We start from the raw sequence: 57,671 nt of genomic DNA, 5'->3' as shown, positions 1-57,671 counted from the left end.
AAGCAGGATGTAATCGCTGCTGCACGTCACTATCTCTCGATACAAAGCCGGCATCATTTTGTCCCCGGTCACCCGATTGCCGGCGCAGAACAAAGCGGCGTACAAGCCGCACATCCTGATTTATATCTTAATAAACATGTCGTCCTGACCCCGCTACCGGAAACCGGCACCGACGCTATCGAACGGGTGCGTCAGTTATGGCAAATCTGCGGCGCCCAAGTATCGTTGATGCCTGCAAACGAACACGACCAGGTCCTCGCCGCCACCAGTCATTTACCGCATATTCTCGCCTTCACGCTGATGAATCACCTCAGCAGCACCGATCAACCTGAAAATATGCTGCGCTTCGCCGGTAGCGGCTTTCGTGACTTCACCCGCATCGCCAGCAGCTCCCCGGAAATGTGGCGCGATATCTGCCTGGCGAATCGTGATGCATTACTCGAGCAGATTGATGCATATCAGGACGAGTTGAATAGTTTGCGGGAGATGTTGAAAAATAATGATAGCGGAGCGCTGGAGCAGGCTTTTTCGGAAGCACGAGAAATTCGAGATAGATGGTCAAAAAACAAAGACTTAATGATATAGAGAATCGAATTAAAAGATTCACATCTTGTATCACACCCAGGATCACACAATTTACTCTCTGAACCAACATCAGCAATCCGACAGAACGGGTAATTGACAAAAAACAATAAAAAACTCCATACCAAGATCACAGGAATCGCAAGCTGAGTCTGAATATATAGCTTTCGTAAATATTTGTTAGGTGTAATAAAAATCAAGTGAGGTAATTCATGTTTTGTTTTGACCCGACAATTAACTGGTCGACAATCATACAACTAGTTGGTTTTATTGTTGCAATAGGAGTGGCCATATATCAATTTACAAAACAGCGTCAGTTGCAAAAAGAAAAACATAAGATCGACTTGCAGTTTCAAGTCTATGAAAAAATTACTACTAATATCGAGATCAGCTCTCCAACCGGAGTGGCCACATCTTTCTATATGCTATTTTTAGCCCTGGAGAATGCTCGAGACAAGCTCGATAAAACTGGCAAATACTTTTCTCCTCCCTTTCATTCAGAGGATCTAAACTCAGAATTTAGAAGAGTGCACGCGAATCTTTGGAAAGTAGCTGCCATTTTAGAAAAATACGAAATAATCGTACCTCATCTCCCACTATTTCGACAAGCCTTAGCAAAAAAACTTCGTGAGTTAAATGATGCATATATTCCTCTGATCCAAATCCTGCCATATGTATTACTTTCTGAGAAAGGAATTAATAACACAGAAAATTTAATTGTCCTTAGAAATGAGGATTCTATAGCCTTCAAAGAAAAGGTAAACACATTCTCAGATATCGCCTACGATCTCGCTGGTTTCCTATACGATATTCAGGTCGAGTTACAAAATGCACTTCTTAGTCCATTCTTTAATAGAGAATTACCTGTGAGAAATCCGAATGACAAAGAAACTATTGTTTTAACTTCAAGAAATAAGATGATGATCCAAAAGGCAGAACAATATGTTAAGGAATAACATCAAAATTATTTACATATCGTAATTATTGACTATTGGATTTTACGGGCCGTTTGCCCGTCATCCGTAAATCAACAACCTTATTCAATAACTGAAACCAGAATGGAGCACCTAAAGAAGCGGCTAACGTTGTGATCAGAATACCCATGATCTTGACGAACCAATCCATCACATCGAATCCTGCGAAAACCCATTTATCATCCGGCAGCTTCCAGCCGATCGGCAGATGCAATGCATTGATTTGCTCGATCAGCGCTCCGGCGCTCTTAGCGGATTGCGCCATATCTTCCGTTGCGGCTTTAATTGCCGCTTGCTCACTGGGGCTCACGACAGCATCACCCACTACTGCCGACTCTTGCCCGGTTGATTCTTGCGGCATCAAATGGGCAATATCCGATGATGAGGCAGCTACAACCAGCGCTTGCCTGAGTGGGATATCGGCCCACAGTGTCTGGGAAATCTTGATTGCATCAATATTGAGTACTGTACATATCATGAGTGCGGTCACAAAAATGATAATTTGCGTTTTCTGTTTATACCAGCCGCCAACCCTATCCATTGCATCGTTATACCAGCCTTCAAGATTTCTACGTGCTTTCTCCGCATTATCTCCTGCTTCATGCAGCAGAAGGATAATAGACTTCCCTGCTTCAGTCCGTGCAAATTGACTCTGTTTCTCGATCGCCTCGATCAAGGATTTATTGTCGGCCGGAATCTTGCCCATGTTGCCTGACATGATATCCATCAACGCCAGGGTAAAGTTTTTGGGCGGAATATAAGAGGGTTTATGCCTCGCTTTTGAAAGCCCGTTTATTAGCGGATGACTATAAAGATCGTTTACTAGTTTTTTTCCTGCGCCTGATTGCAGCAGGTTTGCCAACCCTGCTTCAAGATTCTTCGCCCGCATGCACAAAAATTGCGCGACCATTTCATTGATCGCAGAGCACAGCAAACTGATCAAGACGAAAAGAAACACCATGCCCATAGCAATATCCAGTATTGAAGAATTAAGCATTTTTTCTCCCTCATTTTAGTCTCTACATTTATCAGCTTAATTCACAAAACTGAAAGTAGATAGCTTTGTTTAAACCCCAGGCTAAAAAATTATTGCCAACAGTATATAATTCCTGCTTTTATTATTGACTTGTTAAGTAAAAATGCAAAAACCTGAACCACCTGTTATACAACCTTATACCTTTGTCTTCAGTTGGCGGCGTTTTTTACTTCATTGCTCCATCATGGGCATTTGTATCATGCTGGGCCTGATGACTTGGTATTTTGGCAAACCTGATAATATCCGATTTTTTGAAACAAGTTCGGAAGAACAGCTTACCGCTTCGATAGCGCCGGGTATCGATATGGCACTGGATACACATAGCTCTATAGCAGTGAAAGAAGGTCAACCGCTGCGAGTAGAGTTGCTCAAGGGAAGTGTTTATTTTGATATTCAGCAGAATGCCGTCAATCAGCTTGAAGTAAAAATTGGCAATACAATCATTAAAGATTTCGGAACCCGCTTCAGTATCCAATTGCACAAAGGTGGCGGCCGCCATATTGCAGTTGCTGATGGTTATATTAAAGTTCACGTAGCTTCCGGAGTTTATCAGATCAGTGCATTTGAACAGGCTGATTTTGATGATACCGGTATCAGCAAGCACCGGTTGATAGCTGAACGCGATATCGCACCTTGGCGCTCACAACAATAATGCGATCAAGAACCCAATATAATGCTACACAAACTATTTTTTCAGATTCTGGCCCTTATAATCGCAATCATACTTGGCATATTCACTATCGGTGCAGTTTTGACTGCATCGGCACCGACTGCTGTAGGAATATTAACTACAGATTTTCCAGTTGAATCAGTGCAGATTCCTGCTGTAGACGGGCCAACTGTGCATGGTTGGATGATTTATGGAGAGCCGGGAAATGGCGCGGTATTACTGCTTCATTCAATGCGCAGCAATCGAGTTGAAATGCTAAGCCGGGCACGGTTTCTGAAGGATCAAGGCTTTAGCGTTTTGCTCATTGATCTGCAAGCTCATGGAGAAACTGTCGGGGATCACATTACCTTTGGTTTGCATGAATCTAGAAATGTGGAAGCGGCGGTCACTTTTCTGCGAAAAACATTTCCAACCGAACGAATAGGTGCACTTGGCACTTCTTTGGGTGCTGCGGCAATAGTTCTGGCTCAACAAGAATTGAGATTGAATGCCGTTATTCTCGAATCGCTTCACCCCACTATTGAAGAAGCCGTCGAGAATCGTCTAAAGCTGCATTTTGGAGACTATGGATCGCTATTATTGCCGCTGATGCTATGGCAATTAGCTTTTCATCTGGATATTTCTATCGATGAGTTAAGTCCAATTTATCGGATTAATAATCTTCATTCACCCCTATTGTTTATTTCTGGAACCGATGATATGCATACCACTCAATCGGAAACTGAAAGACTCTTTGAAGCCGCGAGAATCCCTAAAGACCTATGGATCGTACCTGGCGCAAAACATTTTAATATGCATACCTATGCCGGAAGAGAATATGAACAACACGTTAACGCTTTTCTATCAAAATATCTAAGAAAGCATGATGCCGAGCAATAACCCTCGGCATATAAATAAAGATAAGTAAAAATGTAATACCGTGTCAGCTGCTGTAGAATTTACATTTCCTCTTGCTCATTGCCATAATCAAAGAATACTTCACATGAACAATTATCAAAATATCTTACTCGCTGTTGACTTCTCCGGATTTGAACATGCTGTTGCAGATAAGGCGAAGTCCCTTGCGGCACAATTCAATGCACAACTTCACATCATTCATGTACTGGATAATATTCCTATGCCAGACACACCCTATGGGTCAGTAATCCCTCTGAATGAAAGCTCATCCTATGAATTGCTGGAAGCGGAGAAAAGAAAATTGATTCAAATCAGCAATGAATTGAACATTGCGCCAGAGCGCTGTTGGATGATATGGGGAGAGCCGCAGGAGGAAATTACTCAACTTGCCGTGAAGCAAGGTGTTGATTTGATTGTCGTGGGTTCCCATGGACGGCACGGTCTTGCTGTATTATTGGGTTCCACGGCAAAGGGGGTTCTATATCATGCTAAATGCGATATATTGGCTGTTCATCTGGAAGATCATTAGTCAATGATTCAGACAGAAGCCAGGGTTGTCAGTTTTTCCAAAACTCCCACCATGCTTTAGCGCCCACCTCGGGTAATTCCGCGAGAAAAATGCTATCCGGGAAATTAATTCGCATCACACGTTCTGCGTCGTCCCGTAAATCATACATTTCCAGTGCTTCATAGGCTTTGATCATTATATACAAGGCCTCTTCCGTCGCCGGTGTAGGAGGATACTCCTTGACGGCATTTTGCGCCCGATTAGCAGCTGCAATATAAGCCTTACGTTTCATGTAATATCGTGCCGTATGAATTTCACCCATAGCAAGTAAATTAAGCAAATACGCCATACGCTGCCTGGAGTCTGCCGCATATTTACTCTCCGGGAAACGGGTAACCAATTCCTTGAAAATTTCAAATGACTCATACGAAGCTTTGGGATCGCGCTCGCTCATATCCTGTTTAAATGGTCCCTTCAGCAAAAAACCCAACATCCCCCAACCCTCGTTAAAATTTGCCAACCCTTTAATATAATATGCATAATCCACATTCGCGTGATTTGGGTGCAATTTAATAAATCGATCAGCAGCTGCAATTGCCGAAGCAGGCTCATCATTTTTATAGTGTGCGTAAGCAACTTCAAGCTGTGCTTGTTGAGCAATCCTCCCATAAGGATAGCGTGATTCTAAAGTTTCATAGAGATTAATCGCCGCAGGGTAACTACCATCATTCAATTTTTCTTTTGCTTCCGAATAAAACTTATTAGCGGACCAATCCTCTTGATCATCTGTACGATCCGGTAACAAGCCGCATGCTGACAACCCTAAAACCAGAAATAAAGCTAAACTATGTAACATGATAAATTCCGTAAAAAACAAAGATACAACGGGCGATTATAACGTAAAGCCTCAAGCGGCAGTAAGCGACGAATTAACAACGAATGTTGTAAATTTAACGATCCCGATTAATTATGCAGGTTCACGCCTTGATCAAACTTTAGCAAAGCTTGTGCCAAATTGGTCACGCAGTCGCCTGCAAACCTGGGTTGCTGAAAAAAGAGTTCTTGTGAATGGGCAAATAGCTACGGCTAAACAGCTGGTATGGGGAAACGAACATGTCGAAATTTCCCCTCTGAAGATCGCGGCCGAATCACCTTTTGTGGCTGAAGCTATCCATTTAAACATCATTGAAGAAGATGAAGCGCTCATTGTCATCAACAAACCTGCCGGCATGGTAACTCATCCAGGCAATGGCAACTGGCAAGGCACACTGCTTAATGCGCTACTGCATCATGCTCCGGAACTGAAAAATATACCACGCGCGGGTATTGTTCATCGCCTGGACAAAAATACTACCGGACTGTTGGTTATCGCAAAAACCATAGTTGCGCAAACAAGTCTCGTACGCCAGCTGCAGCAGCGCACAGTAAAACGGGATTATCTGGCACTGGTTCTAGGGGAAATCAAACAAGCGGGAGATATCGATGCGCCGATTGGCCGTCACCCGATTCATCGTACCAAAATGACCATCACATCCAAAGGCAAGCCTGCGCGTACAAATTATCAAGTCATCGAAAATTTTGATGGCTGCACATTACTGCGATGCAGTCTTGAAACCGGCCGTACGCACCAAATCCGGGTGCATTTAAGCACCATCGGACATGCCCTGGTAGGTGATCCTGTCTATGGCGGCAAACCCGGGAAAACAGCACAAACAATCGCTCACATATTGACAGACTTTCCGCGACAAGCACTGCATGCCCAAAAACTTGCATTGATCCATCCGAAAACTGAACAACTCAATCAGTGGGAAGCCGCCACTCCGGAAGACATCAATGAATTGCTGCTGATGTTACGGCAGAACAAAAAATTATCAGTGTGAAATAAAAAAATGCGCCCAAGAGCGCATTTTTCATAATTGATACATCATAACTATTTGTATATCGCATTAGAAAGGCAGTACCGCATCCAGCGAGAAAAGAATCTGGTCTTTATTGCCGCCGAAAGGCCGATACGCAGATGCTTGGAGCGATTCATGCAGCGCATCTACACGGTCATAGCGGATATTTGGGCGGATATTCAAATTTTTCATCCCCTGCCAACCCATTTTAAATGTTCTGAGAGCCTTCCAGTTAGCACCGATAGTCACCGCATAATAATCTGCAGGTGTGCTAGTACCCAGTAAGCCAACGTTACTTGCATAGCTAGTTCCAAGATGATTGGTTGTCGCTGTCACCCTGCCTGGTGCAAAAACGCGAAAGCCATCGCGATCACGAAACCATTCAGCCCGCACACCCACAGAGATATTGGGAGTTACATCATAATAAAAATGCGAATTGACCCCATACCATTCTGCATCTTTGATGACGCCATTATAGACATTATTGAATAGCATTACGTTATCAGCAAAACCGTGATCATGCTGCAATATTAAATGGGTTCTGTCTGTAAATTTGTGCTGCAGGACAATACTGTACATACCCCAGAAGCTACTATTACGGGTAGATGTCGTACTACCGGTACCGCTGACATTCAGAGAGGTATTGCTATCATCGCTGGTCCAGGTAACACCTCCGATTCCGCCCCAGTTTTCCATTTGCTTATCAAAATTCCCGTCCCAGCCGCCGGTTCCGCTACCACCGATTGTACCCGCCATAGCAGTGAAGTTCTTAGTAACTGTGTAATTACCCAGCACACCGGTATGTGTGAAAGGCTCGCCATACTGCATGGTATAGGCATGTGAATAGAAGAAGTTGTTAGGTGCTGGAACCGATTCAAAACCAATCGGTGTATAAAAATGACCTACCTTAACATTCAATCCATTACCAACTGGCGCATAAATCTCAGCATATGCCTGCGGGATTGCAATGCCATAGGTACGACTTGAATTACAACATATATCCAGATCCCAATTACCCCGATCCGCCAGTGGCCTGCCGTTGTTTACATCAAATGCCGGATTACCATAGGCCTGAGTAAAAACCGCATCAGTGCCGAATAAAAAATCAGCCCGAAAACCTATATCCCAACCGGCGCCTTCTGTTTTTACTGCGCGCTCCACAAAGAAGTTCAACTGATTCAATTGAAATCTATTCGCCTGATCAGTAAAAGTGACCGGACCATTGAAGCCATGAGTTGAACTGGGATTAAATGTTGCGCCGCCCTGAATCCAGCCACCGGCCGTGATGCCAGTACTTTTCAGTGCTTCCATGAAGCTACTACTGTTTGTCATGCTGTTGGCATAGACACCGGATGCACTCATGCCGATAAGTAACAGTCCTCCTGTAACGGCATGAAACATCCGGTTTTTATTGATCGTTTTATGTTCCATCAACTCCCCCTTAAAAATGTTTATATAAAAGATACAAACACACACACAAAAACCCTGATCTTCACATGGATAGCACTCTAACACTGAATAATGTCAAGGGTCAACGCGAACTCCATTGATATCTCCTGTATTGGGAAAAATACAACAAGTTTCAGCTGAATCAATTAAAGAAATGAAAAGATAAAAATCAGAAGTATTGTTTTACCCACTTACCGCTGATGTAATACTTTTGATATCGTTAAAGTTCTTAATTATCTCTACCGTTAAAAAATCCGGATAGCACCTGTAAAAATCAGCTTACTGTACCAAGAATTGATAATTTAATGATCAAATATATTAAAAACCACTTATCGGATTCAATTATTGCAATCGTTTGCTAATCCTCCCTACAGGGTTTACTCAATTACGCACATCAACAAACATCACAACACAGATACATTTTCCAAACAATGCCATAACAAGCAATAAAATCTAATAATCAATAGCCTATAAAATGCATAAACTAAATGTAAAAACTGAACCAGCCGAATCAATCCATAATTCTTCAGAAAAGATCCATTTTGAAGACATGCACCTCAGGGTGGGTCAAAAAATGTATTTGGCTCTATCAAATGCTAGTTTTGGTAAACCAAGCAATCCATACGCAACATCCATGATCGGTTATATACAAAATAATACGTTAATGGTAACCATGCCTTTATCAGGTCAATTAATCGGGGGGCCCTTCGTTGAAGGAGATCAAGTGCATGTACGTTTAGCTAATGGGAAAAATGCTTATAAATTTTCAGTATTTATCGATAAAGTCATAAAAACACCATTTAAATATTTACACTTATCCTTCCCTAAAAACATACAAGGGCAAAGTATACGTAAATCACGAAGAATTAAGTGCGATTACCAAGCCACCATCGCTGAAGATTCTATTTCAGCCAATATCGTGGACCTCAGTATTTATGGCGCCGGAATCAATTCAACCCTTCCTTTGGGAACATTGAATTCGGTCGTAACCTTATCTTTTACTATCTTAGTACATGACAAAGAAATCCCCCTTTTGATTAAAGCTATCATCAAATCTACTAAACAAAACTACAAGAATGATCAGAAATTAATTTCGTCAGGAGTTGAGTTTATCGAAATAAATCCAGATCAAGAATTTACGTTAAACCACTTGATTTATCAGGAAATAGTTGAGCATCCTGAGAAAGCAATTTAAACAATGACTGTAAAAAATAATCGCACCATCAAACTCATTTACCAAAAACCCCAATTACCTGTATAGATAATCCAAATACCTAATATCCCATTGGTCGTAGCGTGCGCAAGAATGGGAGACCACAATGTCCCGCTGCGCATATACAACAAATTATAGACAATACCGGCAAACAGTCCGGCCAACCATAAGCTGTGTGCAACTGCGAAAAGCGCTGCCGTAATGCAGAAAGCCTTTAATCCAACTTGCGCGGGATTAACGGCAAGAAAATCGGGGTGATCAAGCCAGCGCATCAAAAATGACCGCCAGAATAACTCTTCCATTACGGGAACCACCAGAACCGCGCCAATCAGCCTCACAGCTACCAGAAACCAATCCATCTCATTATTATCGCGTGGGTCAAAGCCAACAGCCTCTCCCATTACCATCCAGTCTGCAGTCAAATTGATCCAGGCAACAAACACCAGGATACCTGCGGCTATTGCAATTACCCAGATGCGAAAACTGCTATTGACCGGCCAACGCAATTCGCTATAAGCGCTTCGCATCACCCAAAGCAAACCGGCCACTACAGCTATCTTGACCGCATAGAGCATACGTAAATCATCTGCTTCCCAACCAAATTTCAATAGCACATCCTCTAGCACCATGAAAAAAACATAAGTACCGAATGGTGCTATGCGGCAAAAACTGGCACGATCAAACATAACAACATCCTTTTAAATTTTCTTTTGGTTGCAATGTAAAGCGGTTCTAATTGGATCATTCGCAGGCCGTCATTTTCAACGCGTCATGGCATCAGCGGCAACTCTCTTTGCCGAAGCGCAGCTCCAGTAGCGGCGTTAATGGAGCAAAGTGTGGTAACTTTTATACCGAGCAATCTAATTCTTTTCTTCAATAAAATCCGCCGCAAACAATCTCCGGCAGCACGACGTATCAGAATCGAATCCCCGGTATATGCACTCAATGAACAATCGCGCGTAAGCGTATGAAAATCTTCGAAGCGTAACTTGATACTGATAGTACGGCCAACGTAACCTCTGCGCTTCAAGTCATCGGCAACTTGAATGCACAATGCATTGAATGCTTCAGATAAATCGGAACGATCCTGACGCGGATGCAAATCCCGTTCAAATGTAATTTCCCGGCTGATGGACTTAGGCTTCGCATCAGTAATTACCGGGCGTGAATCGATGCCGCGCGATGCTTCATAAAGCCAAACGGAGTAACTGCGGCCAAAGTGAGCACGGAGGAAACTTAGTTCGGCCTGTGCCAGTTCAGCAATCGTAGTAATACCCAGTAACGCCAGTTTATTGGCGGCTTTAGGGCCGATGCCATTAATTTTATGTACCGGTAACGGCCAAATCCGCTCCGGAATGTCTGACATCCCGATAATGGTCAAACCATCCGGTTTCTCCAAATCCGAGCAAATCTTAGATAACAGCTTATTCGGCGCGACCCCAATCGAACAGGAAAGTCCGGTGGCATCCTGTACCGCCTGTTTGATACGTTTCGCCAATGGCAATATTTCATCAGGCAAGTCACTCAGATCCATGTATATCTCATCAATACCGGAATCCTCAATTTGTGGTGCTATACCCGCAACAGCGGCTTTGAACAAGCGCGAATAATGCCGGTAAGTAACAAAATCCACCGGCAACAGAATTGCATCCGGCGCCAGTTGCACAGCTTTCATGACACCCATGGCGGAATGGATTCCCAAAGCACGTGCCTCGTAGGTAGCGGTCGTAACAACACCACGACCTATATAATCACGCAAGGGGTAAAAATGCCTTCTGCCATCCTCTCCTATCACCGGCTGGTGCTCGTTGCGCCCACCGATCACAACCGGCAAGCCACGCAACTCAGGATAGCGCAATAGTTCAACCGAAGCATAAAAAGCATCCATATCCAAATGCGCTATCCGACGTAATGAGGTGTTCATTATAGGGATCCAGGCAATATTCCTGCAGACTATGATAAATTACACTGACAGATAAACCACATTGTATATGAATACGAAAGCCATCCATTTAGAAACATTGACTTGCTCTTGTCCGTGCGGCAGCAGCAAACAATATGCTGATTGCTGCAATCGTTATCTTAATCTGGGCGAACTGGCCGCCACCGCAGAAATCCTCATGCGTTCACGTTACACGGCGTACACACTGAATTATGAGGACTATCTACTGGCAACCTGGCACCGCAATACACGCCCGGCCTCCTTAGGAATAATCGATCAATTGCCAAAACAATGGCTGGGATTGGTCATCAAACACCATGAACAATCCACGGTGAATCACGCCATCGTTGAATTTATCGCACGCTACAAAATAAACGGACGAGCTCATCGATTACATGAAATCAGCCGGTTTGTTCGCGAAGCTGAAATATGGTTTTACGTCGATGGAGATATTCTGAAACCAGGAGAAACATGATACGTATGCATTAAAATTTCAAATCATGCCATACAGCTCTAGGAGAAAATCAAACGGCCGCCAATGCTTGTTCCAGATCATCTCTCAGATCATCAACATGTTCCAGGCCGATAGACAAGCGCACCATATCTTCAGACACTCCGGCCTTTTTCATCTCATCCGGATTTAGCTGACGATGCGTTGTACTGGCGGGATGACAGGCAAGCGACTTGGCATCCCCAATATTTACCAGGCGGGTAATCAGCTTGAGCGCATCCTGGAAGCGCGCGCCGCCAGTGATACCTCCCTGAACACCAAAGGTCAGGATGCCGGACGCACGTCCACCCATATATTGCTGCATCAGCGCATGCTCGGGGTGATCCGGCAAACCGGCATACTTGACCCAGCCCACTTTCGGATGTGTTCTGAGATATTGCGCAACAGCCAGGGCACTCTCGCAAATGCGATCCATACGTACTGCCAACGTCTCGATACCTTGTAGAATCAGAAAACTGTTAAACGGCGAAATTGCCGCTCCCATGTTACGCAGTGGTACAACTCGTGCCCGGCCGATGTAGGCCGCCGCACCGAGTGCTTCGGTATATACTACCCCATGATACGAAACATCGGGGGTATTAAGGCGCCTGAATTTTTCCTTGTGCTCCGTCCAGGGAAATTTGCCCGAATCTATCAACACTCCGCCAATGCTATTACCGTGACCTCCCAAGTACTTCGTCAAAGAATGCACGATAATATCAGCACCATGTTCAAACGGGCGGCATAAGTATGGCGTTGGTACCGTATTATCCACAATCAGCGGTACACCACCCGTATGCGCTACCTCGGCCAAAGCAGTAATATCCACGACATTGCCAAGCGGATTGCCGATAGATTCGCAGTAGACCGCTTTGGTACGATCGTCGATCAACGCTTGGAAACCGGATGGATCACGATAATCGGCAAAGCGGACGTCAATGCCATACTGTGGCAATGTGTGTGCGAACAGATTATAGGTACCGCCATAGAGCGTACCTACCGACACGATATTGTCACCAGCTCCGGCAATATTCATAATCGCGTAAGTGAGCGCCGCTTGACCGGAGGCTAATCCAAGGCTACCGATTCCACCTTCAAGCTCGGTCATGCGCTGCTCAAGGACGGCAGTGGTCGGATTCATAATACGCGTATAAATGTTGCCGCTAACCTTCAGGTCGAAAAGATCGGCGCCGTGCTGGGTATCGTCAAAGGCATAGGATGTCGTTTGATAGATCGGCACCGCCACTGCTTTCGTAGCCGGATCAGGACTATAGCCGCCATGAATAGCGATGGTTTCGAACTTCATCAATAACCTTTATAGAAAAAAGTAAAATTCATTTGAAAAATAAGCATCGCTCATAATTGAAAAGAAACGTACTGGAAATTGAAATAAGTGTCAAACTCATTCGAAAACAATAATTTCTTAATCCATTGTTATCAAATAACTATTACCACAACAAATCAATCAAATTCCGGTATTGAGCCATCATCTTGCATTGAAAAATGATCGTCTTGACTCAATGCCGGATAAATTCCAGAATTGATCGGGTAGAATACGCGCATTACAGTTTTTCAAAGCGCTCCAAATTACAAATATGATGTTACGTAAAATTTTTATTGCCAATCGCGGCGAGATTGCTGTTCGCATCATTCGCGCTTGTGCTGAGATGGGTATTCGCTCGGTAGCTATTTATTCGGAAGCGGATCGTTTCGCGTTACATATCAAAAAAGCGGATGAATCTTATTACATCGGCAGCGATCCGGTATCCTGCTATCTGAACATCCATGCCTTGGTTGATTTAGCTCTGGCGACCGGTTGTGATGCAGTACATCCGGGTTACGGGTTTCTTTCTGAAAATGCAAAATTTGCGCGCGCATGTAAGCAACGCGGCCTGATTTTCATTGGACCAAATGCCGACGTCATTCATCGTATGGGCGATAAAACCGAAGCCCGGAAGGCAATGAAAGCTGCCGGCCTCCCGGTTACGCCCGGTTCAGAAGGTAATTTGCAGTCCATAGAAGAAGCACAGGAAGTCGCAGCGCAGATTGGTTATCCCGTCATGTTGAAAGCCACTTCGGGTGGCGGCGGGCGCGGCATCCGGCGCTGTGATAACGCTGACGAGCTGAAGCACAATTACGCCCGGGTCATTTCCGAAGCCACCAAGGCATTCGGCAGTGCCAATGTTTTTCTGGAAAAATGCATCGTCAATCCGGTACACATTGAAGTACAAATTCTAGCAGATCATCATGGCAATGTGATTCACCTCTACGAGCGTGATTGCTCGATCCAGCGCCGTAATCAGAAGCTCATCGAAATTGCACCATCCCCGCAACTGGACGAAGCACAGCGCCAGTATATTGGCGGTCTCGCAGTAATTGCCGCAAAATCGGTCGGTTATATTAATGCCGGCACAGTCGAGTTTCTGTTGGATGACAACGGCCGGTTTTATTTCATGGAAATGAATACGCGAGTACAGGTCGAGCATACCATTACTGAAGCAATCACCGGTGTCGATATTGTCGAGGAACAAATTCGCGTGGCGGCCGGTTTGCCGTTGCGCTTCAAGCAAGATGAGATCGTGCGGCGAGGTTATGCAATGCAATTCCGGATCAACGCCGAAGATCCAAAAAATAATTTCTTACCCAGTTTTGGCCGCATTTCCCGCTATTATGCACCCGGTGGCCCAGGCGTTCGGACTGATACCGCGATTTACACCGGCTATGAAATTCCTCCTTTTTATGATTCCATGGTCGCAAAAGTCATTGTCAACGCGCTGACCTGGGAAGATGTGATTAAACGCGGGCAGCGTACATTGCGCGATATGGGATTATTTGGCATCAAAACCACTATTCCCTATTATTTAAAGATTCTGAAGCACCCTCAGTTTCGTGCGGCCCGATTCAATACCGGCTTTGTTGAGCAGAATCCTGCTCTGATCAATTATTCCGACAAGCCACGACCCGAAGTCCTTGCTAGCGTCATAGCCGCCGCAATGGCTTCGCATACCGGTCTGTGAGCAGACTTACTGGTTAATCAAGGAAAATCATGCAAAAAGTTCATATTACCGATGTCATCCTGCGCGATGCGCATCAATCCCTGATCGCCACCCGGATGCGCACCGAAGACATGCTGCCAGCATGTTCGATGCTCGACAGCATAGGCTACTGGTCTTTGGAATGCTGGGGAGGCGCGACGTTCGATGCCTGCTTGCGGTTTCTTAAGGAAGATCCCTGGGAGCGCCTTAGCAAACTAAAGGCTGCCCTGCCCAATACGCCGCTGCAAATGTTGTTGCGTGGACAGAATCTGCTGGGCTACCGTCATTATTCTGATGATGTGGTGCGTGCCTTTGTAAACAAAGCCGCTGAAAACGGCATGGATGTTTTTCGTATTTTTGACGCATTGAACGACATGCGCAATCTAAAAACCGCCATCCAAGCCGTCAAGGAATGCGGCAAGCATGCGCAAGGCACCATTTGCTATACCACTAGTCCGGTTCACAATGTCCACAGCTTCGTATCGCTGGCCAAAGATTTAGCCGATTTTGGATGCGATTCGATTGCCATCAAAGACATGGCTGGTCTGCTGACACCATATACCACCCATGAACTGGTAACCGCACTGAAAGAAGCGGTCGATCTGCCCATCCATTTACATTGCCATGCCACCGCCGGACTCGCCGAAATGTGTCAATTGAAGGCTATCGAAGCCGGTTGCCGGCATATCGATACCGCATTATCGTCATGGTCGGGCGGTACCAGCCATCCGCCCACTGAAAGTCTGGCAATGGCGCTGCAAGGTACGGAATATGATACCGGCATGAATCTGCAAAAATTACAGGAAGTCAACGATTATTTTGTGCAGATCCGCAAGAAATACCACCGTTTTGAAAGCGAATTCACTGGCGTCGACACCCGGGTTCACGTATTTCAGGTTCCCGGCGGCATGATTTCAAATTTGGCCAATCAATTGCAAGAACAAAATGCTTTAGATCGGATTAATCAAGTCTATGAAGAAATTCCGCGAGTGCGCAAGGATTTGGGCTATCCTCCACTGGTCACACCCACATCGCAGATCGTCGGTACGCAAGCAGCGCTCAATGTTCTGACCGGCAAACGCTATTCCACCATCACCAATGAAGTGAAGCGCTACTTGCAAGGCGGCTACGGCAAAGCACCCGCGCCGATGAATGCCAGTTTGCAAAAACGCGCGATCGGCAAAGAAGACATTATCGATTGCCGCCCCGCGGATCTATTGAAACCGGAATTTGAACAGCTACGCCGGGAAATTGGCCATCTGGCAAATAACGATGAAGATGTGTTGAGTTATGCCATGTTCCCGGAAGTCGGCAAGCAATTCCTGGAACTCCGGTCAACCGGTCACCTGATACCTGAACCTTTGGAAACAACCGTAACAACGGGTAGTGGTGTACAAAAAGCACCGACTGAATTCAATGTCGCACTGCACGGCGAGTCGTATCACATCAGAGTCACCGGAACCAGCCCAAAAAATGAAACCTTGCGGCACTTTTATTTTATGGTGGACGGCGTTCCGGAAGAAGTTGTCGTCGAAACGCTCGATGAAATCGTGCTGGACGGCGGCACGCAAGGTGCCGTCAAAAGCAGCATCGCCAGTAAACGTCCGCGCCCCGCCAGTGAAGGCGATGTCGTCGTCAGCATGCCATGCAATGTGCTGGACGTGCTGGTCAAGGTTAACCAGAAAGTCGCCGCCGGACAACCCGTTTTAGTCACGGAAGCAATGAAAATGGAAACTGAAATTACTGCACCGATCGCTGGAACCGTCAAAGCCGTACATGTGGTGAAAGGCGAATCGGTGAATCCGAACGAAGTGCTGATTGAGATCGAGGCTGCGTAATTATCAAAGAAGAAGGCGCGGAGATTTAGCACGCAGATCGAACCTGGGCATAAGGAATACGCGTTATTAGCAGTTAATCCTTATAAAGACCTCTGCACAACCCTGAAAATTTTGATCAAGTAGTTACCAATGATTTGAATCTGTAAATAGCACCGCTTCCTCCCTGTTGCTTCCGGGAAAAAGCGGCAGGGGGAGGAGCATAATTCTCCTCCCTACACCCGATGGCATCCAGGCGTGCCTTTCAGCTTTATTTCGTGGGTACCAGACCGAGTTGTTGTAGCGCGGTCAACGCCTGTTCTTGGCCGATCTCTTCTGCAACCTTGCCATTCCGGATACGAAAAACGCTTGTTCCCGAAAAATGAATTTTCTTGCCGGTTGCAGCTCGAAGGGAACCGACGGGCAGATCGCTGAAAGCCGAACCTGTATGGGTGCCGCCACCTTCCCAGCGCCCAACTACGTAATCGCCTTCTGCAATTATGTCGCCGACCACCTTGAAACTAAGATCGGGAAAAGCTTCGCGAAACTCGATCAGCATTTTTTTAACCGGCTCGCGGCCGTGCAGCTCTCCATGCATAGGGTAGCTAAACACGAGATCTTCCGCACCAAGTTCATCGACAATCGCCACATTTCCCTTCTGCCAGTATTCGGTGAACCAGCGGCCAGCGATTTCTTTATTTGCTTGTGACATGATATTAATCTCCTTTCGTTTTGTTGCTGTAAGAAAGTGGAGTAGGTCATCGACAGCAACACTACTAATGACTTGGGATGAATGTTAACCGCATGTTTTCACTTTGGCACTCCGCTTCTTGCTTTCAAATCGATTCTTCTTTGCTGCTTCCTGCGTCAAAATAAACCCCGACACCGATGCGGAGCGACAGAGATGGATGGTTTTCGTTGAACTGTCATTCCGGCCTGGTTAAACTCAACAACGAGTTGCGGGCGCACTGGAGCAAGGCGCTATAGGAATTAAAGGGGAACAGATCAGGCAGATAAGTTATGGTGTGGAACCGAATCGTGGGAACCTGCGATAAAGCATTGACACAAACGATCAGCGGTAGAACGATTGCCGGTCAAGTCTGCCAACAGCTAACTGATCATTGAATTCGAAAGCAAGACTCGGAGTGCGCGCGATTGCTGACGTTGATAAATTGCTAGCCGGTATCAAATCAATCTGCAACTTCTTAAAGGAGCACATCATGAATGCGTTAGCGAAAAAAGAAAGACTCGCTGCCGAAACAGTTAACGACCCGCGCTGGGCCGCCATTGTCGCGCGTGATCCTGAAGCGGATGGCAAGTTTTATTACACGGTCAAGACCACGGGTGTGTACTGCCGTCCCTCCTGTGCGGCCCGTCTGGCTCGGCCGGAAAATGTCGGTTTTTATCCCACGCGCGAAGAAGCCGAAAAAGCGGGTTTCCGGCCGTGCAAACGCTGCCGCCCTGATCGATCATCACTTGTTGAGCAATATGCGGCGAGGATTACCCAAGCCTGCCGCATTATTGAAGAATTGGGAAGCGCTCCAAGTCTGGATGCACTAGCAAAGCAGGTGGGCATGAGCGCCTATCACTTCCACCGCATATTCAAGCAAATTACTGGATTGACGCCCCGGCAGTATGCAGCGGCGCTGCGTGAGAAAAGAATACGTGATGAACTCGGCCGTGGCCGTGGCCGTGGCAGTGCCGTGACGGACGCCATTTTTGATGCGGGTTACAATTCCAACAGCCGTTTCTATGAGAAATCAAACAAGATTCTGGGTATGACGCCGAGCAGTTACCGTGCTGGTGGTACCAAAGCGGAAATACGCTTTGCCATCGGTGAATGTTCGTTGGGATCGATCCTGGTGGCACAAAGCGACCGCGGTATTTGTGCCATTCTTCTTGGTGACGATCCCGATAAGCTGGTACGCGACCTGCAGGATAGCTTCCCTCGCGCCAACCTGATCGGGGGAGATGCTAATTTCGAGCAGCTCGTCGCCAGGGTAGTCGGTTTTATCGAAGCACCCGGTATTGGTCTTGAGTTGCCGCTGGATGTCCGCGGTACCGCATTTCAGCAGCGCGTGTGGCAGGCACTGCGCGAAATCCCCGTAGGCCAGACCACTAGTTATACAGAAATTGCCAGACGTATCGGTTCACCGGCCGCGGTGCGGGCCGTGGCGCAGGCCTGCGCCACGAACAAGCTGGCAATCGCCATTCCCTGTCATAGAGTGGTACGCAACGATGGTGCCCTGGCTGGCTATCGCTGGGGTGTGGAACGCAAGCGTATGCTTCTTGAGAAAGAGACGGTGATACCGGCTAGGGAGCTACAGGCATGAATACGATGAACGAGCTGAGCAGGAAAGTACAAGAAATTACACCGGCCAAGGATATTGCCGACCTTATAAAGACCATCGATTGGAAACGGATGTCGGATAATCTGGATACACAGGGTTTCGCGGTAATCGAAAATCTCGTTGCTCCTGAGGAATGCGAAGCATTGGCCGGTCTTTATCCGCGCGATGAGATTTTTCGCAGCCGCGTCGTGATGGAGCGTCATGGCTTCGGCCGGGGAGAATACAAGTATTTCAGCTATCCGCTTCCCGGTATCATTTCGGAACTGCGAACGTCTATATATCCGTGGCTGGCGCCCATCGCAAACCGCTGGAATGAAGCGATGCGCGTCGATATTCAGTATCCAGTCAAGCACGCGGAATTCATTAAACGGTGTCACGAGGCGGGCCAGCGCCGTCCAACTCCATTGCTATTGCAATATGGATCTGGTGACTATAACTGCCTGCATCAGGATTTGTACGGGGAGCATGTGTTTCCGATTCAGCTCACTGTACTGCTATCGGAGCCGGGGCGGGATTTCATGGGTGGCGAATTTGTATTGACCGAGCAGCGGCCGCGCATGCAGTCGCGCCCCGAGGTTGTTCCTCTCAGGCAGGGGGATGCGGTGGTGTTTGCAGTGCATTACAGGCCGGTGCAAGGCACGCGGGGAATATATCGGGTTAATATGCGGCACGGCGTCAGCCGCCTGCACTCTGGCCATCGCCATACCGTCGGAATAATATTTCACGATGCAATCTGAGAGCGGATAAAAATGACATTGAGCCTGTTTCAGGATATGGAGCAATGCCAGTCAGAGCGGGAAGAGCTGTGTCCCGGCGCAATAGTGTTGCATGGCTTTGCGGTTCCGTATGAAGTTGCTATTTTGGAAGCGTTGCGCGATATTACAACCAGAGCCCCATTTCGTCATATGGTCACTCCCGGCGGCTTCCGGATGTCCGTGGCGCTGACGAATTGCGGTTCCTATGGCTGGATCACGGATCGCACAGGCTACCGTTATGATGCGATAGACCCGGAAAGCGGCAAGTCTTGGCCTCACATGTCGGCCGTTTTCGTAAAACTGGCGCAAGACGCAGCGGCAAGCACCGGTTTCAACGACTTCAAGCCGGATGCCTGCCTCGTCAATTGCTACAATCCTGGGGCAAGGCTCTCCTTGCATCAGGACAAGAATGAGCGCGACTTTGACGCTCCTATCGTCTCGGTTTCGCTGGGAATTCCGGCTATTTTTCTGTGGGGCGGCTTACGCCGGAAGGACAAGCCGATGCGAGTGCAACTGACACATGGTGACATCATGGTATGGGGAGGGCCGGCGAGACTGCACTACCACGGTGTGCTGCCAATCAAGGAAGCCTGTCATCCCTTAACAGGCACACATCGAATCAACCTGACCTTCAGAAAAGCGGCTTAGCCTGAATCAATTCTGCATGGGTAAAATCCGCCTATGAATTTCCCCCTTCGTTGCAAAAACCGCCACTTTTACAGGCTATGAAATTGACTCAGTATCACGACTGCTGTGTAGCACGCGTATTGTGCAGAGGTCTCTTATCTTGTCATTGTAGTGTTGACGTTACTACGCCTTGTCTCCATTCGTTTTCCACCTTTTCTGCTGATTGATTGGATTACAATCGAATGCATCAATCAGCTGTCAATGAGAAATATTTATTACATTCATCTGATTGTCATAAATATGTCATGCTTTATTAATATTATTACAACATCTGTTAGCTGATAGCGAATATCAATGGAGTAGTTGATGGCTGTAACAATACTGATTGTTGAAGATGAACTTGCAATTCAGGAATTGATCGCGCTTAATTTAAAAAAGGCAGGTCATATGGTTTTATGCGCGGGGAATGCGACACATGCAAAACTTCTGATCAACAATGTCTTGCCCGATCTGGTATTGCTGGATTGGATGCTGCCTGATATTACCGGTTTAGAATTTGCACGCAGCTTAAGACGCGAAGAGCGCACCAAAACCATTCCGATCATCATGCTGACAGCCCGGATTCAAGAGAACGACAAAATTGCCGGACTGGAAGCCGGAGCGGATGATTACATCACCAAACCTTTTTCCCCACGCGAATTACTGGCCCGGATTAAAGCGGTGCTGCGTCGCCGTTTACCCGAAATGTCCGATGAAATTATCGATATTGGCGGCCTGAAACTGGATCCCACGACACACAGGGTTCACGTGTACTCGGAGTATGATCCTGCCAAACTTACAGAAATCATACTGGGTCCAACGGAATTTCGTTTATTGCACTTTCTGATGGCGTATAAAGAACGCGTACACACGCGAGCCCAATTGCTGGATCGTGTCTGGGGCGATCATGTTTTTATCGAAGATCGTACCGTTGATGTGCATATCCGCAGGCTGCGCAAAATTCTTGAAACAGTCGGTAAGGAAAATCTGGTGCAAACCGTGCGCGGGACAGGCTACCGGTTCTCGGTCGAGCGCAGCGAAGAAAGTATAGGATAAAATCGAGAGGATAGCCGGATTCTATTGCGCGCTGCACAACCGATCCAAGAATGCAATTGCAACTGCGGGAAGTCACGATCTTCTAATCAATTCACAGATGTAACGCATATTACGCGGGGATCATCGGCAAACTCAAGCAACAAGCGCCGCACGCGCTCCTGCCACGCATCAGCAAATGCAGTCTGCTGCACCACATCGGCACAATCCTGCAGGATAGCCATCAGGCGCTCCCCCTGAGCGGGGTCAGCCGGTATCAACGAAACATCGAGCGTCACCGCCACGCTTGCATTGGTGTCGAGGCGCGTAAAAACAATAGCTTCTCCTTCGCGCTGCGATGCAAAACTGAGCAATCCCTTGCGCCGGTGGCGCCCGCGTATTCCGTGGAAACCGTTACCTGCGGCAGCGCCCGTGAGCAATGTCAATACTTGCGCCATGACGCCGGTGACGCCATCATCCTCCGGTGCGGGCATATGCACGGCGATATTGCCACGTTCCGCAGGCTCATCCGGATAAAGCACGGCCAGCGCCGCGCGCCCGATCAAAAATGCTCCGGCAACGGTTGGACAGGAATGCCCGGCCAGACGCACAGCATCCAGATAATGATAGTCGAACCGACCATCTTGAGCAGCGCCCAACATGGCCGCAAACGGATCATGAGTACGCACGACTGGAGCCTGTTCATAAAAATCAGGAAAATTCACCATTTTTACCTCTCTGTATAGATTGGATTGATTCTTCGGTTGCAAAAACAATAGCCGGATGCGACTGTAATTGAGGGAAAAGCATACGCTCTTCATATCGCACATGCGCAGCCAGCAAATCGCCAAACCGGCGCAGACGCGCTGCGGGATCGAGCGCACAAGATTCGCAAGCCAGCCTGCGCAGCTCTTCATGGTCAGCAAGAATACGCGTAATAATATCAGCATCCAATACGTCTTTGGCAAGCTGCAACAATGCTTCCTCCTGAGCAAAATGCGTCACCAGCACATCCTGCCAGTGCGCTTCGATACGCTGCACCGCCGCCAAGCAAGTAGCCATGTCATTACTCTCCGCCGCTTTCCGGGCAGCACGCGCTAACACTAGCGATGTATGGTGTTCTCGGGATAACGGAAGCAAAGCGCCAATTCGAGGCATAATAACCTTGAGTATGATTACAAATAATTTCTGAGAAGAATATTCGTTATATTCATAAATCTGATCCGTACATTCAGGTGCAAAACTACAGTACATTGCAAGTTAAAGTTGATTGGTTGCTTGACCATAACTCCAATACAACATAAACCCGGTAAACATCATCCCACCCAATAGATTCCCCGCAATCACCGGCAATCCATTCCATAACCACCAATCCGCGATGGTGATATCCGCGCCCAGCCACATGCCAGCGGGAATTACGAACATGTTGACGATGGCGTGTTCATAACCGAGACCGAAAAAGGTCATGATCGGCAGCCACATTGCGGCTATTTTTCCGCCGGTGGTGCTGGACGTGAAAGCCATCACGGCACCCAGCGTCACCATCCAGTTGCATAATATTGCGCTGGTAAAAGCCGTGATCGTGCCATCGAAACCCAATTTGGCGTACTCGAGCGTTTTAGTTTCGGCAATCGCAATGGTTCGTTGCAATGCGGGAATGGTTTCCGGATCAATCGCCCCCATTTTGGTCGCCACAATGCAATATAAATAGGCATACGTAACGCTGCCAATCAAGTTACCGGCCAGCACCCAGGTCCAGTTGACAAGCAAACGGCTCAATGAGGTTCTTTGGCCTTTGACTGCAATTGGAATCAACGCAAAATTGCCGGTGGCCAACTCCAATCCGAGCAGTACAATCATAACAAAACCCACCGGAAACACCAGCGCACCCGCCATCCCCCAGCCTGTCTGTGTCGCTGCCAGAATCGCCAATGTCGTGGCGTAACCGAGAAAAGCGCCTGCCAGAAAACCACGGATCAGCAATTGCCTGACTGGCAGGCTCGCCTTTTTGGCACCTGCCTGCAACATGTTTTCGACAATTTCTTCCGGTTTTACATACGCCATGACTCCGCTCTCCCTCGAACCCATTCAAGGCAACGATTTTAGCGTATTATCGGATGGCGTGTTTTCGGGCAAAAAGATTTGCAGCAGATCGTTCAGAAAGCGCCGACCCAGCACAGTGGGTTTAATGCGTAGATGGTCATGCACCAGCAAACCGCGCTGTTCTGCCTCATCCAGTTGTTGCTGCACGACAGCAATCGGTAAGCCGGTATGCTCCTGAAACAGCGGCGTATCAAATCCACCGGTGAGCCGCAGCGCGTTCATCATGAATTCAAAGCTCCGATCTGCGACCGTCAATTCCTGCCGGGTCTGGATTAATGACTCTCCCATTCGGGCTTTGGCCAGATATTCCTTGGGTTGTTTATAGCGCATCTGGCGCACGATTTTATCGGCAAAGCTGATTTTGCTGTGCGCGCCTGCACCGATGCCGACATAATCCCCAAATAACCAGTAATTCACGTTATGACGCGACTCCTTCCCTGCACGCGCGAATGCCGAAGTTTCATAATTACGGTACTGATGATCCGAGGTTGTTTGTTCGATCATATCCTGCATCGCTGCCGCTGCTTCATCATCGGGCAGCTTGGGCGGAAAGCGGTAAAACAGCGTATTGGGCTCCAGCGTTAAGTGATACGCGGAAATATGCGTAACACCATACGAACACGCCGTCTCGATATCCGCCTGAGCTTGTTCCAGGGTTTGTCCGGGTAATGCGTACATCAGGTCGAGATTGATATTATCGAAATACTTCAGTGCAATATTCACTGCCCGATGCGCTTCCTGATCATCATGCACCCGGCCTAGTGCCTTCAGATGCTGCGGATTAAAGCTTTGTATACCGATCGACAGGCGATTGATGCCCGCTTTGCGGAAATCCGCGAATTTTTGCGCTTCAAACGTTCCGGGATTAGCCTCCAGGGTGACTTCGACGAAGTGTTCCAGCGGCAGTAATGTACGCACTGCTGTCAACACTGCATCCATTGCTTCGGCGCTAAATAGACTTGGCGTTCCACCCCCTAAAAATACGCTGCTGAGCCGCCGCCCCCACACATCCTGAAGCGCAGACTCAAGATCCTGTATCAGCGCGGCAACATATTCTTCTTCAGGCACCCGGCTTTCGCCGGTGTGAAGTTCGTGTGAATTAAAATCGCAATAAGGACATTTTTTCAGACACCACGGAAAATGAACATATAAGCTCAGTGGCGGCAGCGATTTAAGCTTCGGGGTCGGCCAATCAGGCATCGAGTTAACCGATTTTGCGTAACGTCAATAGTGGCGGGCTGGATAACGCCGAACGCGTACCCAGCAAACCTGCCACCAAAACACCGATCATACCCGTCAATGTGCCAACCACCCAGATCCACGGATTAAATGTGTAGTCGAAATGCAAAACATGCTTGCTGATGACATAGGCAAGCGCACTGGCGCCGGCAGATGCGAATAACCCGGCCAATCCGCCAAGAATCGCAAACTCGGCCGCCCAAGCGCGTGACAATTGCTCCCGCCTGGCGCCCAGTGTTCTGAAAATGGCCGCTTCATAAATGCGCTCATCTTGTGTTGCGGCAATCGCCGCATACAGTACGGCGAATCCTCCCAACAAAGTGAATAAGAAAACAAATTCAATGGCTTGAGAAACTTGCTGGATCATTTGCTGTACCTGATTGATAACCATAGCCACATCGACGACCAAAATGCTTGGGAATGTTCTGACAAGTTCATGAATCATGGAAATTTCTGCTGGTGGCACATAGAAGCTGGTGACAAAACTGGCCGGATAGTTATCCAGTAAACCTGGAGGTACCACAACAAAAAAATTAGCCTTGAAAGTGTCCCAATCCACTTTTCTTACGCTGGTAATTTTGGCCGTGAAGTGGCTTCCGGCGATATCATAAGTCAGTTCATCACCTAACTTAACGCGAATGGTTTTGGCTATGCCTTCTTCAATCGACAGCTCAGCCTCATGGGTACCGGTATTCCACCAGGCCCCCTGCACAATCTGGTTATCCGATGAAAGTTCGTCTGCCCAGGTTAAATTGAATTCACGCCGTATGTGCCTCTCGGCATGCAGATCATCCTTATAACTTTTAGGTGATACATTTTTACCGTTAATCTTGACTAATCGCCCCTTGACCATCGGATACATCGGCGGCGGCTCTATCTCGTATTGCTGAAAAAATTCTTGCAGCGACTGTACTTGATCCACTTGTATATTTACCAGGAAGTGATTGGGCGCGTTGGGAGGTAAGCTAGCGTGCCAATCGTCAATCAGATCATTCTGAATCAGCGTCAGCACAAGCAATGCCATCAATCCCAATCCCAGAGCCACGGCTTGCAATACGCTGGAAATCGCACGACGATAAATACTGGCCAAACCATAGCGCCAGGCACCGCCGGCTTGATGACGCAGACCTGAAAGCACTTTAATCAACAACCAGCCCAGGCAGCCAAAAATGATAATCGCTGAAACAAACCCCGTCACGATATAAAGACCCAGCTTCAGATCTTGCGCTTTCCAGATAAATAACAGCGACAAAGTCACCAATCCCAATAAATAACCTGCCAAACTGTGTGTATTGGATAAGCCGATGTCTCTGCGCAACACACGTAACGCCGGAACGCTACGCAAATTCAGCACCGGCGGCAATGCAAAACCGACTAATAACACTAAGCCAACCAGCAATCCTTGCAACGCTGGCAACCAGCTTGGCCAGGGTAATGCAGTATCCACGATACCGATCAGCCAATGCGTCAGAATTTGCTGCGCGGCAAAGCCGATCAAACAGCCGATGGCGCTGGCAATAACACCCAAGGCAGTAAAATAATACCAATAGAGATGAAACAGTTGCTGTTGGCTGGCTCCCAAGCTGCGCATTACTGCGCATCCATCCAAATGGCGCTGAGTAAACCGGCGCACCGCCAACGCGATTGCTGCGGCTGCCAAAACCACGCTGGCCAATGCAGCCAGACTTAAGAATTTTTCCGCACGCTCCAACGCGGCCTTAATTTCAGGTCGCGCATCGCGAATACCTTCCACCCTTTGTGCTTTTGTCAGTTGTGGTTTTATCCAATCGCGAAATTGCTGCACTGCTTTTACTTCACCTGCCACCAGCAGCTGATACGAAACACGGCTACCTTCCTGAATCAAATCCGTTTCCAATAAATCGGATGCATTGATCATGGCGCGTGCGCCCATGTTGATGAACCCTACCGAGTGATCCGGTTCGCGCACAACCAGTTCAGTTACGGTTAGTTGGGCCGCCCCGACATCGACTACATCGTTTGCTTTAAGATCAAGTCGCGTCATGACCTTCTCATCCACCCAAATAGTACCCGGTTGCGGTATGGTGTCGGCTATCGTAATTTCTGGCTGCTCTGCACGCGACATTGAAGAGCGGCTGGCCAGATATATACGCCCGCGTAAAGGATATCCCTCAGTCACTGCTTTAATTTCCGTGAGCAAATTATTCTCACCATCAGAAATCATACTGGGAAACTTGGTTAACGAGGATATTGTTAACCCCAATCGGCTGGCCTCATCAGCATAAGTATCCGGCAAGGGCCGACTCGAAATGACCAGCAAATCGGCACCCAATAATTGATTACTTTCACGCGTGAGAGCCAATTCCACCCGCTCGGCAAAAAAACCTACCGTGGTCATACCGCTCACTGCAATGATCAATGCCAACACCAGAACATTAAGCTCACCTGCCCGCCAATCACGGCGTAGCATACGGAAAGACAATTTTAAATGGTTCATAATGAAAATCATCAATGTACTAAAAAGATAGAATGAATAGCAATAATGCCAAGCTTCTGCAACTATGGCACCAATTTACCGTCCGCTAAACGAATCTGACGCGAACAGCGCCGTGACAACGCTTCATCATGAGTAACGAGAACCAATGTCGTGCCATGCTCACGATTAAGCTCAAACATGAGATCAATTATCTGTATACCGGTAGCCGAGTCAAGATTCCCGGTGGGTTCATCCGCCAGCAATAACTTAGGATCCGTGGCAAAAGCACGCGCAATGGCAACGCGTTGCTGCTCTCCTCCGGACAATTGTTTAGGATAATGATTCAGGCGTTTGGCCAGTCCTACGCGCTCCAGCAATTTCCGGGCTATTGCTTCAGCATTTTTGTTCTGTTGAGAAAGCTCCAAAGGCAACATCACATTCTCAGTCGCCGTTAACGCTGGTAATAATTGAAATGATTGAAAAACAAAACCCAGAATTTTTCCGCGCAAAGCCGCGCGGCTATCCTCATCCAATGTAAAAATATCGATTGCATCCAGATGAACTTTCCCTGCGGTTGGCAAATCCAATCCTGCCAGTAAGCCTAATAAAGTAGATTTTCCCGAACCGGATGCGCCTATAATTGCAACAGCCTCACCTGCATTTACTTGCAGATCGATATCTTGCAATATCGTAAGTTGTGTATCTCCGGTATTGACCTGCTTGGTCAATGCATGAGTCCAAAGAATGGGCTGATTAACATCATTATCTAACATGAAAAAAAATTTCCTGATTATTCTGATTGTTGTTTTTACTATCTGCGCTCCGGCAGTCGCATCGACCAAAACCATAATGGTCTTTGGCGATAGCCTATCCGCCAGTTATGGCATATCGACCGAAGCAGGCTGGGTTACACTGCTGGAACAACGATTACAGTCAAAACATGCTGATTATCGCATCATCAACACAAGCATCAGCGGCGAAACGGCATCGGGAGGCCGCAATCGAATCCGGCAAGCGCTTGAAACACATCGTCCCGAGATTGTTATCGTTGAACTTGGTGGAAATGACGGTTTACGCGGCGCATCGATCAAATCCATTTATGAGAATCTGGCTGCCATTATAGAAGAATGTCAACAAAACAATGCACTGGTTTTACTTGCCGGCATGCAGCTACCACCAAATTATGGCAGAACCTACACACAAAAGTTCCAAGCCATCTTTCCGCAATTGGCCGAAAATTATCAAATCAAATTAATACCATTCTTACTCGCTGGTTTTGGCGATAAACACGAATTCTTTCAAGCTGACGGAATACACCCTACCGAAGTCGCACAGAAGAAAATTGCAGAAAATGTCTGGGAAGTCTTGCAAACCATGTTTAAAACTGAACAAATTGCCACCAATCCTGATATTTAATCGTACATTGTATCATCGCGGCTTCATAAGAAGAACTTAAACCGGGCCGTTAGAATCGATCCAGATCGTCGATGAATTTCTGCAGATCACTGGACAAAGGCGAACGCAGATTGATACGCTGTCCTGAAACGGGGTGTGTTATTTGCAGCGAATGAGCATGCAAAAACATACGCGTCAGTTTGCTTTTCCCGCCACTCTCACCTTTAGCGAGTCGCTTGTTGATCTCAAAATTACCATATTTATCATCTCCCAGAATGGGAAAACCCAAATGTGCAAGGTGAACACGGATTTGATGCGTACGGCCGGTTTTTATTTCTGCATCCAATAAACTGAAATTATCCCAGGATTTATCCAGCTTAAATATCGAATGAGAAGTCATCGGCTTGTTGCCAGGGCGAATGCTGGTGACTACAGCGACACGCCTTTCACCACTGGCCGTCACATATTTGTCAAGCGCCAGCCTTACATGCTGTTTAGCATTCCGCCACTTGCCTTTGACCATAACCAGATAATGTTTCTCCACTAGGCCTTCGCGGATTTGTCGATGCAGCTCGACCAATGCACTGCGTTTTTTTGCCAATAACAACACACCCGAAGTTTCCCGATCCAAACGATGCACCAACTCTAGAAATTTCCATGATGGATTTTGCGCACGTAATTGCTCGATCACGCCAAAGCTGACGTTACTTCCACCATGAACAGCCATTCCACTTGGCTTATCAATTGCCAGCACTGCATCATCTTCATATAGATTAGTAAAAGAGAAGAAATTTACACAAGTAATTGCAGCTCGATTGAAAGAATCTTTTGTTTCAGTCCTGACTGGCGGAATTCGCACCATATCGCCTAACTGCAAGCGATAGTTAGCATCTATCCGCTTTCCGTTAACACGCACCTGACCGCTTCTTACCAATTGATACAAATGATTTTTTGGTACATTCCTAAATCGTTTGAATAAAAAATTATCGATCCGCTGATCATCTCCATCTTCTTTCACACACTCTTTGGTTATTGATGTAATAGATTCCATACTTTAATTATATATTTGATTTAATGAAATCCCAGATATAATATGTAAACTCCAAAGGAATTAAAGGGGTATTAATCATTATTTCTCTGCAAGAACTAAATTATTCAAGACAAAATATGCATTATAAATTCGCTGATCAAGCCCATGCTCTCTTAGATTAATGAATGATCGGGTTTAAGGAAAGTTGCGTTTGGAACTTTATGTAAAATCTGTTACCTTAAACAGTCTGCATAATATCTATAAATATCGTTGAGATTGAAACTATAAAGAACAATCCAACATATTAAATAAATTAACAAAAAGAAACACATAATTGACAAATATTTTTTGTAACTCAAACAATAAACCCAAAGCTCCTCATTACAACTACGTACACCGAAAAAATCTATCCATTCGGCAAATTATGGATAGTGCATGGACAAATAAAACACGTAAGGTTTGTAAATGAAACGAATGTTATTTAATGCAACACAACCTGAAGAGTTGCGCGTTGCAATAGTAAACGGTCAAACGCTGGTTGACCTCGATATAGAATCTGTAAGCAAAGAACAACGTAAAAGCAATATCTACAAAGCTGTTATTACACGTGTCGAACCCAGTCTGGAGGCTGCGTTTGTTGATTACGGCTGTGAAAGGCATGGTTTCTTGCCATTCAAAGAGATTGCCCCTTCGTGTTTTGCTGAAAGCGGCACTCCCAATGCGCGAATCCAGGATCTTCTGCAAGAAGGGCAAGAACTCATCGTTCAAGTCGACAAAGACGAACGAGGAACCAAGGGCGCTGCATTAACGACTTATATCTCTCTGGCCGGTCGGTATTTGGTTTTAATTCCTAATAATTCCAGTAGTGGCGGTGTATCGCGCCGCATCACAGGTGAAGAACGCAATGATTTACGCGAAGTCATTGCAAAACTTGAAATTCCTGCAGGCATGAGCATTATTGCCAGAACTGCCGGGATCGGTCGCAGCAAAGAAGAACTGCAATGGGATTTGAACTACCTGACACAGCTTTGGTACGCCATTGAGGAAGCCGCCAATAATCAAGATGGTGTTTTTCTGATCTATCAAGAAAGCAGCTTGGTTATCCGTGCAATTCGCGATTACTTTAGCCAGGAAATCGGTGAAATCCTGATTGACAGCCGTGATATCTATGAACAAGCCAGTCAATTTATGGCGCACGTTATGCCTGCAAACGTGGATCGTCTTAAGTTTTATCATGATGATGTTCCATTATTCTCACGCTTTCAAATTGAACATCAGATAGAAACAGCCTATTCCAGACAGGTTTCTCTTCCTTCAGGCGGTGCAATCGTTATCGATCACACTGAAGCACTGGTTTCTGTTGACGTAAACTCAGCCCGCGCAATCCGCGGCCTGGATATTGAACATACCGCGCTCAATACCAATCTTGAAGCAGCTGATGAGATCGCCCGTCAATTGCGGCTACGGGATTTGGGCGGATTAATTGTTATCGACTTTATCGATATGGATGTACAGCGCAATCAGCGCGAAGTCGAAGCTCGATTGCATGAGGCATTGCGGCAAGACCGCGCGCGTATTCAGGTAGGAAAAATTTCGCGTTTTGGATTACTGGAATTATCCCGCCAACGCTTACGCCCTTCATTAGGGGAAAGTAATTACATTCCTTGCACGCGATGTCAAGGCACTGGCTTCATCCGTGGAACCGATTCTTCAGCGCTGCATATACTAAGGATCATTCAGGAAGAAGCCATGAAAGAAAACACCAACACGTTGCATGTTCAATTGCCGGTTGATGTAGCCACCTTTTTGCTAAACGAAAAACGCGCGGAAATTTATGACATTGAAATACGTCAAAGGATCAATATTGTTCTGATCCCCAATATTCATATCGAAACGCCTAACTATAGTATTAATCGCTTACGCCAGGAAGACATAAGGTCAAATGAAGCGGTCGCCAGTTATAAATTGGTGGAGAAAAATACTGAAGATAACAACCTCGTATTTTCTGAGCAGAAAAATAAACCTGTCCGTCCACAAGCCGCGGTTCAGGGTATAACCCCCACTCTACCCGCACCAGTGCGCGAAGATAAATCACGCGACACTTCGTTATTGGATAAATTCTTCGGTTGGTTTAAACCTGTTAAGAATGAAGAGATCAAAACCGAGCTTGAGAAAAAACAACAGCTTGACATTGATAAAAACAAGACGTCTCAGGAACGCACGCGATCGAGAGGGCGGCGTGGAAGAAACCGCAATGAGCGTAATAAAGATGCTTCTATGCACAAACAAACCAAACCAGGCGAACTGACAGATCCTGGTATCGTCGCTGCGACACCAGCAGAATACGCCACCCCGGCGGAATCTGGTGATTCTCCGGAGCCATCCATAGAACGAAAAAATGCCAGAAGCAGGCCTTCTCCACAGTCCGATCCGGATCTTGAAGAAAAATTACCGTCAGACAATGCACTCATCAATGAAACAGAAAATCATGACGGCATAGATGCAAAACCCGTAGATCGTAAACGTACGCGCCGGCATCGCGGGAATAAGAATCGCGATCAATCGGTACGCGCTAAGACTTTGATTGAGAATCAGGACGCTCCGGATAGTGCATCGACCAATGATGATAATTCGGCAAATCATATACAGGATATTGCAACATCGACTCCAGTCATTGAACCTGCCAAGAAGCAATCTACGAGGAAAGAAGTTGCAAAAAACCCTGCTAACGATCCTCAAATAGCCAGTAACAATAATCTCCCGGATGAATCGGCTATTGCATATCAACAACCTGAATCTCACATCACTAAAACACTTCCGGATTTCACGGAAAGTGGCCTCGTGATGATAGAGACACCGCCAGAAAAAGTTGAGATGGCAACCGAAGAAATCATTATTCCTAAAAGACCGCGAAGAAGAAAAATCAAGCAAACCTCCGATGCTCCCGCTGAGCCGTTAATGCAAATCGAAACACGCGAATGAAGCCCGTGCACGCTGCAAGTGCATATAGTTTTCTAGTGCGCCTGTTCCCAATTATCTCCGGCTCCGATCTCAATTACCAGCGGTACATCAAGCTGCAAAACATTGCCCATATATTCCGGCAGGCCGGATTTCATTAATGCAACTTCATCATCCGGAACCTCCAGAACCAGTTCATCATGGACCTGCATAATCAGCTTGCTGCGTAATTTTTCCTTGTGTAGCCAGCTGCGTACCGCGATCATTGCCAGCTTGATAATATCGGCGGCAGTGCCCTGCATGGGTGCATTAATGGCAGCCCGTTCCGCCCCTTGCCGGCGATTGCCATTGGCATTGTTAATCTCGGGCAACCATAGCCTGCGTCCCAGTACGGTTTCAACATAACCCAGCCGTCTGGCTTTCTCGCGGGTTTGCTGCATATATCTCTCCACTCCCGGATACCGGGCAAAATAACGTTCCATATAAGCACGGGCAGCACTACGCTCAATGCCCAATTGCGCCGCCAAACCGAATTCAGACATACCATAAATCAAGCCAAAATTAATCACCTTAGCATAGCGACGCTGCTCTTGATCGACCTGATGCAGGGGAATTCCCAGAATTTCTGCAGCCGTTGCGCTATGAATATCTTCCCCGGCCGCAAACGCTTTTAACAGACCTTCATCTTGAGAAATATGCGCCATGATGCGTAATTCTATCTGTGAGTAATCGGCTGAAATAATCCGGTATCCCGCCGGGGCTATAAACGCTTCACGAATTCTGCGGCCCTCGCTGGTACGCACTGGAATATTTTGCAGATTAGGATCCGAACTGGCCAGGCGGCCGGTCACAGCAACGGCTTGGGAATAATTGGTATGCACCCGCCCGGTATTGCGATCCATCATGAGCGGTAATTTGTCAGTATATGTGGATTTCAATTTAGATAAACTACGATAATTAAGTAATAGCTTCGGTAATGGGTAATCCAATGCAAGCTGCTGCAGCACGTCTTCATCGGTAGAAGGGACACCCGTAGGTGTTTTTTTGACAATCGGTAATTTAAGCTGGTGAAACAAAATTTCCTGTATCTGCTTGGGTGAATTCAAGTTGAACGGCTGTCCGGAGAGGGCATAGGCTTGTTGTTCCAGTGCATGCAATTTTTCACCCAGCTCGTGACTCTGCTTTTGTAACAGTTTGTAGTCCAATAAAACGCCATTTCTCTCAATTTCAAATAACACATTCAGTATCGGCATTTCTATTTCACGATAGATGTAATTCAATTGCGCGTTACTTTGGATATTGGGATACAACGCCTGATGCAAACGGAACGTGATATCCGCATCTTCCGCAGCATACTGCGTGGCGGTATCAATCGCTACTTCATCAAATCCGATACGCTTGACGCCTTTCCCGGTAACATCGTCATAACTGATCGTCTTAACATCGAGATGGCGTAACGCCAAACTATCCATATTATGAGAACGATGGGATTCCAGCACATAGGATTGCAGCAATGTATCATGAGCAATACCATTCAACTGGATGTCATGGTTGGCAAAAACATGTTTATCGTATTTTAAATTCTGTCCCAATTTGGGCCTTGTTGCACTCTCCAGCCACGGCTTAAGTTTTTTTAACGCGCTATCAAACGAAAGTTGCTGCGGCGCCCCGGGATACCTATGCATCAATGGAAGGTATGCCGCATGATGGCTCTCAACGCAAAACGAAATACCCACCAGTTTTGCCTGCATTGGATTCAGACTGGTTGTTTCACTATCGATCGATACCAGCTGCGCCGCATCCAATCGAGTTAACCAATCATCCAATTCCGCATCGGTAAAGATCGTTTGATAAGTGACTGATTGACCCATAACGGCTTTATCATTTCCGCCATCACCTGCAGCCAGCTGGTTTTCACTCACAGTGGCTGATCCCGGTTGATTCGAATTCGCAATCCCTTCCTGTTGACGTAATTCACGCAACGACGTCTTCATGTCCAGCTGCTCGTAAAGCCGTGCCAGTTGTCCGGTATCCTGAGGCTGCAGGGCCAGATCCGTGATTTTAACCGGCAGATCCACATCACATTTGATAGTGATTAACTGGCGCGCGGTATCGAACCAATCCAATGCCTTGCGTAAATTATCACCTATTGCGCCTTTGATTTCATCGGCATGCTCAATGATGTTATCCAATGATCCATATTGCGTCAGCCATTTGACGGCTGTTTTGGGCCCTACCTTGTGCACACCGGGAACATTGTCTGACGTATCGCCTACCAGCATCAGGTAATCCAGCATGCGTTCCGGCGGCACACCAAACTTGGCTGACACGCTCGCTTCATCGAGTACTTCATTACTCATGGTATTGACCAATGAAATATGAGAATTCACCAGCTGCGCAATATCTTTGTCTCCGGTGGAGATGATGCACCGCATATCAGCTTCGACTGCCCGTCTCGCCAAGGTACCGATGACATCATCCGCCTCCACTCCGTCAATAATCAACATCGGCCAGCCCATAGCACGGATACAGGCATGCAAGGGTTCGATCTGGGCCGCCAGCTCCATAGGCATAGGCGGTCTATGTGCTTTATACTCAGAATAGATCTCGTCCCGGAAAGTTTTACCTTTTGCATCAAACACACACGCGCTATAATCCGCGTGGTAATCCTTGTGCAAACGCCGCAGCATATTGAGAACACCATGAATAGCGCCCGTTGGTTCATTATTGCGATTACGTAAATCAGGCAATGCATGATAAGCACGGTATAAATAAGATGAACCATCAACCAGCAACACTGTTTTCATTTATAAATTTCCTATGAGCTTGCGAGATAAACCTAAACCAGCCGTACCCCCGTCTATGGATAAACCCTGGTCAGCCAGAGAGTCATGGCGCATGTTTGGAATTATGGCAGAATTTGTAGAAGGAACAGAACGGCTCGACACCATTCAGCCCGCTGTCAGCATTTTTGGCAGCGCGCGTACCCATCCCAACAGCCCACACTATAAATTAGCCGAGCAAATTGCCAAACAACTTTCTGACGCCGGCTTTTCTGTAATCTCCGGCGGCGGCCCGGGTATCATGGAAGCTGCAAATAAAGGCGCTTATTACGGAAAATCACCCAGCATCGGTTTAAACATCCAATTGCCACACGAACAACATCGCAATGCATTTCAGGATATCAGTCAAAGTTTTCGGCATTTCTTTGTCCGCAAATATATGTTTGTCAAATTTGCCACCGCTTACGTCGTCCTTCCCGGCGGCTTCGGAACATTAGATGAACTTATGGAGGCGTTAACCCTGGTGCAAACGGGAAAAACCCGTAAAATGCCTATCATCCTCGTTTATTCAGAATTCTGGAACGGTTTGCTCGACTGGTTCCGGCATGCGTTGATTACTGAAGGTTTTATCTCAACCGATGATATGAATCTGATTCAAATTATCGATGAACCCGAACAAATTGTCAGTGCAATTTTCCAATATTATGAAACCAGTGGATTCGAGCCATCCGCTGCTGAACGAGAAATTCAATTCAATTTGTAACCCTCAACAGCGATTTTAGGTAAAATACGGGTATCCTGACCCGCCGGGAATCACTCATGCATCTGTACCGACTTATTTTAATTGTATCACTATGTTCGATACTGCCTGCGATGGCAGAATCAGAACATCCTCAGCAATCGAAGAAATCCAAGCACCCCGACAATCTTATACCCTTGCCCGAGGTTCCAGAGTTACCCCCTGAAACCGATTCTTCACCGCTGCTTCCCGAGATTCCCGCAGACCCCGAGCTGGAAACCGAAGTCACCATTATTAAACGTGGCGAGGATGTTATTGAAGAGCACCGCGTGAACGGCGAACTTCTGATGATCAAGGTGATTCCGCGTATTGGCCCCCCTTACTATCTGAAAAAGAATCCTGTCAGGAGTCATCACGACCATGCGGGTGAAGGCGGCATTGATGTCAATCCGCCCATGTGGCAAATATTGAGATTCTGATGATAATCAGCATGCAGAGATCTATATTCCATGAATAACCGGTATTTCTACTTTCGCGCTTTTATTTTCTGCTAATTCATGTCTGTTTTCACACCTGTTACCGATAACCAGCTTACGATTTGGTTACAAGATTATGAACTTGGGAAACTCACTCATTTACAAGGCATCACATCAGGTATAGAAAATACCAATTATTGGGTCACCACCACGCAAGGCAAATTTGTTTTAACTCTTTTTGAAAAACTTACCCGCCATGAACTACCGTATTATCTGAATCTGATGGCACATTTGTCGCAACATGACATACCCTGCCCTGCACCAATCCCGCGGCTGGACCGGAAGTTACTGGGCGAACTGAACGGCAAGCCAGCGACGATTGTTACATGCTTGTCCGGGCAATCGGTGATCCATCCAACCGCCATGCAATGCGCGGAAGTCGGCACTGTTCTGGGCAGAATACATTTGGCAGGAGATTCGTATCACGGAAAAATGAATAATCCTCGCGGATTAACCTGGTGGCAAGCCAGAGCACCTGAAATCACGCCTTTTTTATCCGATGCCGAAAACCATTTGCTCCGGACTGAACTGGATTTTCAACTGGCACAACACAACATCTCATTACCCAATGGAATTATCCACGCCGACCTATTTCGCGACAATATTCTGTTTATCGATCATGCAATAGGCGGCGTCATCGATTTTTATTTTGCCTGCAATGATAATTTCCTATACGACCTGGCTATTACGGTAAATGACTGGTGCATGACTCAAAACAAAACTCTGGATGAAATCTGCACACTTTCCCTGCTGCAAGCCTATCACGATATCCGTCCGCTCACTGCGGCCGAACACGACGCGTGGCCTGCCATACTGCGCGCGGGCGCATTACGTTTCTGGATTTCCCGGCTATACGACTATCATTTACCACGCTCAGGAGAATTAACGCATGCCAAAGACCCGGCACATTTCCGGGAAATATTGGAAAATCATGCCGCAGACTCGATAAAACTGCGGCAACTTTGGCTGTAAATCATTATTCATACTATTATTCATCGAATTCAACTGGAGAAACATCAATGGAAATTCATCAAGTTAGCGCAAAACAAGGATTACAATGGATCTTGAGCGGCTTCTATCTGTTCCGCAAAGCGCCACTGGCCTGGGTATTTGTGTGCTTTTCCTTGATGTTCATCGCCATAACCATGTCATTGGTGCCATTACTGGGGAAATTTATTTTCACTCTGGTTTCACCCGTCTTTCTGGCCGGTATCATGCTGGGCTGCAAGGACATGGAACAGGGCAAACCCTTGGATATATCGTATCTATTCATGGCATTCAAAACCAATCCGGTGCCATTAATCACGATCGGCGGCATTTATCTGATCGGGCAAATCCTGATTATTGGCCTGGTCATCCTGATCGGAGGCTCTCAAATGACGGATATGCTGCTATATGGAAAACGAGTCGACGAAAGCGAGCTCATGGGCGTAATGAGCAATTTTCTTACAGCGTCACTGCTCACATTAGCGCTTTCCATTCCGCTCATGATGGCTTCCTGGTTTTCCCCGCTATTGGTAATTTTTCACAATACTCCACCCATCGTTGCAATGCAGAAAAGCTTCTTTGCTTGCTTAAGAAACTTCATACCTTTCCAGCTCTATGGCATCACGCTCATCCTCCTGACCATTCTCAGCATAATGCCCTACGGCGTGGGGCTGGTGATTCTGATCCCGACAATTTTCACTTCCATTTATGTGAGTTATAAAGACATTTTCCTGAATGAACCGCTTCGATTCAAAAATAACGAATCCGGGCACGATTACCGGCAAGCCAACTGGGCGGCTGATAACACTGAGGAATCGAAAAAAAACGAAACTGAAACCAAGCAACAATCTCATGAACCGGAAAACAAATCTGTAGATTCGGGTTCCGGAGAACTCGTTCAGTGCGCGCACTGCAACCTGCTTGTACCACGGCAGGAAGCCATCGGAGAAAAAGAACCATTCTTTTGCAGTGAGGAACACCGCAAACTGTACCAATCTGCGGACAAATCCTCATCATGAATCAATAGCCGCCCTGGTTATCCCGGAAACTACCGGTTCGAATCATACTCATCCGCTGCCGCCTGCCAGAGGCGATAGTCAGGCAGCATAACTCAGCAGGAATCGAGATCAATTGGATTACCTCCGGCAAAGCTGGAGGCTTCCCTGCTGATGTATTTTTGTTTACAACCTGCGCATCACTGAAAAATTATCCGGCACGCTTTTTGATCCATCGCTTGTCAGACCACCGGGAAATCCGTCGTCACAGCCACCCCGACCAGCACCACCGCATCGCCTTGCGTATATTCATGGAAGTTACCGCGAATGCCGCCATCGGTCCAGCCGCTGCTCAACCCAACCACGCTATCCCCGGCATTGCCTTTGATCTTCAAGGTATTCGTCGTATCCGACAGATCGATGACGTCCTGCGCGGTCAAGGTCAGTGAATTATCCCCGACGCCATACAGGCCGATAGTCTCGATACCGTGAATTTTATCGATCACGCTGGACAGATCCAGATTAAAGTTGCTGCCAGCCAGTCCCAGGATATCGGTGCCGGAACCGCCATCGACAAACTGAAAGGTGTCATCCGATATGCGAATGTAATCGTTGCCCGCACCGCCATCGAACCAATCCGCGCCACCGCGGCCGATCATGCGATCGTTGCCGGCGCCGCCTTCAAAGCGCTCCGCCGCCTTGGTGCCGGTGAAAATATCATCGCCGGGCGTGCCGGGAAAATCCACATCATTACCGGTAAAATCGCTGCGGCCAAAGATGATGTAGCTGGATCCGGAATAAATACCATTCGGGTCATCACGGGAAGCACCGACAATCAAATCGTCAAACCCATCGCCATTGACGTCCCCCGCGCTGCTCACAGAAGAGCTTGAAAAATCATCCGCTGCTTCACCCAAACGGAAACCGCTGCTGCCGTCAAGGCTGAATAAATCCATCGCTGCATCAAAGCCTGAAGCCTTGCCAAATATCACGTAACTGGAGCCGGAGCTACCAATAATCAAATCATCGAAGCCATCGCCATTGACGTCCCCCGCGCCGCTTACCGAGCCGCCTAAAAAATTAAATTCCGCTTCACCATCCAGGCGGAAACCGTTACTGCCGTCCAGACCGGATAAATTCATCGTGGCATCGAATCCGGATGCCTTTCCAAATACCACGTAACTGGAGCCGGAACGATCGCCATTCGGATCGGCACCAGTAGCACCAATAATCACATCACCAAATCCATCCCCGTTGACATCTCCCGCACTACTGACAGAGCTGCCTGAATAATCACGCTCTGCTTCACCATCCAAGCGGAAACCATTGCTGCCATCGAGACCGGATAAATTCATTACCGCATCAAATCCCGATGCGCGCCCGAATACCACGTAACTGGAGCCGGATCGGTCACCATTTGGATCAGCATCATGAGCACCAATAATCACATCATCAAAACCATCCCCGTTCACGTCCCCCGCACTGCTCACCGAGTTGCCTGAAAAATCACGCTTCGCCACCCCATCCAGGCGAAAACCATTGCTGCCATCGAGACCGGATAAATTCATTGCCGCATCAAATCCGGATAGCCTGCCAAATACCACGTAACTGGAACCGGAAAAATCGCCATTCGGTTCAGCACGAAAAGCACCGATAATCACATCATCAAAACCATCGCCATTGACATCCCCCGCATTGCTCACAAAGGAGCCTGAAGAATCATACGCTGCTTCACCATCCAGGCGGAAACCATTGCTGCCATCAAGATCGGACAAGTTCATTGTGGCATCAAAACCCGACGATTTACCAAACACCACGTAGCTGGAACCGAAACTGCCACTGTAATAACCGCCATTCGGATTAGCATTAGGAGCACCAATAATCAAGTCATCAAAACCATCGCCGTTGACATCCCCGGCAGCGCTGACCGAATTACCCGAACGATCGAATGCTCCACCATCCAGACGGAAACCATTATTTCCATCAAGATGGGACAAGTTCATTGTGGCATCAAAACCCGACGATTTACCAAACACCACGTAGCTGGAACCAGAGAGAATTCCGTTCGAATCAGCATGAGGAGCGCCAATAATCAAGTCATCAAAGCCATCACCATTCACATCCCCCGCATTACTGACAGAGCTGCCTGAAGAATCACGCTCCGCCACCCCATCCAGGCGAAAACCATTGTTGCCATCCAGATCGGATAAATTGATGATACCCGCATCTAAGAAATTGACACGCACAGCGGTATCCACTTTCAATACCGCTCCATTTTTCGTATACATATGGAAGCCACCCTGGACACCTCCCTGAAGGCCTCCGTCCACCCAGCGATTGCCGCGTACAGCAATTTCATCGCCGGCATCACCCTTGACGATCAGAGTACCGGGAGTATCGCTGGGCAGAGCAAGCAATCCCGCTGTGGTTAAAGTCAGTGTATTATTGCCATTGCCACTCAGATCAATCGTTTCGATGCCACTGATTCTTCCCCGGACATCAATCAGATCCAGATTTATTCCGCCACCATCCAGGCCCAGTGTATCGTTCCCTCTACCACCGTCAACCCGCTGGAAATCCAGATCGGGTACCCGGATAATGTCATCACCGCTCCCTCCGTAAATCACATCCGCCCCGCCACCGCCGATCAGCAAGTCATTGCCATTGCTCGGATCGAAGTGTTCCGCAGCCGCAGTGCCTGTAGCCACGCCATCCCCAGTTACACCCACATAGGTTACGGTACCGGTAAACTGGCTTGCGCCAAAGATCACATAAAATGAATTGCCGTAATCAGTAGAAGTGCCAATCATCAAATCATCAAAACCATCACCGTTAACATCTCCCGCAGCTCTGCCAAAGCCTGCTAAATCACGCGGGCTTTCTCCATTGAAACGGACACTATTGCTGCCGTCAAGATCGGATAACCTTATCTCGGCGTCGAATCCCAAAGCCTTGCCAAACATCACGTAGGTGGAACCGGAATCATCACCGTTCGGATCGGCTCTGCCGTTACCGATAATCAAATCGTCAAAACCATCGCCATTAACGTCTCCTGCCTTATTGAACGTGAATCCGCCTTCATTTATAAAAACAAAACCGTTGCTGCCATCGATCTTGGATAAATCCATCGCTGCATCAAAACCGGAAGATTTACCAAATACCACGTAACTGGCAGACGAACGAGTAATCATCAAATCATCAAATCCGTCGTTATTGATGTCTCCTACATCGCTGAATCCCCCCGCTCCATCCAGACGAAAACCGCTATTGCCGTCAAGATCGGATAAATTCATCGCCGCATCAAAACCCGAAGCCTTACCAAACACCACGTAATTAGCATCAACAGCGCTAACAATCACATCATCGAAACCATCTCCGTTTATATCCCCTATACTGCCGATTCGTGTCGCAAAACCACCCCCTGCTCCATCCAGACGGAAGCCATTGCTGCCATCAATATCGGACATGCTCAGCGTCGCATCAAAACCTGAAGATTTACCAAACACCACATAGCTGGGATTATCATAACTATTAACAATAAAATCATCGAAACCATCTCCGCTGACATCTCCCGTCCTACCAACAGATATACCCAAAAACTCATGCTCTGTTCCGCCTTCCAGGCGAAATCCATTACTACCGTCAAGACTGGATAAATTCAGGCTGGCACCAAAACCGGTTGCTTTGCCAAAGACTACATAGGCATTGTTAACAACAATGCTGCCATAATTGCGTTCCCTTGTTTCTTCAATAACAACCAGATCGTTGAAACCATCACCGTTGATATCGCCCACCCCGCTCACACTGGAGTAATTGAGATTAACGTTAATCTGGAAACCATCCTCACCGCCCAGATGGAGCAAATCCATGCTGGCATCAAAACCCGATGCCTTACCGAACACCACATAGCTTCCTTCATAATATTTTTCGAAGGATCTGCCAATCGCTATATCATCGAAACCATCACCATTGATATCACCTGCACCACCGATTGAAGATCCTATAGAGTAATACCTTCTGTCATCCAACCGGAAACCGTTACTGCCATCCAGGCTGGATAAATTGATGCTGATCGTTGTCGGCCTTACACTTGCCGTTGCCATTATGATTACCTCCTAAATAAAAAGAGATTTGCGGTCATCCATCGATGACCGGAGATTTCATTCTCATCCTTGCCCTGAGCAAGAACGATGTGACGATTCCGTTTACCCAGCCGTATATTCCTCACATACCGCAAATCATTTATTTAAATTATTTTTATAAGAACAGATTGACGAGATCAGGCATTGTGATACAAAAAACCTTGGATGACAATTCAGATAATTCCGATGGCGCGCGCAGGTTTTCAGGAAGCCTAAGTGGCGTTTGAAACATTGCGGGAAGGGTGATAAGAAATGCGTTCGGTGCAGGCGGTCGCCCTGCAAAAACAGGTCAGAAAATGCAAGCTTTCCGACCTGTTTCTAACTAATGGATAGTTGTTGAATGGCGAGTCAGGTTATCAGGGAATCCGTCGTCACAGCCAATCCGACCAATATCACCGCATCGCCTTGCGTATATTCATGGAAGTTACCGCGAATGCCGCCATCGGTCCAGCCGCTGCTCAACCCAACCACGCTATCCCCGGCATTGCCTTTGATCTTCAGGGTATTCGTCGTATCCGACAGATCGATGACATCCTGCGCGGTCAACGTCAGTGAATTATCCCCGACGCCATACAGACCGATGGTCTCGATGCCGTGAATCTTATCGATCACGCCAGACAGATCCAGATTGAACCCGTTGCCGGCCAGTCCCAGGATATCGGTGCCCGAACCGCCATCGACCCACTGGAAAGTATCATCCGATATGCGGATGTAATCGTTGCCCGCACCGCCATCGAACGAATCCGCGCCGCCGCGGCCGATCATGCGATCGTTGCCATCCCCGCCTTCAAAGCGCTCTGCCGCCTTGGTGCCGGTAAAAATATCATCTCCCGGCGTACCAGGGAAATCCACTTCGTTACCATCGGTAAAATCACTGCTGCCGAATATCACATAACCGGAACTGGGCGTATAATAGGAATTATAAGCATTTCCTCCATAGGATACTGTTCCTCCGCCAGCACCGACCATCAAATCATCAAACCCATCGCCATTTACGTCTCCCACACCACTGACCGAACTACCTGAACGGCCACCTTCCAAAACCCCGTCCAGAGGCATCAGATTTACCGTGGCATCAAATTCCGATGCCTTGCCAAATACCACGTAACTGGAACCAGATTGACGGCCATTCGGATTAGCATCAGGGGCACCTATAATCACGTCATCAAAACCGTCACCGTTGACATCTCCAGCCGCGCTGACCGAGGCGCCTAAATAATCGCGTGCTGCTAGTCCATCCACGCGAAAACCATTCTTGCCGTCAAGTTCGGACAAATCCATCCCGGCTTCGAATCCGGATACCTTGCCAAATACAACGTAACTGGAACCGGAATACCTGCCATTCGGACTAGCTCCAGGTTCACCCACAATCACATCATCGAAACCATCCCCATTGACATCTCCGGCATTGCTCACAGAGCGTATTTCTCCATCCAGACGAAAACCATTGCTGCCATCAAGCTCCGATAAATCCATATCCGCTTCAAATCCGGATGCCTTGCCAAATACCACATAGCCGGGACCATCATCAGAGAAGAAAATGCGAGTGCCGATAATCACATCATCAAATCCATCTCCGTTGACATCTCCGGCAGTGCTGACCGATACACCTAAAATATCACCATATGCTCCCTTCATGCGGAAACCATTGCTGCCGTCAAGTTCCGATAAATCCATCTCCGCTTCAAATCCGGACGCTTTGCCGAATACCACGTAGTTACCGATAATCACATCATCAAATCCATCTCCATTCACATCCCCGGCGGTACTGGCATCACCCTCTCTATTCAAACGAAAACCATTACTTCCATCAAGTCCCGATAAATCCATCTCCGCTTCAAATCCAGACGCCTTGCCAAATACCACGTAGCTGGAAATCCCAGTTCCAATAATCACATCATCAAAACCATCCCCATTCACATCCCCGGCAGTACTTAATCTACGTCCTCCATCCAGGTCCAAGCGAAAACCATTACTGCCATCAAGCTCCGATAAATCCATATCCGCTTCAAATTCCTCAACCTTGCCAAACACCACGTAACTGGAGGTACTGTAATTCCTACTGTAATCCCCATAAATGCTGAATGACAGATCATCCAGACCATCCCCATTCACATCGCCCGCATTGCTGACTGAACGTAAGGAATGTCCCACCTCTACATTCAGACGAAAACCATTGCTGCCATCGAGATCAGCCAGATTGATACTTGTCGTTGCCATTATTTTTACCTCCAAAACAAGAAAGGATTTGCAGGTTATCCATCAACTGCCAAGGATGTTCGCCATCATCCAGACCCTGAGCCGGGTGATTTGATGACTGGATTACTTATCAGCAGAATATTCCCTCGCATACCGCAAGCCGTTTATTTAAATTATTTTTATAAGAATAGGTTGACGAGATCAGGCACTGTGACACAAAAATACTTCGATGACAATTCAGATAATTCTGACAGTTGCGTAAGTTTTACGGAAGCCTGCGGCGCCTGAAATACAGCGGGGAATTTGCTAGGAAAAGCATTCGATGCGGGCAGTTGCCCTGCAAAAACAGGCCAGAAATTGCAAATTTTCCGACCTGTTTCTAACTAATGGATAGTTGTTGAACGGCGAATCAGGCTATCGGGAAATCCATCGTCACAGCCAATCCGACCAATATCACCGCATCGCCTTGCGTATATTCATGGAAATTACCGCGAATGCCGCCATCGGTCCAGCCGCTGCTTAGCCCGATCACGCTGTCTCCGGCATTGCCTTTGATCTTCAAGGTATCCGTCGTATCCGACAGATCGATGACGTCTTGCGCGGTCAACGTCAGCGTATTGTCGCCAACACCGTATAAAGCGATAGTCTCAATCCCATGAATCTTATCGATCACGCCGGACAGATCCAGATTAAAGTTGCTTCCGGCCAATCCCAGGGTATCGGTACCCGTACCGCCATCGACCCGCTGGAAGGTATCATCCGATATGCGGATGTAATCATTGCCTGCACCACCATCGAACCAATCCGCGCCGCCACGGCCGATCATGTGGTCATTATCGGGACCACCCTCAAAGTGCTCCGCCGCGGATGTGCCGGTAAAAATATCATCTCCCGGCACGCCGGGGAAATCCACATCATCACCGGTTAAGTCACTGCGGCCAAAGATGATGTAGCTGGAACTGGAAATATCACCATTCGAGTCAACACCAAAAGCACCAATAATCAAATCGTCAAACCCATCCTCGTTCACATCCCCCGCGCTGCTCACCGAGTGGCCCGAAAAATCAAACGCTGCTTCACCATCCAGGCGAAAACCATTTCTGCTATCAAAGTTGGATAAATCCATCACCGCATCAAATCCGGATGCACGCCCGAATACCACGTAACTGGAGCCTGAAAAATCACCATTCGGATCAGTACCAGAAGCACCAATAATCACATCATCAAAGCCATCTCCGTTCACATCCCCCGCACTGCTCACAGACAAACCCGAAAAATCAAACGCTGCCTCACCATCCAGGCGCAAACCATTGCTGCCGTCAAGGCTGGATAAATTCATCACCGCATCAAATCCGGATGCGCGCCCGAATACCACGTAGCTGGAACCGGAATAGCTACCATTCGAGCCAGCACCAGAAGCACCAATGATTACATCATCCAAGCCATCGCCGTTGACGTCCCCCGCACTGCTTACCGAGCGGCCTGAAGCATCATTTATCGTTTCACCATCCAGGCGGAAACCATTGCTACCATCAAGACCGGATAAATCCATCACCGCATCGAATCCGGATGCGCGCCCAAATACCACGTAACTGGAACCGGAATAGCTGCCATTCGGATCAGCACCAGGAGCACCAATAATCACATCATCGAAACCATCCCCGTTCACATCTCCCGCACTGCTCAACGAGCGGCCTGAATAATCAGATATCGTTTCACCATCCAGGCGAAAACCATTACTGCCGTCAATACCGGATAAATCCATCTCCACATCAAATCCGGATGCGCGCCCAAATACCACGTAACTGGAACCGGAATAACGACCATTCGGATCAGCATAAGGGGCGCCAATGATCACATCACCAAATCCATCTCCGTTGACATCTCCTGCACTGCTCACCGAGCGGCCTGAACGATCTATCGCTGCTTCACCATCCAGGTGGAAACCATTACTGCCGTCAATACCGGATAAATCCATCACCGCATCGAATCCGGATGTCTTGCCAAACACCACGTAGCTGGAACCGGAATAACGGCCATTCGAGTCGGCACCAGAAGCGCCGATAATCACATCACCAAATCCATCTCCGTTCACATCCCCCGCACTGCTCACAGAGCGGCCCGATTTATCATGCGCTGCTTCACCATCCAGGCGGAAACCGTTACTGCCGTCCAGTCCGGATAAATCCATCACCGCATCGAATCCCGATGCGTGCCCGAATACCACGTAACTGGAACCGGAACTATTACCATTCGGATCAGCACCAGCAGCGCCAATAATCACATCACCAAATCCATCTCCGTTCACATCCCCCGCACTGCTTACTGAGCGGCCTGATTTATCATACGCTGCTTCACCATCCAGTCGAAAACCGTTACTGCCACCCAGACTGGATAAATTAATACGTGTCGTTGCCATTATTTTTACCTCCGGAATAAGAATAAAAAGAGATTTTCCGGTCATCTACAATGGACAGGGATTCCACCTTCATCCTGGCCATGAACCGGGTGATTTGACAATCCGGCTTACCTGGCCGGATATTCTTCACATACCGCAAATCGTTAATTTAAATTATTTTTATAAGAATAGGTTGACGAGATCAGGCACTGTGGCACAAAAACACTTGAATGACAATTCAGATAATTCTGACAGGATGTGCGGGAAGCTGATGAGAAATGATCGGGATGCGCGTAAATCTGGATACAAGCAATACGTATTCCGTGCCAGCAGGCGAGATGACAATACATCGGATTTATCAAACCGGAGAACCTGTTATTGCCGGTACTCATGCACCTATTGGGCACTGTAACTTCCGGGGATTCATACGATAACCGGTGATATGACACCGGCAGAATCTGAAAATGAACCCGGGGAAGTATCCGGGCTTGTTCGATCACAGCATCACGTCACCCCATTCCGGGCCAATAATGACTATCCGGCAGCGGCCGCTTGCCGAATATCGCTTGTCCAACCCGTACCACCGTCGCGCCTTCTTCAATCGCCAATTCATAATCCCCCGACATGCCCATTGACAGTTCGTCAAATGACAATCCAGCCGGCGCTTCCTGGCGCAGCATGGCCTGGATTTCACGCATTTTGACAAAACATTCGCGCACTCGATCGTGATCGGAAGAAAAGATCGCCAGTGTCATCAATCCTTTGATGCGCAACGATGAATAACTGGGGAGTTTCTGCACGAAGGCGCATACCTCTTCAGGAGGAAGACCGAACTTGCTGGCTTCGCCGGAACTGTTGACCTGCACATAAACATCGATCGCCCGTCCTTCATTTTGCAACCGCTTGTCGAGCTCCTCGGCAACTTTAAGGCTATCGAGCGCTTGAAATTCATTGGCGAAGCGAGCCAGATATTTGGCTTTATTGGTTTGCAAATGACCGATGACCGCCCATTTGATGTTTAAATCGCTCAATACCTCGGATTTTTCGCGTGCTTCCTGAATCTTGTTTTCGCCCATTTCGTGGCAACCGGCGGCGTAGGCAATGCGCAGTCTTTCTGCAGGAACCGTTTTGGTAACCGGCAGCAGCCGCACGCTGGCAGGATCGCGCCCCGCTTTTTTGCAGGCATCGACGATGCGTTGCCGGACGGTCGCGAGATTGTTCTGGATGTCTTTGAATTGCTGCTCTGCATTGAGTTCCACGGGTTGCTCCTGTTATTCGAGAAGTTAATTTTTCCTGGATGCCTGGTGAAAAACCATTTTCCACCGGTTTTCCCGGTACTGCCAAATTGAGGTTCTGATGGATCCCGCGTCATTAACGCGATCCGGCTTGTGCAAGGAATAAATCGCCAGCACCATATCGCCCGTTAATGGCTTAATGCGGAAATCCTTGAAAATCCATTGAATATTCTTGTCCTTGCAGAGCAACCAGCCAATCACCTCATCCCGGGTATGAATGACTCCATGACTATCGATTTCTTCAAAATTCTCCGCCAGCAATTCGTCGATCAATCCAGGATGCGCCGTCAGATCACTTTGCAATAACTTAAGTTCCAGTTGCTGGATCTGTTCAACAGAAGCATTCAGCGCCATGCGGATACAGTCACTTGACCCGCATGCCGGGTTGCGCACCGGTATCGGGTGATAAAATGAATAACTCACCCGGATTGCCATCGCTTGCGGCCAGCACCATCCCTTCCGACAAGCCGAATTTCATTTGCCGCGGCGCGAGATTGGCGACCATCACAGTCAAGCGTCCCTTGAGTTGCTCCGGATCATAGGCGGATTTGATCCCGGCAAAAACCACACGCTGCCCGCTGCCGATATCGAGCGTTAGCTTCAATAGCTTTTCTGCGCCTGACACGTGTTCCGCATTGACAATTTTAGCGATACGCAAATCAATTTTACTGAAGTCGTCGATGGAAATGGTCCCGGCAAGCGGCGCAATCGCATGTTGCTGCTTCTCCGCATGTCTTACCGGCGCATCTTGCACGGCAGGCGCCAGGCTCTGCGTGTTGGCAGCGATTAGCGCATCGATTTGTCTGGTGTCGATGCGTGTCATCAAATGCTGATAAATGTTGATCTTATGGCCCGCAGGCAGCAACAAATCGGAAACCGGCTGATCGTCGCGCAGCTGCGGCCAGGTCAAAGACGCGCAGTTAAGGAAGGCTTCTATTTGTTTCGCAGTGGCCGGCAGGACCGGTTTCAAGTAACGCGCCAGCAAATAAAATAATTGAACGCCAAGGCTGCAAGTGCGTTGCAAATCATCACTGCGATCGGGATTTTTGGCGATTTCCCATGGCGCGAGCTGGTGAATCATTTCGTTCGCCTGGTCAGCAAATTTCATGATTTGGCGAATGGCGGCAGAATATTCACGCGTCTCAAATGCCTGCTCAATAACATCCGGCCTCCATGCGGCAAAATGCTCATTCACCATCTGTTGCAGAATTTGATACTGCGCGCCATCAACCAATCCGCCATCAAATCGTTTGCTGATAAAACCCGCGCAACGGCTTGCAATGTTAATAAACTTACCAACCAAATCAGAGTTGACGCGAGCGACAAAATCTTCCAGATTCAGGTCGATGTCTTCCAACGTGCTGTTCAATTTGGCTGCGTAGTAGTAACGCAGCCATTCGGGATTCAAACCCTGTCTCAAATAACTTTCCGCAGTGATGAACGTGCCGCGCGACTTGCTCATTTTTTCGCCATTCACCGTCAGAAAACCATGCGCGAAAATCTTTGTCGGCGTGCGGTATCCGGCATTTTGCAGCATCGCGGGCCAGAATAATGCATGGAAATACAGAATGTCCTTACCGATGAAGTGATACAGTTCCGCATTGGATTGCGGTTGCCAAAATTCATCGAACTGAATCTTTTCCCGTTCGCATAAATTCTTGAAGCTGCCCATGTAACCCACCGGCGCATCAAGCCAGACATAAAAATATTTACCGGGTGTATCGGGAATTTCAAAACCGAAATAGGGTGCATCGCGCGAAATATCCCAATCCGAAAGCTTGTTTTCTCCCGCTTCGCCGACCCATTCACGCATTTTATTGGCGGCCTCTAGCTGTAAATGATCACCTTCACAAGCCCAATGCCGTAAAAAATCAACGCAACGCGGATCGGATAAGTTAAAGAAATAATGTTCGGATGATTTGTTGACCGGCTTTGCGCCCGATACGGCGGAATAGGGATTTTTCAGTTCGGTCGGCGCATACGCCGCGCCGCATACCTCGCACGAATCACCGTACTGATCTTTAGCGCCACACTTCGGACATTCGCCTTTGACAAACCGGTCTGGCAGGAACATATTTTTGACCGGATCGTAAAGTTGTTCAATGCCACGCACAGTAATTAAACCTGCCGCTTTTAGCTTGGCGTAGATATCTTCGGAGAAATACCGTGTTTCCGCTGAATGCGTACTGTAGTAATTGTCGAATTGGATATGGAACCCGTTAAAATCCCCCAAGTGCTCTGAGTGGACGCGCGCGATCAAAGCTTCCGGTGTAATGCCTTCTTTTTCCGCGCGCAACATGATCGGCGTACCATGCGTATCATCGGCGCACACATAATAGACCTCATGTCCGCGCATTTTCTGAAATCTCACCCAGATATCGGTTTGAATATATTCCACCAGATGACCTAAATGGATACTGCCGTTGGCGTATGGAAGTGCAGAAGTAACCAGAATTTTTCGCTTGCTCATTCGCTATTCACAGCTCGGATTGAATAAACGCCAATTGTAACAAACTGTGTGCGCATTCCTGATATTTGTTACCATTCCCTTATTAAATTGTTAGCCGCTAACCGGCAGTAATAAGGAGTTTTGTAGTGACTATTTCTGAACAACAAATACAAACGATTCTCTCTCAGACCATTGATCCAACCACGGACAAGGATTATATCAGCGCAAAAGCCGTACGTTCGATCCGGGTTGAACAAAACAATACTGCGATTGACATCGAATTGGGATACCCCGCCAATAGCGTTAAAAATACGGTGCAAAGTCAGATCAGCGAGGCTTTACGATCGATACCCGGCATTGCAAATATCCAGGTGACAGTGACTAGTAAAATTATTCCGCATGGTGTGCAACGGGGCGTCAAACTGATTCCCGGTATCAAAAATATCATCGCAGTTGCATCCGGCAAGGGCGGTGTCGGAAAATCCGCGACGGCAGTCAATCTGGCTCTGGCATTAGCAGCGGAAGGCGCTTCCGTAGGCATTCTGGATGCCGATATTTATGGACCGTCACAACCTCAAATGCTCGGTATCACGGGTCATCCGGAGTCTTTTGATGGCAAAACCATGGAACCGATGCAGGCGCATGGTATTCAAGCGATGTCGATCGGTTTGCTGATTGACGTTGAGACTCCGATGGTTTGGCGCGGCCCGATGGTTACGCAAGCCTTGCAGCAATTATTGAACGATACCAATTGGAAAGATCTGGATTATTTAATTGTTGATTTACCGCCAGGCACTGGCGATATTCAATTGACGCTGGCGCAAAAAATACCGGTAACCGGCGCGGTGATTGTCACCACGCCACAGGATATTGCCTTACTGGACGCTCGCAAGGGCTTAAAAATGTTTGAAAAAGTAGGCATTCCGATTTTGGGCATCGTCGAAAATATGAGCACGCATACCTGCTCGCAATGCGGGCATACCGAACCGATATTTGGCACCGGCGGCGGTGAAAAGATGTGTCAGGATTACAATGTGGAATTTCTCGGTGCTTTGCCACTCGATATCAAAATTCGCGAGCATACGGATACTGGGAAACCCAGCGTCGTTGCTGAACCGGATGGAGAAATAGCCGGAATCTACCGGTTGATTGCACGGCGCGTTGCCGTCAAGGTTGCCGAATGTGCCGAAGATCATTCTGAATTGTTCACCAAAATCATTATGGAAAATGACTAGGAGCTGCTAAAGCATGACGATCAAGTCAGACAAATGGATACGCCGCATGGTCATGGAATACGGCATGATTGAACCATTCGAACCCGATCAAATTCGCCAAAAGGATAATCAACGCATTGTTTCCTACGGCACATCAAGCTATGGTTACGATATCCGCTGTTCGGATGAATTTAAGTTGTTCACCAATATCAACTCAACGATTGTTGATCCGAAGAATTTCGACTCCAACTCATTTGTTGATGTCAAAAATGATGTATGCATCATTCCACCAAACTCGTTTGCCCTGGCACGTACCGTCGAATATTTCCGTATCCCGCGCAATATATTAACCATTTGCCTGGGCAAATCCACCTACGCCCGCTGCGGCATCATCGTCAATGTCACCCCCTTTGAACCGGAGTGGGAAGGCTATGTCACATTGGAATTCTCCAATACAACTCCCCTGCCGGCTAAAATCTATGCCAATGAAGGTGTTGCACAAGTAATATTTTTTGAGGCGGATGAAGTTTGTGAAACCTCATATAAAGACCGAGGCGGGAAATATCAAGGACAGCATGGCGTGACGCTGCCAAAAATCTAAAGTTGTATTTCTTAATCAGCGCAGAAGCGCTTTGATCTAACGCGAGAAAATCTAACGTTGATCCAACAATTTTTCGTCTCACTGATGCTCATTCTTCTTTCCGCAGCTTTGCCGGTAGAAGCGCAGAATCGTATCTCCTTACCGCGAACAAGTTTGGAACCCAATGATATCGCAGTCATCATTAATGAAAACGATCCATTATCCCGGCAAATAGGCAATTACTACCTGCAAGCCAGGCAAATACCTGAAACAAACATCATTAAATTACGCTTCTCATCTGAACGTAGCGTTATAACCCCAAAGGAATTCAGGCAACTAAAAACCACTATTGACCAGCTTACCCCTGAACATGTGCAGGCATTCGCTGTTGCCTGGACTACGCCATACCGGGTTGGCTGCATGTCGTTAACATCCGCGCTGGCCTTTGGTTTCGACAAGAGATACTGCGCCAAGCCCTGTGGATCGACTGCTCTTAGCCCCTATTTTAATTCACCCAGCCTTTATCCCTATGACGATTACAAGCTGCGCCCCGCGATGATGCTGGCCGGAGCTTCCTTCGAACACATCAAGGCATTGATCGACCGCGGCATACGCTCAGACTACAGCTTTCCCAAAGGCTGGGCTTATTTAATGAATACTTCGGACAAGGCACGCAACAGCCGGGCAGCCAGCTTTACACAAGCCGCGGAAGAACTGGATAACGTATTTCCCATGCAAATACTAACAACCGATTACATTTCTGAGCGTAAGGATGTGCTTTTTTACTTTACCGGCTTGAAAAAAGTACCCATGATCGAAACACTGCGCTTTCTTCCGGGTGCTTTAGCAGATCATTTAACTTCGGCTGGCGGCAAGTTGACTGATTCTCCGCAAATGAGCAGCTTGCGTTGGCTGGAGGCCGGAGCTACAGCAAGCTATGGAACCGTTGTTGAACCTTGTAGTTTTTCACAAAAATTCCCATCACCCATAGTGGCCATGTTTCAGTATGCATTAGGCGCCTCTGCGCTTGAGGCTTATTGGAAAAGTGTTGCCTGGCCGGGCCAGGGTCTATTCATCGGTGAGCCATTGGCAAAACCTTTCGCTCCGCATTTAGAAGAAATAAGTCCGGGACATTTTATGCTGAAATTCTTTTCGCCACGTACGGGGCATTTGAGAATCGAGCAATCATTCTCTGCTGCTGGACCTTTTAGCCCATTCATGCGCCAAAAAACCATTAATCGCGGAGAAAATCGGTTTTACTTTAAATTTAATGAAGAAACAGATGGTTACCTAAATATACAATGGTACTGACAAGCTATCAGAAAACCCTAAGCTTCATCTAAACTTTTTTATAAAACAACCGTCAAATGCAATGATCGTTCCCCCTAATGTAACACATTGTTTATAGTTGACTATTATTTGATATGACAAAATATTTTTATATTAAAAAAATACTTGCTTTGCTTGAAATGCAGACTATAATGCGTGCATTTTATTCGTCAGTAAATTTATCGATGAGGAGGTCATCATGAGAAGTATAAAGAACTTTATCGCACCAGCTGATCTAGTCAATGTTCATATTCCTGAAACGTAGCTTTTTTAAAGGAGCACACCATGCCTAAGCTTTCATCTTCACTTCAGAAATACGATCAGTCTGAAGTCTTATTTGATACCCATCCTGAAATTAGTCTTAATTTTGAACACGTTCAAGATATCCTGAAAAAAGGCTATCAACGCCCTTTTTTACTGGTGGACAGCAACATCATCCGACGTAAAGCCCAACGTTTCATTGCTGCCATGCCTCGAGTTCGTCCACATTATGCTGTCAAAGCAAATCCTGATGAGCGTGTACTGAATACTTTAATCGATGAAGGCGTTGGATTTGAAATCGCCTCTATCGCCGAACTGGACTTATTACTTAAGTTAGGCGTCCCAGCTGCTGAAATATTTTATAGTAATCCGATGAAATCCCGAACTTACATAGAATATGCCGCTGCCAAAGGGGTTGAATGGTATGTGCTCGATAGCATTGAGGAATTACGCAAAATAGTCAGCATCAAGCCAGATGCTAAAATGTACTTGCGTATTGATACACCGAATATTGGCAGTGATTGGCCGTTAGCTGGAAAATTTGGCACGCATCTTGCCGATATTAATGAGATTATTCATGAAGCTGTGAAGCTCAAAGCAGATCTGGCCGGCGTTACCTTCCATGTCGGTTCTCAATGCCGTAATCCACAAAATTGGCGCGTTGGTATCGAACGTGCAAAGAAAGTCTTTGCTGAAATGCGGCTTGTCGGCTTGAATCCCCGATTGCTAAATGTTGGCGGAGGCTATCCTGTGCGGCATGTCAAACCCATTCCTTCAATCGAAGTGATCGCAGAAGTTATCAACGACGCCATTGCCGATTTACCGGAAAGCATCCACGTTATGGCGGAGCCAGGCCGCTACCTGGTATCCGATTCGGCTTATTTTGTATGTCGCGTCGTGGGTACCGCAACTCGAAATGGAAAACGATGGATGTATTGGGATGCAGGCATGTTTGGCGGTGTTATAGAAATGACTGAAGGGTTGCGCTATGAAATCCTGACAGACCGGGAGGGCAATAACATTCCTTGGTCAATTGCCGGTCCCACTTGCGATTCAGTCGATATCCTGATGCATGAGCTGATGCTGCCCAATAATATACAGGAAGGGGATTTCATTTATATACCCAACGCAGGCGCTTACACTACCGCATACGCAAGTAATTTCAATGGATTTCCTTTACCTGATGTGAAAGTGATCTGAGCAATCGCGATCACTCGCACCTACAGCAATAATCCTGATAAATGGTGAAATGGCACTTGATGCCTATTTCACCATTTATATTGGTACGTATCATCTATAAGGACCGTAGGTCAATCCTGAAGAATATTTGAGTCATACTTTACGCTCAAGAATGACAAAATGATATTCGATTTGCGCATCATTCACTGATATATGTTTATCGCGCTGTATTTCTTCCCAGTTGCTGCGATCAAATTCCGGAAAAACCACATCGCCTTCAAAATCACTCTGTATTTCAGTAATATACATTCTCTGACAAATATCCAGTGTTTGCCGGTATAGCTTCTCACCACCAATAATAAAGCTTTCATTATTGATCGCGCTACTTTCTTCACATATCAATAAGGCATCTTGAAGAGAATTCACTACAGTTGCTCCCGGCACTTCATAACCTGATTGCCGGGTAATAATAATATTTGCTCGTCCGGGTAACGGTCTACCGATCGACTCATAGGTTTTTCTTCCCATCACAATGGTTTGCCCCATTGTCAGGAGCTTAAAGTGCTTCAGATCAGCCGGCAAATGCCAGGGCAATTGATTATTTCTGCCAATAACTCGATTCTTAGCCATGGCAACCAGGATTGAAAGACACATTGAAATCATACGGCTACAGGTGCTTTGATTGGTGGATGAGGATCATAGCCCTCCAAGACAAAATCCTCGTATTCAAACTCAGAAATTGTTCGTATCATCGGATTTAATCTCATTACGGGCAATGGCCGTGGCTCACGCGATAACTGCTCGCGCGCTTGTTCCAAATGATTCAGATAAAGATGCGCATCGCCTGACGTATGGACGAATTCCCCCACCCCGAGATTACTAACCTGCGCAATCATCATCGTTAGCAAGGCATACGAAGCGATATTAAATGGCACTCCCAAAAAAATATCTGCGCTTCGCTGATAGAGCTGACACGATAACTTATTATCGGCTACATAGAATTGAAAAAGAGCGTGGCATGGAGGCAATCGCATTCTGTGCAATTCACCTACATTCCATGAAGAAACCAGCATTCGACGCGAATCAGGTGTATCTATAATCTGTTTAATTACCTGTTGAAGCTGATCAATTTTCTGTCCGTCTGCGCTCATCCAGGAACGCCATTGTTGACCGTAAATAGGGCCCAGATTGCCATTTACGTCAGCCCACTCATCCCAAATTGAAACACCATACTTATGCAGATAACGTACATTGGTATCACCTCGAATAAACCATAATAGCTCGTGAATGATTGATTTTAGATGACATTTCTTGGTTGTGACTAACGGAAAACCATCATTTAGATCAAAACGCATCTGATGGCCGAAAATTGATAATGTACCAATACCCGTTCGATCTGTTTTTTGAAAACCGTGATCCATAACATGCTGCATTAATTCGAGATACTGGCGCATTCGTATTTAACCCTCCCCTATTCATGTTTTTTAATCTGCCTGTAACAGGCTATCCCCCGCCACAACATACATAACGCGTATATAATAGCAATATTATCTGCAATCATTCTTTTTGTAATGGCTCCCGATATCGCTACACAAAAAATAATATTTCACAGGAAAGCTTTCAATGCTGGCATCCCTTTTCCAGAATATATCACCCATTGATCAATCGATTAAAACACCTCATATTCTCGTAGTACTTCCTAAGTTAGACAAGTTACCCAAGAAATATAGTATTCCCGGTGAAGAGCCGCTGAATAAATTACTCTTGCGGCGCAATATGCAGTTAACAGATCTTGACGAAACACCCGTGAGCGCAAATCTCCAGAATGGTGAATTATGCAGTTGGGTTATGATTGATACTGACAAACCCATTTTTGAACAACAAACGTGCCTACGCAAGGCAATAAAATCTCTGCTTCTAGAAAATCCGGATGAAATACATATTGCTGTTTATGGCACCCTGCAGCAAAAAAGAAACTTTGCCGAGCTGGCTGTTTATACCGTTTGGATCAATGGTGCTGTACTACCGGTACGCAAAAATAAACCGATCAGAAAGCCGCTGGCTAAGATGTTTCTATATGGCTATCAAGATGC

At 47.1% G+C, this 57,671-nt stretch carries 48 protein-coding genes (2 of these 48 cut by a window edge); 25 read left to right on the top strand and 23 right to left on the bottom strand.

The window, feature by feature from the left end; all coding sequences use genetic code 11:
• Together C4S39_RS06720 and C4S39_RS06715 are read left to right on the top strand one after the other, a co-directional pair.
• A protein-coding gene (locus C4S39_RS06720) for a prephenate dehydrogenase (RefSeq protein ID WP_103966265.1) crosses the window boundary here: on the top strand, positions 1–585 show its 3' portion. Its footprint begins 309 nt before the window's first position; only the last 585 of its 894 coding nucleotides appear in the window; its start codon lies beyond the left edge, outside the window; its stop codon occupies positions 583–585.
• Positions 586–794: 209 nt separating this feature from the next.
• Complete coding sequence (locus C4S39_RS06715; RefSeq protein WP_103966264.1) at positions 795–1,538, top strand: hypothetical protein; 744 nt, start codon at positions 795–797, stop codon at positions 1,536–1,538.
• A 25-nt stretch (positions 1,539–1,563) separates the two neighbouring features.
• Here C4S39_RS06715 and C4S39_RS06710 read toward each other — a convergent pair whose 3' ends face one another.
• Entirely contained in the window at positions 1,564–2,553 is a 990-nt protein-coding gene (locus tag C4S39_RS06710; protein WP_103966263.1) for a hypothetical protein, read from the bottom strand.
• A 142-nt stretch (positions 2,554–2,695) separates the two neighbouring features.
• Between C4S39_RS06710 and C4S39_RS06705 the strand changes: the two genes are divergently transcribed.
• The 3 genes from C4S39_RS06705 to C4S39_RS06695 all read left to right on the top strand — a co-directional run bounded on the left by C4S39_RS06705 (position 2,696) and on the right by C4S39_RS06695 (position 4,688).
• A complete protein-coding gene (locus tag C4S39_RS06705) occupies positions 2,696–3,244 on the top strand; it encodes a FecR domain-containing protein (protein WP_103966262.1) in 549 nt (182 codons plus the stop codon).
• A gap of 21 nt (positions 3,245–3,265) precedes the next feature.
• Positions 3,266–4,141 carry an alpha/beta hydrolase gene (locus C4S39_RS06700; RefSeq protein WP_103966261.1) on the top strand — a complete coding sequence of 292 codons (876 nt, stop codon included), beginning with the start codon at positions 3,266–3,268 and terminating at the stop codon, positions 4,139–4,141.
• Between the two features lie 103 nt (positions 4,142–4,244).
• A complete protein-coding gene (locus C4S39_RS06695; RefSeq protein WP_103966260.1) occupies positions 4,245–4,688 on the top strand; it encodes a universal stress protein in 444 nt (147 codons plus the stop codon).
• Between the two features lie 28 nt (positions 4,689–4,716).
• Here C4S39_RS06695 and C4S39_RS06690 read toward each other — a convergent pair whose 3' ends face one another.
• Positions 4,717–5,523, bottom strand: coding sequence for an outer membrane protein assembly factor BamD (locus tag C4S39_RS06690; RefSeq protein WP_103966259.1), 807 nt, complete (start codon positions 5,521–5,523; stop codon positions 4,717–4,719).
• Between C4S39_RS06690 and rluD the strand changes: the two genes are divergently transcribed.
• A complete protein-coding gene (rluD, locus tag C4S39_RS06685) occupies positions 5,522–6,547 on the top strand; it encodes a 23S rRNA pseudouridine(1911/1915/1917) synthase RluD (RefSeq protein ID WP_181023770.1) in 1,026 nt (341 codons plus the stop codon). The genes C4S39_RS06690 and rluD overlap by 2 nt on opposite strands.
• 66 nt (positions 6,548–6,613) lie before the next feature.
• On the opposite strand, the gene C4S39_RS06680 is transcribed toward rluD, so the two are convergent.
• Positions 6,614–7,996 carry a porin gene (locus tag C4S39_RS06680; RefSeq protein ID WP_103966258.1) on the bottom strand — a complete coding sequence of 461 codons (1,383 nt, stop codon included), beginning with the start codon at positions 7,994–7,996 and terminating at the stop codon, positions 6,614–6,616.
• A gap of 493 nt (positions 7,997–8,489) precedes the next feature.
• Here C4S39_RS06680 and C4S39_RS06675 point away from each other — a divergent pair, with 493 nt between their 5' ends.
• Positions 8,490–9,209: a flagellar brake protein gene (locus C4S39_RS06675; RefSeq protein WP_103966257.1), complete on the top strand. Its 720-nt coding sequence runs from the start codon at positions 8,490–8,492 to the stop codon at positions 9,207–9,209.
• Positions 9,210–9,247: 38 nt separating this feature from the next.
• Here the strand turns inward: C4S39_RS06675 and C4S39_RS06670 are convergent, their stop codons facing one another.
• Together C4S39_RS06670 and C4S39_RS06665 are read right to left on the bottom strand one after the other, a co-directional pair.
• Positions 9,248–9,913, bottom strand: a complete 666-nt coding sequence (locus C4S39_RS06670; RefSeq protein ID WP_103966256.1) for a CAAX prenyl protease-related protein — start codon at positions 9,911–9,913, stop codon at positions 9,248–9,250.
• Between the two features lie 83 nt (positions 9,914–9,996).
• Entirely contained in the window at positions 9,997–11,151 is a 1,155-nt protein-coding gene (locus C4S39_RS06665) for a DNA polymerase Y family protein (protein ID WP_103966255.1), read from the bottom strand.
• Positions 11,152–11,218: 67 nt separating this feature from the next.
• On the opposite strand from C4S39_RS06665, the gene C4S39_RS06660 reads away from it, so the two are divergent.
• On the top strand, positions 11,219–11,644 hold the full coding sequence (locus C4S39_RS06660) for a YchJ family protein (RefSeq protein WP_103966254.1): 426 nt from the start codon (positions 11,219–11,221) through the stop codon (positions 11,642–11,644).
• Positions 11,645–11,693: 49 nt separating this feature from the next.
• Here the strand turns inward: C4S39_RS06660 and C4S39_RS06655 are convergent, their stop codons facing one another.
• A complete protein-coding gene (locus tag C4S39_RS06655) occupies positions 11,694–12,965 on the bottom strand; it encodes an O-acetylhomoserine aminocarboxypropyltransferase/cysteine synthase family protein (RefSeq protein ID WP_103966253.1) in 1,272 nt (423 codons plus the stop codon).
• A gap of 292 nt (positions 12,966–13,257) precedes the next feature.
• On the opposite strand from C4S39_RS06655, the gene C4S39_RS06650 reads away from it, so the two are divergent.
• Both C4S39_RS06650 and oadA read left to right on the top strand, forming a co-directional pair.
• Positions 13,258–14,676, top strand: coding sequence for an acetyl-CoA carboxylase biotin carboxylase subunit (locus C4S39_RS06650; protein ID WP_103966284.1), 1,419 nt, complete (start codon positions 13,258–13,260; stop codon positions 14,674–14,676).
• A gap of 29 nt (positions 14,677–14,705) precedes the next feature.
• A complete protein-coding gene (gene oadA, locus C4S39_RS06645; protein WP_103966252.1) occupies positions 14,706–16,532 on the top strand; it encodes a sodium-extruding oxaloacetate decarboxylase subunit alpha in 1,827 nt (608 codons plus the stop codon).
• 247 nt (positions 16,533–16,779) lie between these two features.
• Here the strand turns inward: oadA and C4S39_RS06640 are convergent, their stop codons facing one another.
• Positions 16,780–17,220: an ester cyclase gene (locus tag C4S39_RS06640; RefSeq protein WP_103966251.1), complete on the bottom strand. Its 441-nt coding sequence runs from the start codon at positions 17,218–17,220 to the stop codon at positions 16,780–16,782.
• Between the two features lie 508 nt (positions 17,221–17,728).
• On the opposite strand from C4S39_RS06640, the gene ada reads away from it, so the two are divergent.
• The 4 genes from ada (at position 17,729) to phoB (ending at position 21,336) form a co-directional block, all read left to right on the top strand.
• The gene (gene ada, locus C4S39_RS06635; protein WP_103966250.1) at positions 17,729–18,841 is read left to right on the top strand and encodes a bifunctional DNA-binding transcriptional regulator/O6-methylguanine-DNA methyltransferase Ada; all 1,113 of its coding nucleotides are present in this window, start codon (positions 17,729–17,731) and stop codon (positions 18,839–18,841) included.
• The gene (locus C4S39_RS06630) at positions 18,838–19,596 is read left to right on the top strand and encodes a 2OG-Fe(II) oxygenase (protein WP_103966249.1); all 759 of its coding nucleotides are present in this window, start codon (positions 18,838–18,840) and stop codon (positions 19,594–19,596) included. Before ada ends, C4S39_RS06630 begins: the two co-directional genes overlap by 4 nt.
• Before the next feature lie 12 nt (positions 19,597–19,608).
• Positions 19,609–20,262 carry a DNA oxidative demethylase AlkB gene (alkB, locus tag C4S39_RS06625; RefSeq protein WP_103966248.1) on the top strand — a complete coding sequence of 218 codons (654 nt, stop codon included), beginning with the start codon at positions 19,609–19,611 and terminating at the stop codon, positions 20,260–20,262.
• Positions 20,263–20,607: 345 nt separating this feature from the next.
• Positions 20,608–21,336: a phosphate regulon transcriptional regulator PhoB gene (gene phoB / locus C4S39_RS06620; RefSeq protein WP_103966247.1), complete on the top strand. Its 729-nt coding sequence runs from the start codon at positions 20,608–20,610 to the stop codon at positions 21,334–21,336.
• An 86-nt stretch (positions 21,337–21,422) separates the two neighbouring features.
• Here the strand turns inward: phoB and C4S39_RS06615 are convergent, their stop codons facing one another.
• From C4S39_RS06615 to C4S39_RS06590, 6 genes are all read right to left on the bottom strand, one after another.
• The gene (locus C4S39_RS06615) at positions 21,423–22,040 is read right to left on the bottom strand and encodes a hypothetical protein (RefSeq protein WP_219817923.1); all 618 of its coding nucleotides are present in this window, start codon (positions 22,038–22,040) and stop codon (positions 21,423–21,425) included.
• Positions 22,024–22,470 carry a hemerythrin domain-containing protein gene (locus C4S39_RS06610; RefSeq protein WP_103966283.1) on the bottom strand — a complete coding sequence of 149 codons (447 nt, stop codon included), beginning with the start codon at positions 22,468–22,470 and terminating at the stop codon, positions 22,024–22,026. The genes C4S39_RS06615 and C4S39_RS06610 overlap by 17 nt, the downstream gene beginning before the upstream one ends.
• Before the next feature lie 102 nt (positions 22,471–22,572).
• A complete protein-coding gene (locus tag C4S39_RS06605) occupies positions 22,573–23,376 on the bottom strand; it encodes a formate/nitrite transporter family protein (RefSeq protein ID WP_103966246.1) in 804 nt (267 codons plus the stop codon).
• 24 nt (positions 23,377–23,400) lie between these two features.
• Entirely contained in the window at positions 23,401–24,615 is a 1,215-nt protein-coding gene (hemW, locus tag C4S39_RS06600) for a radical SAM family heme chaperone HemW (protein ID WP_103966245.1), read from the bottom strand.
• 4 nt (positions 24,616–24,619) lie between these two features.
• A complete protein-coding gene (locus C4S39_RS06595; RefSeq protein WP_103966244.1) occupies positions 24,620–27,130 on the bottom strand; it encodes an ABC transporter permease in 2,511 nt (836 codons plus the stop codon).
• Between the two features lie 62 nt (positions 27,131–27,192).
• Positions 27,193–27,882 carry an ABC transporter ATP-binding protein gene (locus C4S39_RS06590; protein ID WP_103966243.1) on the bottom strand — a complete coding sequence of 230 codons (690 nt, stop codon included), beginning with the start codon at positions 27,880–27,882 and terminating at the stop codon, positions 27,193–27,195.
• Between C4S39_RS06590 and C4S39_RS06585 the strand changes: the two genes are divergently transcribed.
• Positions 27,881–28,525 (top strand): arylesterase, encoded by a 645-nt coding sequence (locus tag C4S39_RS06585; RefSeq protein ID WP_258039320.1) that lies wholly within the window; start codon positions 27,881–27,883, stop codon positions 28,523–28,525. The genes C4S39_RS06590 and C4S39_RS06585 overlap by 2 nt on opposite strands.
• 49 nt (positions 28,526–28,574) lie before the next feature.
• On the opposite strand, the gene C4S39_RS06580 is transcribed toward C4S39_RS06585, so the two are convergent.
• Positions 28,575–29,555, bottom strand: a complete 981-nt coding sequence (locus tag C4S39_RS06580; protein WP_103966242.1) for an RluA family pseudouridine synthase — start codon at positions 29,553–29,555, stop codon at positions 28,575–28,577.
• A gap of 444 nt (positions 29,556–29,999) precedes the next feature.
• Between C4S39_RS06580 and C4S39_RS06575 the strand changes: the two genes are divergently transcribed.
• Positions 30,000–32,516 (top strand): Rne/Rng family ribonuclease, encoded by a 2,517-nt coding sequence (locus tag C4S39_RS06575; protein ID WP_103966241.1) that lies wholly within the window; start codon positions 30,000–30,002, stop codon positions 32,514–32,516.
• A 32-nt stretch (positions 32,517–32,548) separates the two neighbouring features.
• Here the strand turns inward: C4S39_RS06575 and polA are convergent, their stop codons facing one another.
• Complete coding sequence (gene polA / locus C4S39_RS06570) at positions 32,549–35,299, bottom strand: DNA polymerase I (protein ID WP_103966240.1); 2,751 nt, start codon at positions 35,297–35,299, stop codon at positions 32,549–32,551.
• Between the two features lie 13 nt (positions 35,300–35,312).
• Here polA and C4S39_RS06565 point away from each other — a divergent pair, with 13 nt between their 5' ends.
• The 4 genes from C4S39_RS06565 (at position 35,313) to C4S39_RS06550 (ending at position 38,556) form a co-directional block, all read left to right on the top strand.
• Positions 35,313–36,038 (top strand): LOG family protein, encoded by a 726-nt coding sequence (locus C4S39_RS06565; RefSeq protein ID WP_103966239.1) that lies wholly within the window; start codon positions 35,313–35,315, stop codon positions 36,036–36,038.
• 110 nt (positions 36,039–36,148) lie between these two features.
• Entirely contained in the window at positions 36,149–36,493 is a 345-nt protein-coding gene (locus C4S39_RS06560; RefSeq protein WP_258039319.1) for a DUF2782 domain-containing protein, read from the top strand.
• Positions 36,494–36,571: 78 nt separating this feature from the next.
• Positions 36,572–37,522 (top strand): homoserine kinase, encoded by a 951-nt coding sequence (locus C4S39_RS06555; protein WP_103966237.1) that lies wholly within the window; start codon positions 36,572–36,574, stop codon positions 37,520–37,522.
• 47 nt (positions 37,523–37,569) lie between these two features.
• Entirely contained in the window at positions 37,570–38,556 is a 987-nt protein-coding gene (locus C4S39_RS06550) for a BPSS1780 family membrane protein (RefSeq protein ID WP_103966236.1), read from the top strand.
• Between the two features lie 218 nt (positions 38,557–38,774).
• Here the strand turns inward: C4S39_RS06550 and C4S39_RS06545 are convergent, their stop codons facing one another.
• From C4S39_RS06545 to metG, 6 genes are all read right to left on the bottom strand, one after another.
• Positions 38,775–42,635, bottom strand: coding sequence for a beta strand repeat-containing protein (locus C4S39_RS06545; protein ID WP_103966235.1), 3,861 nt, complete (start codon positions 42,633–42,635; stop codon positions 38,775–38,777).
• 387 nt (positions 42,636–43,022) lie between these two features.
• Positions 43,023–44,894, bottom strand: a complete 1,872-nt coding sequence (locus C4S39_RS06535) for an integrin alpha (protein ID WP_103966233.1) — start codon at positions 44,892–44,894, stop codon at positions 43,023–43,025.
• Positions 44,895–45,282: 388 nt separating this feature from the next.
• The gene (locus tag C4S39_RS06530; RefSeq protein ID WP_103966280.1) at positions 45,283–47,292 is read right to left on the bottom strand and encodes an integrin alpha; all 2,010 of its coding nucleotides are present in this window, start codon (positions 47,290–47,292) and stop codon (positions 45,283–45,285) included.
• A gap of 488 nt (positions 47,293–47,780) precedes the next feature.
• Entirely contained in the window at positions 47,781–48,530 is a 750-nt protein-coding gene (locus C4S39_RS06525) for a YggS family pyridoxal phosphate-dependent enzyme (RefSeq protein ID WP_103966232.1), read from the bottom strand.
• 24 nt (positions 48,531–48,554) lie between these two features.
• On the bottom strand, positions 48,555–48,920 hold the full coding sequence (locus C4S39_RS06520) for a nuclear transport factor 2 family protein (RefSeq protein ID WP_181023769.1): 366 nt from the start codon (positions 48,918–48,920) through the stop codon (positions 48,555–48,557).
• Between the two features lie 10 nt (positions 48,921–48,930).
• Entirely contained in the window at positions 48,931–51,036 is a 2,106-nt protein-coding gene (metG, locus tag C4S39_RS06515; RefSeq protein ID WP_103966230.1) for a methionine--tRNA ligase, read from the bottom strand.
• Between the two features lie 125 nt (positions 51,037–51,161).
• Here metG and apbC point away from each other — a divergent pair, with 125 nt between their 5' ends.
• The 4 genes from apbC to C4S39_RS06495 all read left to right on the top strand — a co-directional run bounded on the left by apbC (position 51,162) and on the right by C4S39_RS06495 (position 55,599).
• The gene (gene apbC, locus C4S39_RS06510) at positions 51,162–52,250 is read left to right on the top strand and encodes an iron-sulfur cluster carrier protein ApbC (protein ID WP_103966229.1); all 1,089 of its coding nucleotides are present in this window, start codon (positions 51,162–51,164) and stop codon (positions 52,248–52,250) included.
• A 13-nt stretch (positions 52,251–52,263) separates the two neighbouring features.
• Positions 52,264–52,830 (top strand): dCTP deaminase, encoded by a 567-nt coding sequence (gene dcd, locus C4S39_RS06505; protein ID WP_103966228.1) that lies wholly within the window; start codon positions 52,264–52,266, stop codon positions 52,828–52,830.
• 57 nt (positions 52,831–52,887) lie between these two features.
• Positions 52,888–54,120: a TIGR03790 family protein gene (locus C4S39_RS06500; protein WP_103966227.1), complete on the top strand. Its 1,233-nt coding sequence runs from the start codon at positions 52,888–52,890 to the stop codon at positions 54,118–54,120.
• Between the two features lie 303 nt (positions 54,121–54,423).
• Positions 54,424–55,599, top strand: coding sequence for a type III PLP-dependent enzyme (locus C4S39_RS06495; RefSeq protein WP_103966226.1), 1,176 nt, complete (start codon positions 54,424–54,426; stop codon positions 55,597–55,599).
• Positions 55,600–55,731: 132 nt separating this feature from the next.
• Here C4S39_RS06495 and C4S39_RS06490 read toward each other — a convergent pair whose 3' ends face one another.
• Both C4S39_RS06490 and C4S39_RS06485 read right to left on the bottom strand, forming a co-directional pair.
• A complete protein-coding gene (locus tag C4S39_RS06490; RefSeq protein ID WP_103966225.1) occupies positions 55,732–56,241 on the bottom strand; it encodes a dihydrofolate reductase in 510 nt (169 codons plus the stop codon).
• A complete protein-coding gene (locus tag C4S39_RS06485) occupies positions 56,238–57,032 on the bottom strand; it encodes a thymidylate synthase (protein ID WP_103966224.1) in 795 nt (264 codons plus the stop codon). The genes C4S39_RS06490 and C4S39_RS06485 overlap by 4 nt, the downstream gene beginning before the upstream one ends.
• Positions 57,033–57,201: 169 nt before the next feature.
• On the opposite strand from C4S39_RS06485, the gene C4S39_RS06480 reads away from it, so the two are divergent.
• Positions 57,202–57,671: the 5' portion of a M17 family metallopeptidase gene (locus C4S39_RS06480; protein ID WP_103966223.1), read on the top strand. The gene runs 991 nt beyond the window's last position; only the first 470 of its 1,461 coding nucleotides appear in the window; its start codon is at positions 57,202–57,204; its stop codon lies off the right edge, out of view.

Source organism: Nitrosomonas ureae (assembly GCF_900108305.1).
In the GTDB taxonomy this organism is placed as follows: domain Bacteria; phylum Pseudomonadota; class Gammaproteobacteria; order Burkholderiales; family Nitrosomonadaceae; genus Nitrosomonas; species Nitrosomonas ureae_B.
This window is presented reverse-complemented; position numbering and strand designations above follow the sequence as displayed.

Excerpts from the sequence above, each read along its gene's own strand:
- rluD (WP_181023770.1), top strand. The coding sequence starts at position 5,522 with ATGATAAATTCCGTAAAAAACAAAGATACAACGGGCGATTATAACGTA.
- C4S39_RS06680 (WP_103966258.1), bottom strand. The coding sequence starts at position 7,996 with ATGGAACATAAAACGATCAATAAAAACCGGATGTTTCATGCCGTTACA.
- C4S39_RS06530 (WP_103966280.1), bottom strand. The coding sequence starts at position 47,292 with ATGGCAACGACACGTATTAATTTATCCAGTCTGGGTGGCAGTAACGGT.
- phoB (WP_103966247.1), top strand. The coding sequence starts at position 20,608 with ATGGCTGTAACAATACTGATTGTTGAAGATGAACTTGCAATTCAGGAA.
- C4S39_RS06560 (WP_258039319.1), top strand. The coding sequence starts at position 36,149 with ATGGCAGAATCAGAACATCCTCAGCAATCGAAGAAATCCAAGCACCCC.
- C4S39_RS06690 (WP_103966259.1), bottom strand. The coding sequence starts at position 5,523 with ATGTTACATAGTTTAGCTTTATTTCTGGTTTTAGGGTTGTCAGCATGC.
- polA (WP_103966240.1), bottom strand. The coding sequence starts at position 35,299 with ATGAAAACAGTGTTGCTGGTTGATGGTTCATCTTATTTATACCGTGCT.
- C4S39_RS06580 (WP_103966242.1), bottom strand. The coding sequence starts at position 29,555 with ATGGAATCTATTACATCAATAACCAAAGAGTGTGTGAAAGAAGATGGA.
- C4S39_RS06610 (WP_103966283.1), bottom strand. The coding sequence starts at position 22,470 with ATGCCTCGAATTGGCGCTTTGCTTCCGTTATCCCGAGAACACCATACA.
- ada (WP_103966250.1), top strand. The coding sequence starts at position 17,729 with ATGAATGCGTTAGCGAAAAAAGAAAGACTCGCTGCCGAAACAGTTAAC.
- C4S39_RS06605 (WP_103966246.1), bottom strand. The coding sequence starts at position 23,376 with ATGGCGTATGTAAAACCGGAAGAAATTGTCGAAAACATGTTGCAGGCA.
- C4S39_RS06640 (WP_103966251.1), bottom strand. The coding sequence starts at position 17,220 with ATGTCACAAGCAAATAAAGAAATCGCTGGCCGCTGGTTCACCGAATAC.
- C4S39_RS06590 (WP_103966243.1), bottom strand. The coding sequence starts at position 27,882 with ATGTTAGATAATGATGTTAATCAGCCCATTCTTTGGACTCATGCATTG.
- C4S39_RS06675 (WP_103966257.1), top strand. The coding sequence starts at position 8,490 with ATGCATAAACTAAATGTAAAAACTGAACCAGCCGAATCAATCCATAAT.
- C4S39_RS06695 (WP_103966260.1), top strand. The coding sequence starts at position 4,245 with ATGAACAATTATCAAAATATCTTACTCGCTGTTGACTTCTCCGGATTT.
- oadA (WP_103966252.1), top strand. The coding sequence starts at position 14,706 with ATGCAAAAAGTTCATATTACCGATGTCATCCTGCGCGATGCGCATCAA.
- C4S39_RS06535 (WP_103966233.1), bottom strand. The coding sequence starts at position 44,894 with ATGGCAACGACAAGTATCAATCTGGCTGATCTCGATGGCAGCAATGGT.
- C4S39_RS06495 (WP_103966226.1), top strand. The coding sequence starts at position 54,424 with ATGCCTAAGCTTTCATCTTCACTTCAGAAATACGATCAGTCTGAAGTC.
- C4S39_RS06520 (WP_181023769.1), bottom strand. The coding sequence starts at position 48,920 with ATGGCGCTGAATGCTTCTGTTGAACAGATCCAGCAACTGGAACTTAAG.
- C4S39_RS06575 (WP_103966241.1), top strand. The coding sequence starts at position 30,000 with ATGAAACGAATGTTATTTAATGCAACACAACCTGAAGAGTTGCGCGTT.
- C4S39_RS06490 (WP_103966225.1), bottom strand. The coding sequence starts at position 56,241 with ATGATTTCAATGTGTCTTTCAATCCTGGTTGCCATGGCTAAGAATCGA.
- C4S39_RS06665 (WP_103966255.1), bottom strand. The coding sequence starts at position 11,151 with ATGAACACCTCATTACGTCGGATAGCGCATTTGGATATGGATGCTTTT.
- C4S39_RS06550 (WP_103966236.1), top strand. The coding sequence starts at position 37,570 with ATGGAAATTCATCAAGTTAGCGCAAAACAAGGATTACAATGGATCTTG.
- C4S39_RS06710 (WP_103966263.1), bottom strand. The coding sequence starts at position 2,553 with ATGCTTAATTCTTCAATACTGGATATTGCTATGGGCATGGTGTTTCTT.
- C4S39_RS06700 (WP_103966261.1), top strand. The coding sequence starts at position 3,266 with ATGCTACACAAACTATTTTTTCAGATTCTGGCCCTTATAATCGCAATC.
- C4S39_RS06595 (WP_103966244.1), bottom strand. The coding sequence starts at position 27,130 with ATGAACCATTTAAAATTGTCTTTCCGTATGCTACGCCGTGATTGGCGG.
- C4S39_RS06630 (WP_103966249.1), top strand. The coding sequence starts at position 18,838 with ATGAATACGATGAACGAGCTGAGCAGGAAAGTACAAGAAATTACACCG.
- C4S39_RS06545 (WP_103966235.1), bottom strand. The coding sequence starts at position 42,635 with ATGGCAACGGCAAGTGTAAGGCCGACAACGATCAGCATCAATTTATCC.
- C4S39_RS06485 (WP_103966224.1), bottom strand. The coding sequence starts at position 57,032 with ATGCGCCAGTATCTCGAATTAATGCAGCATGTTATGGATCACGGTTTT.
- C4S39_RS06615 (WP_219817923.1), bottom strand. The coding sequence starts at position 22,040 with ATGGTGAATTTTCCTGATTTTTATGAACAGGCTCCAGTCGTGCGTACT.
- C4S39_RS06555 (WP_103966237.1), top strand. The coding sequence starts at position 36,572 with ATGTCTGTTTTCACACCTGTTACCGATAACCAGCTTACGATTTGGTTA.
- C4S39_RS06660 (WP_103966254.1), top strand. The coding sequence starts at position 11,219 with ATGAATACGAAAGCCATCCATTTAGAAACATTGACTTGCTCTTGTCCG.
- C4S39_RS06715 (WP_103966264.1), top strand. The coding sequence starts at position 795 with ATGTTTTGTTTTGACCCGACAATTAACTGGTCGACAATCATACAACTA.
- C4S39_RS06585 (WP_258039320.1), top strand. The coding sequence starts at position 27,881 with ATGAAAAAAAATTTCCTGATTATTCTGATTGTTGTTTTTACTATCTGC.
- C4S39_RS06705 (WP_103966262.1), top strand. The coding sequence starts at position 2,696 with ATGCAAAAACCTGAACCACCTGTTATACAACCTTATACCTTTGTCTTC.
- hemW (WP_103966245.1), bottom strand. The coding sequence starts at position 24,615 with ATGCCTGATTGGCCGACCCCGAAGCTTAAATCGCTGCCGCCACTGAGC.
- dcd (WP_103966228.1), top strand. The coding sequence starts at position 52,264 with ATGACGATCAAGTCAGACAAATGGATACGCCGCATGGTCATGGAATAC.
- C4S39_RS06670 (WP_103966256.1), bottom strand. The coding sequence starts at position 9,913 with ATGTTTGATCGTGCCAGTTTTTGCCGCATAGCACCATTCGGTACTTAT.
- C4S39_RS06655 (WP_103966253.1), bottom strand. The coding sequence starts at position 12,965 with ATGAAGTTCGAAACCATCGCTATTCATGGCGGCTATAGTCCTGATCCG.
- C4S39_RS06565 (WP_103966239.1), top strand. The coding sequence starts at position 35,313 with ATGAGCTTGCGAGATAAACCTAAACCAGCCGTACCCCCGTCTATGGAT.
- alkB (WP_103966248.1), top strand. The coding sequence starts at position 19,609 with ATGACATTGAGCCTGTTTCAGGATATGGAGCAATGCCAGTCAGAGCGG.
- C4S39_RS06650 (WP_103966284.1), top strand. The coding sequence starts at position 13,258 with ATGTTACGTAAAATTTTTATTGCCAATCGCGGCGAGATTGCTGTTCGC.
- metG (WP_103966230.1), bottom strand. The coding sequence starts at position 51,036 with ATGAGCAAGCGAAAAATTCTGGTTACTTCTGCACTTCCATACGCCAAC.